The 57,671-nt window shown below is 30.4% G+C and carries 42 protein-coding genes and 2 pseudogenes (2 of these 44 running past the window's edge); 39 read left to right on the top strand and 5 right to left on the bottom strand.

Annotation, left to right across the window (positions count from 1 at the left end; genetic code table 11):
- The 5 genes and pseudogenes from ACQZHJ_RS14260 to fabV form a co-directional block, all read left to right on the top strand.
- Window positions 1–885, top strand: partial view of a pyruvate formate lyase family protein gene (locus tag ACQZHJ_RS14260; protein WP_430486219.1) — the final stretch only. Its footprint begins 1,377 nt before the window's first position; 885 of the gene's 2,262 nt are visible here — the last part of the coding sequence; the start codon falls outside the window, past its left edge; its stop codon occupies window positions 883–885.
- A gap of 11 nt (window positions 886–896) precedes the next feature.
- Window positions 897–1,790, top strand: coding sequence for a glycyl-radical enzyme activating protein (locus tag ACQZHJ_RS14255; protein ID WP_430486218.1), 894 nt, complete (start codon window positions 897–899; stop codon window positions 1,788–1,790).
- Window positions 1,791–2,043: 253 nt separating this feature from the next.
- Window positions 2,044–4,283, top strand: a pseudogene (locus ACQZHJ_RS14250) (glycoside hydrolase family 31 protein).
- Between the two features lie 438 nt (window positions 4,284–4,721).
- Window positions 4,722–6,212 carry an amino acid permease gene (locus ACQZHJ_RS14245; RefSeq protein ID WP_430486217.1) on the top strand — a complete coding sequence of 497 codons (1,491 nt, stop codon included), beginning with the start codon at window positions 4,722–4,724 and terminating at the stop codon, window positions 6,210–6,212.
- Window positions 6,213–6,413: 201 nt separating this feature from the next.
- The gene (gene fabV, locus ACQZHJ_RS14240) at window positions 6,414–7,583 is read left to right on the top strand and encodes an enoyl-ACP reductase FabV (protein WP_430486216.1); all 1,170 of its coding nucleotides are present in this window, start codon (window positions 6,414–6,416) and stop codon (window positions 7,581–7,583) included.
- 96 nt (window positions 7,584–7,679) lie between these two features.
- Here fabV and ytaF read toward each other — a convergent pair whose 3' ends face one another.
- Together ytaF and uvsE are read right to left on the bottom strand one after the other, a co-directional pair.
- The gene (gene ytaF / locus ACQZHJ_RS14235; RefSeq protein ID WP_430486215.1) at window positions 7,680–8,288 is read right to left on the bottom strand and encodes a sporulation membrane protein YtaF; all 609 of its coding nucleotides are present in this window, start codon (window positions 8,286–8,288) and stop codon (window positions 7,680–7,682) included.
- A gap of 83 nt (window positions 8,289–8,371) precedes the next feature.
- Entirely contained in the window at window positions 8,372–9,601 is a 1,230-nt protein-coding gene (gene uvsE, locus ACQZHJ_RS14230; protein ID WP_430486214.1) for a UV DNA damage repair endonuclease UvsE, read from the bottom strand.
- 256 nt (window positions 9,602–9,857) lie between these two features.
- Between uvsE and ilvN the strand changes: the two genes are divergently transcribed.
- The 15 genes and pseudogenes from ilvN (at window position 9,858) to recJ (ending at window position 31,055) form a co-directional block, all read left to right on the top strand.
- A complete protein-coding gene (ilvN, locus tag ACQZHJ_RS14225; protein ID WP_430486213.1) occupies window positions 9,858–10,379 on the top strand; it encodes an acetolactate synthase small subunit in 522 nt (173 codons plus the stop codon).
- Between the two features lie 14 nt (window positions 10,380–10,393).
- Window positions 10,394–11,659, top strand: a pseudogene (gene leuC / locus ACQZHJ_RS14220) (3-isopropylmalate dehydratase large subunit).
- Window positions 11,660–11,670: 11 nt separating this feature from the next.
- Window positions 11,671–12,156 carry a 3-isopropylmalate dehydratase small subunit gene (gene leuD, locus ACQZHJ_RS14215; RefSeq protein ID WP_430486212.1) on the top strand — a complete coding sequence of 162 codons (486 nt, stop codon included), beginning with the start codon at window positions 11,671–11,673 and terminating at the stop codon, window positions 12,154–12,156.
- Window positions 12,157–12,173: 17 nt separating this feature from the next.
- Window positions 12,174–13,250 carry a 3-isopropylmalate dehydrogenase gene (gene leuB, locus ACQZHJ_RS14210; protein WP_430486211.1) on the top strand — a complete coding sequence of 359 codons (1,077 nt, stop codon included), beginning with the start codon at window positions 12,174–12,176 and terminating at the stop codon, window positions 13,248–13,250.
- A gap of 7 nt (window positions 13,251–13,257) precedes the next feature.
- A complete protein-coding gene (gene ilvD, locus ACQZHJ_RS14205; protein WP_430486210.1) occupies window positions 13,258–14,916 on the top strand; it encodes a dihydroxy-acid dehydratase in 1,659 nt (552 codons plus the stop codon).
- Between the two features lie 61 nt (window positions 14,917–14,977).
- A complete protein-coding gene (gene ilvB, locus ACQZHJ_RS14200; protein WP_430486209.1) occupies window positions 14,978–16,642 on the top strand; it encodes a biosynthetic-type acetolactate synthase large subunit in 1,665 nt (554 codons plus the stop codon).
- Window positions 16,643–18,148, top strand: coding sequence for a 2-isopropylmalate synthase (locus tag ACQZHJ_RS14195; RefSeq protein ID WP_430486208.1), 1,506 nt, complete (start codon window positions 16,643–16,645; stop codon window positions 18,146–18,148).
- Window positions 18,149–18,220: 72 nt separating this feature from the next.
- On the top strand, window positions 18,221–19,219 hold the full coding sequence (gene ilvC / locus ACQZHJ_RS14190; protein ID WP_430486207.1) for a ketol-acid reductoisomerase: 999 nt from the start codon (window positions 18,221–18,223) through the stop codon (window positions 19,217–19,219).
- Between the two features lie 214 nt (window positions 19,220–19,433).
- Complete coding sequence (locus ACQZHJ_RS14185; RefSeq protein ID WP_430486206.1) at window positions 19,434–20,834, top strand: glycosyltransferase family 2 protein; 1,401 nt, start codon at window positions 19,434–19,436, stop codon at window positions 20,832–20,834.
- Between the two features lie 308 nt (window positions 20,835–21,142).
- Window positions 21,143–22,225 (top strand): tRNA 2-selenouridine(34) synthase MnmH, encoded by a 1,083-nt coding sequence (gene mnmH / locus ACQZHJ_RS14180; protein WP_430486205.1) that lies wholly within the window; start codon window positions 21,143–21,145, stop codon window positions 22,223–22,225.
- Complete coding sequence (locus tag ACQZHJ_RS14175; protein ID WP_430486204.1) at window positions 22,215–24,161, top strand: DNA gyrase/topoisomerase IV subunit B; 1,947 nt, start codon at window positions 22,215–22,217, stop codon at window positions 24,159–24,161. The genes mnmH and ACQZHJ_RS14175 overlap by 11 nt, the downstream gene beginning before the upstream one ends.
- A 13-nt stretch (window positions 24,162–24,174) precedes the next feature.
- Window positions 24,175–27,114 carry a DNA topoisomerase IV subunit A gene (locus tag ACQZHJ_RS14170; protein ID WP_430486203.1) on the top strand — a complete coding sequence of 980 codons (2,940 nt, stop codon included), beginning with the start codon at window positions 24,175–24,177 and terminating at the stop codon, window positions 27,112–27,114.
- A gap of 10 nt (window positions 27,115–27,124) precedes the next feature.
- Window positions 27,125–27,700, top strand: a complete 576-nt coding sequence (locus tag ACQZHJ_RS14165; RefSeq protein ID WP_430486202.1) for a DJ-1 family glyoxalase III — start codon at window positions 27,125–27,127, stop codon at window positions 27,698–27,700.
- A gap of 353 nt (window positions 27,701–28,053) precedes the next feature.
- A complete protein-coding gene (locus ACQZHJ_RS14160) occupies window positions 28,054–29,265 on the top strand; it encodes a M16 family metallopeptidase (RefSeq protein WP_430486201.1) in 1,212 nt (403 codons plus the stop codon).
- 11 nt (window positions 29,266–29,276) lie between these two features.
- On the top strand, window positions 29,277–31,055 hold the full coding sequence (gene recJ, locus ACQZHJ_RS14155) for a single-stranded-DNA-specific exonuclease RecJ (protein WP_430486200.1): 1,779 nt from the start codon (window positions 29,277–29,279) through the stop codon (window positions 31,053–31,055).
- A gap of 222 nt (window positions 31,056–31,277) precedes the next feature.
- Here the strand turns inward: recJ and ACQZHJ_RS14150 are convergent, their stop codons facing one another.
- Window positions 31,278–31,457 carry an alpha/beta-type small acid-soluble spore protein gene (locus ACQZHJ_RS14150; RefSeq protein ID WP_300349290.1) on the bottom strand — a complete coding sequence of 60 codons (180 nt, stop codon included), beginning with the start codon at window positions 31,455–31,457 and terminating at the stop codon, window positions 31,278–31,280.
- Window positions 31,458–31,593: 136 nt separating this feature from the next.
- On the opposite strand from ACQZHJ_RS14150, the gene ACQZHJ_RS14145 reads away from it, so the two are divergent.
- The 9 genes from ACQZHJ_RS14145 (at window position 31,594) to ACQZHJ_RS14105 (ending at window position 44,791) form a co-directional block, all read left to right on the top strand.
- A complete protein-coding gene (locus tag ACQZHJ_RS14145) occupies window positions 31,594–32,667 on the top strand; it encodes an undecaprenyldiphospho-muramoylpentapeptide beta-N-acetylglucosaminyltransferase (protein ID WP_430486199.1) in 1,074 nt (357 codons plus the stop codon).
- 204 nt (window positions 32,668–32,871) lie between these two features.
- Complete coding sequence (locus ACQZHJ_RS14140; RefSeq protein WP_430486198.1) at window positions 32,872–33,297, top strand: flavodoxin; 426 nt, start codon at window positions 32,872–32,874, stop codon at window positions 33,295–33,297.
- A 113-nt stretch (window positions 33,298–33,410) separates the two neighbouring features.
- On the top strand, window positions 33,411–36,920 hold the full coding sequence (gene nifJ / locus ACQZHJ_RS14135) for a pyruvate:ferredoxin (flavodoxin) oxidoreductase (protein ID WP_430486903.1): 3,510 nt from the start codon (window positions 33,411–33,413) through the stop codon (window positions 36,918–36,920).
- A 520-nt stretch (window positions 36,921–37,440) separates the two neighbouring features.
- Window positions 37,441–38,874: a glutamate:gamma-aminobutyrate antiporter gene (gene gadC, locus ACQZHJ_RS14130; protein WP_430486197.1), complete on the top strand. Its 1,434-nt coding sequence runs from the start codon at window positions 37,441–37,443 to the stop codon at window positions 38,872–38,874.
- A gap of 129 nt (window positions 38,875–39,003) precedes the next feature.
- Window positions 39,004–40,380: a glutamate decarboxylase gene (locus tag ACQZHJ_RS14125; RefSeq protein ID WP_430486196.1), complete on the top strand. Its 1,377-nt coding sequence runs from the start codon at window positions 39,004–39,006 to the stop codon at window positions 40,378–40,380.
- A 29-nt stretch (window positions 40,381–40,409) separates the two neighbouring features.
- Window positions 40,410–41,465, top strand: coding sequence for a DUF2776 family protein (locus tag ACQZHJ_RS14120; RefSeq protein ID WP_430486195.1), 1,056 nt, complete (start codon window positions 40,410–40,412; stop codon window positions 41,463–41,465).
- Window positions 41,466–42,071: 606 nt separating this feature from the next.
- Window positions 42,072–43,466, top strand: coding sequence for a glutamate decarboxylase (locus tag ACQZHJ_RS14115; protein ID WP_430486194.1), 1,395 nt, complete (start codon window positions 42,072–42,074; stop codon window positions 43,464–43,466).
- 202 nt (window positions 43,467–43,668) lie between these two features.
- Window positions 43,669–44,043, top strand: a complete 375-nt coding sequence (locus tag ACQZHJ_RS14110; RefSeq protein WP_430486193.1) for a DUF1292 domain-containing protein — start codon at window positions 43,669–43,671, stop codon at window positions 44,041–44,043.
- Between the two features lie 100 nt (window positions 44,044–44,143).
- Window positions 44,144–44,791 (top strand): HAD-IB family hydrolase, encoded by a 648-nt coding sequence (locus ACQZHJ_RS14105; RefSeq protein WP_430486192.1) that lies wholly within the window; start codon window positions 44,144–44,146, stop codon window positions 44,789–44,791.
- A gap of 45 nt (window positions 44,792–44,836) precedes the next feature.
- Here ACQZHJ_RS14105 and ACQZHJ_RS14100 read toward each other — a convergent pair whose 3' ends face one another.
- Window positions 44,837–46,486, bottom strand: a complete 1,650-nt coding sequence (locus ACQZHJ_RS14100) for a putative manganese-dependent inorganic diphosphatase (RefSeq protein ID WP_430486191.1) — start codon at window positions 46,484–46,486, stop codon at window positions 44,837–44,839.
- Between the two features lie 273 nt (window positions 46,487–46,759).
- On the opposite strand from ACQZHJ_RS14100, the gene ACQZHJ_RS14095 reads away from it, so the two are divergent.
- On the top strand, window positions 46,760–49,309 hold the full coding sequence (locus ACQZHJ_RS14095; RefSeq protein ID WP_430486190.1) for a calcium-translocating P-type ATPase, PMCA-type: 2,550 nt from the start codon (window positions 46,760–46,762) through the stop codon (window positions 49,307–49,309).
- Window positions 49,310–49,367: 58 nt separating this feature from the next.
- Here ACQZHJ_RS14095 and ACQZHJ_RS14090 read toward each other — a convergent pair whose 3' ends face one another.
- Complete coding sequence (locus tag ACQZHJ_RS14090; protein ID WP_430486188.1) at window positions 49,368–49,778, bottom strand: hypothetical protein; 411 nt, start codon at window positions 49,776–49,778, stop codon at window positions 49,368–49,370.
- Window positions 49,779–50,069: 291 nt separating this feature from the next.
- Between ACQZHJ_RS14090 and deoC the strand changes: the two genes are divergently transcribed.
- The 9 genes from deoC to ACQZHJ_RS14045 all read left to right on the top strand — a co-directional run.
- Window positions 50,070–50,744 (top strand): deoxyribose-phosphate aldolase, encoded by a 675-nt coding sequence (gene deoC / locus ACQZHJ_RS14085; protein ID WP_430486187.1) that lies wholly within the window; start codon window positions 50,070–50,072, stop codon window positions 50,742–50,744.
- Window positions 50,745–50,939: 195 nt separating this feature from the next.
- Window positions 50,940–53,228, top strand: coding sequence for an AAA family ATPase (locus ACQZHJ_RS14080; protein WP_430486186.1), 2,289 nt, complete (start codon window positions 50,940–50,942; stop codon window positions 53,226–53,228).
- Between the two features lie 129 nt (window positions 53,229–53,357).
- Window positions 53,358–53,693, top strand: a complete 336-nt coding sequence (gene spoIIAA, locus ACQZHJ_RS14075) for an anti-sigma F factor antagonist (protein WP_430486185.1) — start codon at window positions 53,358–53,360, stop codon at window positions 53,691–53,693.
- Between the two features lie 13 nt (window positions 53,694–53,706).
- On the top strand, window positions 53,707–54,129 hold the full coding sequence (spoIIAB, locus tag ACQZHJ_RS14070; protein WP_430486184.1) for an anti-sigma F factor: 423 nt from the start codon (window positions 53,707–53,709) through the stop codon (window positions 54,127–54,129).
- A gap of 17 nt (window positions 54,130–54,146) precedes the next feature.
- Window positions 54,147–54,902 (top strand): RNA polymerase sporulation sigma factor SigF, encoded by a 756-nt coding sequence (gene sigF / locus ACQZHJ_RS14065; RefSeq protein WP_430486183.1) that lies wholly within the window; start codon window positions 54,147–54,149, stop codon window positions 54,900–54,902.
- Window positions 54,903–55,035: 133 nt separating this feature from the next.
- Window positions 55,036–55,509, top strand: coding sequence for a stage V sporulation protein AC (spoVAC, locus tag ACQZHJ_RS14060; RefSeq protein WP_430486182.1), 474 nt, complete (start codon window positions 55,036–55,038; stop codon window positions 55,507–55,509).
- A 6-nt stretch (window positions 55,510–55,515) separates the two neighbouring features.
- A complete protein-coding gene (gene spoVAD, locus ACQZHJ_RS14055) occupies window positions 55,516–56,535 on the top strand; it encodes a stage V sporulation protein AD (protein ID WP_430486181.1) in 1,020 nt (339 codons plus the stop codon).
- Between the two features lie 14 nt (window positions 56,536–56,549).
- The gene (spoVAE, locus tag ACQZHJ_RS14050) at window positions 56,550–56,906 is read left to right on the top strand and encodes a stage V sporulation protein AE (protein WP_430486180.1); all 357 of its coding nucleotides are present in this window, start codon (window positions 56,550–56,552) and stop codon (window positions 56,904–56,906) included.
- Window positions 56,907–56,958: 52 nt separating this feature from the next.
- Window positions 56,959–57,671, top strand: the 5' portion of a protein-coding gene (locus ACQZHJ_RS14045) for a ComEC/Rec2 family competence protein (RefSeq protein ID WP_430486179.1). Its footprint extends 943 nt past the window's final position; the window shows 713 of its 1,656 coding nt (coding positions 1–713); the start codon lies at window positions 56,959–56,961; the stop codon falls past the right edge of the window.

Raw genomic sequence — 57,671 nt, 5'->3', positions numbered from 1 at the left:
AGATATAAGAAACAAGCAGACTTCTTTGTAGACCAGTGTGGTAAATTACAAGATTTAGTTTATAAGAAGTGTAATGAGGATAGTTCATTCTTATTATTAAGCATACTTCATGATGATTGTATAGAAAAAGGAAAAGCAATTTTTGATGGTGGATTATATCATCTTGGTGGAACATTAGAGACTTATGGAAATATAACAACTTCAGATAGTTTCACTGCTATTAAAGAATTAGTTTATGATAAAAAAGTATTTACTTTAACTAAATTAGTTGAGATGATGGCTTGTAACTTTGATGGCTATGAAAATGAAAGAAAGCTATTAATTGAGGCAGAAAAGTATGGAAATGATTATGACCAAGCTGATGAAATTGCAGTTAGAGTTCATGAGCATATTTGTAATAGTATAAGAAATCAAAGAAATAAGACAGATTTAGATTCTCTTTTAGTTGTTATGATAAATAATAATATGAACGTACTTTTAGGAAAATCAACTGGAGCAACTCCTGATGGAAGAAAAGCTGGAGAATTCTTATCAAATGGAAATGCAGCCTATTCAGGAATGGATAAAGAGGGAATAACTGCTCTTATAAATTCCTTAGTAAAATTAGATACTAAGATTCATGCAGGGGCAAATCATAACCTTAAGTTTTCAGGAGAATTCTTTAATGATAACAGAGAAACTTTTAAATGTTTATTAGAAACTTTCTTTGATATGGGGGGACAACAAACTAACCTTTCAGTATTAAGTCAAAAGGATTTAGAAGATGCTTTAGTAAATCCAGAAAAACATGAGAATTTAATTGTGCGTGTTGGCGGATTTACAGCAAGATTTATAGATCTTGATAGAGATACACAATTAGAAATAATGAAGCGTACAGCATACTAGGGGTGAGTTAGTTGAAAAACTTAGTTATAGATATTCAAAGATGTTCTATTCATGATGGACCAGGAATAAGAACTACAGTATTTCTAAAAGGATGTCCATTAAGATGTCAGTGGTGTCATAATCAAGAATCGCAAAGTTATGAAAAAGAATTATCATTTAATATTGAAAGATGTAGTAGTTGTGGAGAATGTATAAAAGAATGTCCAGAAGAAGCTCATTATATAAAAGAAGGAATTCATAAATTTAACTATGATAAATGTAAGGCTTGTGGCAAGTGTATAGAAACTTGCCACCAAAAAGCTTTATCAATTGTAGGTAAAGAATTAGATATAGATGAAATAATGAAGGTTATAAAAAAAGATATAAATTTTTATAAGAATTCGAAGGGCGGAGTAACTATATCTGGTGGAGAAGCCTTAACCAATATAGAACTTACAAAGAAGATATTAGTTAAATGCAAAGAAGTTGGAATCCACACTTGTATAGAAACAAGTGGCTTTGCTAAAAAAGATAATATAGATTTCATAGTGGAGTATGTAGATTTATTTTTATATGACTATAAATTAACAGGAGAGGAGCTTCATAAAAAATATATCGGAGTTTCTAATGAGATAATATTAGAAAACTTAGAGTATATAAGTAGTTTTGGTAAAGAGATAATACTTCGTTGTCCAATAATTCCAGATGTAAATGACTTTAAAGAGCATTTTGAGGCAATAAGGAGTTTAGGTGAAAAATTAGATGGTATTAAAAAAGTAGAATTATTACCTTATCATGATTTTGGAGTTATAAAAGGAAAGAATATAGGGAAAGAAGTTGTGAGATTTAGAGTTCCTTCAAAGGTTGAAAAAGAAGAGTGGAAGAACTTCTTCCAAGATGTTAGTTTTGATTTTAAAATAAATTAATTAGTGTTATTGGTACTAGCATTAATAATTTAAGTATAAAGTATAGATTGGTTAATGTGAATTTCAGATATAATAGAAACTCTTTGTGAAATTAAGCAGTTTCGAAGGGATATCTGAAATTCACTTTTTAACTAGACACTTAAATACTCATTTTTAGAATTTATCTTAGTTAACTATAACTTTTACACTTTAAGAAGATGGGGATATTATTTAAAATTAAGTTGAAAACGATATAGATAAAGGGGAGAGAAGTATGCCGCAGTTAAATTATAGAGAGAACCTAAATAAAAAATTTAAGGCTTACAATAGTGGATTAAGAGTTTTTAAAAACTATGAGGTTAATGATAATAATATAGATATATATTTTTCAAATTTAAAAATAACGCTTACTATAATTGAAAATAATATAGTTAAAGTGTTTATTGGCGATAAATATGAAGAAAGTATTCCTACTAATGGAGTAGTTGATATATTAGGAAAAGGAAGTTTTACTGTAGAAGAAGATTTAGATTATATTATTGTAAAGGGAAGTAAGGTTTCAACTTATGTAAATAAGAATACTAGTGAAATTACTTTCAGAGATATAGATGGAAATATACTTTGTGAAGATTTTCAACCAAGCTTCAAGGATGAAGAGGGACATATATACATATCAAAAGTTAATGATTGCTTAGCTTATTATGGTCTAGGAGAAAAAGGTGGAGACCTAAATAAGAAAGGATATTATACAGAAAACTTTAATACTGATGATCCAGAGACAGATGATGATTCCGTTGCTTATTATAAGACAATTCCTTTCTATGTTGGGTTAAAGAAAGAAGCTACTTATGGATTATTCTTTGATAATAGTTTTAGAAGTTATTTTGATATGGGAAAAGAACAAGGGGATAGAATATTCTTTGGAGCTATTGGAGGACAAATTCAATATTATTTCATACCAGGAGATAATATTAAAGAAGTTGTTAGAAATTACACTGCTTTAACTGGAAGAATGGAGATGCCACCTTTATGGAGCTTAGGCTATCAACAATGTAGATTTAGTTACTTTAGTCAAGAAGAGGTTAGAGAGTTAGTTAAAACTTTTGAAGAAAAAGAAATTCCATTAGATGTAGTTTATTTAGATATAGATTATATGGATGGATTCAGAGTAATGACATTTAAAACTCCTAATTTTGATGATGCAGCTGGTCTTATTGGTGATTTAAAAGAAAAAGGAATAAGAACAATAACAATTGTTGACCCAGGGGTTAAGGTTGATGAGGAATATGATGTTTATAATAGAGGAAAAGCAGGAAACCATTTTACCAATAAGTTAGATGGTGAAATGTTTATAGGTGCTGTATGGCCAGGAGATAGTGCTTTCCCAGATTTCTCAAATAAAGATTGTAGAGAATGGTGGAAGAGTGAGCTTAAGAAATTTATAAGTGAGCACGGTATGGATGGTATATGGAATGACATGAATGAGCCATGTGTATTTAATAATGACCATAAGACTATGCTAGAAACTTGTCTTCATAATAGTGACTATGGGATTATAGAGCACAAAGAATTCCATAATAGATATGGTTTTGAAATGAGTAGATGTTCAATGGAAGCTCAAAATGAATTGCATCCTAATGAAAGAGGATTTTCTATGACTAGAGCTACTTATGCTGGTGGGCAAAGATATTCTTCAGTTTGGACAGGAGATAATATGAGTATGTGGAGCCAAATGAGAATGTCTATATCAATGAATGCTAATTTAGGGGTTAGTGGATTCTCGTTTGTAGGAAATGATGTTTCAGGATTTGGATTAGATTCAACTGAAGAATTATTTATAAGATGGATGGAGATGGGCCATTTATCCCTATATTCAGAAATCATTCAAATATGTACACTAGAAGACAAGAGCCGTGGGCTTTTGGACCTAGAGCTGAGAAAATTGCTAAAAAGTCAATTGAACTAAGATACGAATTACTTCCATATATTTATGATTTATACTATGTATCTCATAAAGAGGGATTGCCTATTTTTAGACTAATGGTGATGGAATACGAAAAAGATATGAATGTATTAAATCTTAGAGAGCAATTTATGCTTGGAGAAAATATGATTGTTGCTCCAGTTTTATATGATGGAGAAAGAAGCAAGGTTGTTTATTTACCAGAAGGAACTTGGTTTAATTACTTTACTAAAGAGAAACTTCAAGGTGGAAATTGGCATAAGCTTTCTTGTGAGTTAGATGAAATTATAGTTCTAGTTAAAGAAGGAACTATAATACCTACTTATAATAAGAAGTTTAAGAATGTTGCTGAAAGACCAGATTCAATTCTTTTAAAAGTATTTGGAGAGAATGCAACTGGATTCCATTATAATGATGATGGACATACCATGGAATATTTGAATGGAAAGTATAACTTTATGTCTATAGAAGTTAAAGATGGAGAGCTAAATTTAGAATACCTAAATAAAGGATTTGAAGAAGAATCAGTTGAAATAGAGATAATTAAGTAAATTTTAGTCCCTATGAGCAATTTTATGAAATTGCTCATAGGGACTATTTTCGTTTATTAAACTGGATAGTATAAAAATATTGAGCTTAATCGTGATTAGTTAGTAAAAGTTTTTATTGAGTTTTTAGAAATATGAATAATAAAACAATAAAACTTTCAAAAAATACAGATGTTTTCTTCACAAAAACAAGAAAAAAGGAGAAAATGAAAGAATTAACAAGGTACATTATAAATTTAATCCTAAACTTTATGAATTTAGTTGAATAAAGAATATTAACAATATTGCGCTAAAATTAATAGAGTGTTAAAATTGAATGGTGATATTTAACGTTAAAATAATATGTTAAAGGTTTCTTTAATGATTATTTTAAAATGGACAAGCATTAATTAAGAAATTAAACGGGAATTATTGTGAAATAATAATGAGGAGGAGAAATGCATGAGCAGCAACAATGATGGAAAGAAGCTTATGTGGTATAACCTTGGGTTAATGGCATTCGTGTCAGTTTGGGGTTTTGGAAATATAGTAAATAACTTCGCAACTCAAGGATTAACTGTAGTAACTTCATGGATATTAATAATAGCTTTATATTTTGTACCATATGCTCTTATGGTAGGAGAATTAGGTTCAACATTTAAAGATAGTAAAGGTGGAGTAAGTTCATGGATAGGTAAAACAATGGGACCTACACTAGCTTACTTAGCTGGATGGACATACTGGGTAGTACATATTCCTTACCTAGCACAAAAACCTCAAGGGGTTATTGTTTCTTTAGGATGGGCTATTTTCCAAGATGGAAGTACTATTAAAAATCTTAATCCTTTAATAACACAATTAGCAGGATTAGCTATATTTTTATTCTTTGTATGGATATCTTCAAGAGGAGTTAATTCACTGGGTAAAATAGGAACTGTAGCAGGAACAGCAATGTTCGTTATGTCTTTACTTTATATATTACTTGTGTTAACAGCACCAGCTATTAGAGGAACACATATAGCTACACCAAATATGACTTCAATTAGTACATATATACCGAAATTTGATTTTACATACTTTACAACTATAGCTATGCTAGTTTTTGCAGTTGGAGGAGCTGAAAAAATATCTCCATACGTAAACAACATGAAGGATCCTGTGAAAGGATTCCCAAAAGGTATGATAGCATTAGCAATAATGGTTGCTGTAACTGCACTTCTTGGTTCAGTAGCAATGGGAATGATGTTTGATGCAAATAATATACCAAATGACTTAATGTTAAATGGTGCTTATTATTCATTCCAAGAATTAGGTAACTACTACGGTTTAGGAAATACATTCCTAATATTATATGCATTAGCAAACTTTGCAGCTCAAATATCAGCTTTAGCATTCTCAATAGATGCTCCATTAAAAGTTTTATTAGGAGATACAGATGCAAGATACGTACCAAAAGCATTAACTAAAACTAATAAACATGGTGCTCCAGTAAATGGATATATAATGACATCAGTATTAGTTGGTATATTAATAATAGTTCCAGCTTTAGGAATTGGTGATTTTAATGCATTATTTACTTGGTTATTAAAATTAAATGCTGTTGTTATGCCAATGAGATACTTATGGGTATTCTTAGCTTACATAATGTTAAGAAAGGCTGTAAAAGGAAAGTTCAAATCAGATTACAAATTTGTTAAAAATGATAAGTTTGCAATGATAATAGGAGCTTGGTGTTTCATATTCACAGCATTTGCTTGTATTTTAGGTATGTTCCCAACAGATGTTCCAGTATTCTCAGGACAATGGATATTCATAGTAGGAATGAACGTTGCTACTCCAGTAATATTAATAGGATTAGGATTAATATTACCTAAGATTGCTAAAAGAACAAATGGAAAAGCATATGATGATGCAGTAAGAGAAGCTGCTGCAACAAAAATAGATAATAAATAATTTTATATAAAATGTAAGGCACTTCTAAAGTTAGAAGTGCCTTTTTGATATATTTTGGTAAACATTTATTTTAGAATTGGTATATAAGATAATATTTTCTAGTTATATAGCGGTATAATAATGACAAAATTAATTTGATATGGTAATATGTAAAGTACAATATATTTTGATAATCAAACAATAGGTTAAGGAGAAATCAGAATGATAGTAGAACCAAAGTTTAGAGGTTTTATATGTACTACCTCTCATCCACAAGGATGTAAAAAGAATGTTGAAAATCAAGTAGAGTATGTAAAAGAAAAAGGTAAAATAAATGGAGCTAAAAAAGTCCTTGTTTTAGGAGCTTCAACTGGATATGGATTAGCAAGTGCTATAGTTGCATCAGAAGCATGTGATGCAGATGTATTAGGAGTTGCTTTTGAGAGAGAAGCTTCAGAAAAAAGAACTGCTTCAGCAGGTTGGTATAATATAGAGTCATTAAAAGAAGTTGCATCAAATGAAGGTAAAAATTTTATATCAGTAAATGGAGATGCCTTTTCAAATGAGGTTAAGGGCGAAGTTATAGAGTTAATAAAAGAAAATATGGGTAAAGTGGATTTAGTTATTTATTCATTAGCTGCTCCAAAAAGAAAAGACCCTGTTACAGGTGTAGTCTATAGTTCATGCTTAAAAACTGTAGGAGAACCTTTTAGTAGTAAAACTTTAGACTTCCATACAGGAGAAATTCATGATGTTACTATTTCACCAGCTACAGAGGAAGAAGTAGAAGGTACTAAAAAAGTAATGGGTGGAGAAGATTGGAAGCTATGGATAGAAGCTTTAAAAGAAGCTGATGTTTTAGAAGACGGAGTTAAAACAATAGCTTATTCATATATTGGACCAGAGGTAACTTATCCAATATACAGAGAAGGAACAATAGGAAGAGCAAAGAAGGATTTAGAGGAAACTGCATCTAAAATAACAGATATATTAAAACCAGTCAATGGTGAAGGATATGTTTCAGTAAATAAAGCTTTAGTAACTCAAGCAAGTTCAGCTATTCCAATAGTTTCACTTTATATTTCAATACTTTACAAGGTAATGAAAGAAAAAGGAACTCATGAAGGTTGTATAGAGCAAATATACAGAATGTTTGTGGATCTTTACGAAGGAAAACTTAACTTAGATGATGAGAACAGAATAAGAATCGATGACTTAGAAATGGAAGAAGACGTACAAAAGGCTATAGAAGAAATATGGCCACAAATAAACAGTGAAAATGTTTTTGAATTAAGTGATGCAGAAGACTTCAGAACAGAATTCTTCAAATTATTTGGTTTTGGCTTAGAAGGTGTAGACTATTCACAAGATGTAGACATAACAAGAGTATAAATTATAAGCTTATAATATAAAAATCTATAAGTGTATTTAAAGAATTGATTGTATTTATACAGGGTTCTTTAAATACTGCTTATAGATTTTTCTTTTTTATAACAATATAAAGAGAGATAATAAAATAATTATTACCCCGGAAATTAAGTTGCTATTATTTACAACTTTTTTATTTTTTATCTTTTTAGAAAAATAAATTCCTACTGAGATAAAAATAAGTGAAATAATAAAGGTTGATATGGTTGTAAAAGTAATATTTAGTCCAGAAATACTAGCTCCTATCCCAAGGCCAAAGTTATTTAATGAAAGAGCTACTGAAAGAGCAAGTGATTCTTTAAGGTCTATATTACCTGATTTATCTTTATCTGCTATTTCGGGGTTCTCTAATATACATATAGGAGAGTTTGCGTTAGTACAGTCACTTGAATTTATAGATTTCTTTTCTTTAAAGTAAGTTATTATGAAATATAATCCTATTCCCAAAAGTACTAACCCTCCAATTATATCAGTCAATTTTAAAGGGAGTACATCTAAAAATGCTTTACCTAACATCATAGAAACTAAAGTTCCAAGGGCAGATATTGTAGCTATTACAAGTGTACTTGAAAAATTTATTTTTATGTTTTTTAATCCATAGGCAAATGAAACAACAAGTATATCTAAACTGGCAGCTATTACAAAAAGAATTACGCTTAAAAAGCTCATTATTTTTGCCTCCAAAATTTTACTGTTACTCACAATATATTTAAAAAAACACTAAATTGTGACAGTTTAAGAGGCGATTCATATTAATTTCTAGAAAAATAATAAGCTAATTCTCTAGGTGGTATTTCTATTTTAGAATTAATCTTTTTTAAGTAAAGTTTAGCTTTTTTTAAATCCTTTTCTTTAATCAATTTTTTGAAATGAGAAATTTCTCTTTTAGTCATATAATCATCAATTATGTTAAAAGCAAGTTCTAAGGAATACTTAAATCCTATTAGGTCAAATTCTTTTGTAGTTGCTTCATCTAAATATTTATAAAAATCAACAATGTTACCATAAGTATTTTCATGGAAGTCTTTATCATATTGTAATAAAAGAAGTTTATAATTTTCTATTTCAGAAGAGAATTCTTCTTTAGAAAGACCTATATTAATTTCTTTTAAAGTTTTTAAAATTTTGATAGCAGAAATATCTTTATCCTTAACCTCTAGCATTATATCAGGATTAAAATTTTCAACCTGATTATAATAGTCTAAAAAGGATGTTACAGCTATTGATTGTGAGTGAGATCCTTTCTTTTTATTTAAATCTTGCTGACTATAATGAACTTTTATATTCCCATCTAAATTATTATTCCAAGTTTTTTTCACTTTAGAATAAATTTTATTTAAGGTATATGAATTATCACCAAAGCATATATTGTGTAAATTATCAAAAATAGCAGGAATATGTATTTTGGAAGATACTTCTAATACATCATCTAATGAAAAACTTTTCTCATCATTTTCTATTATTAGGCGTTTTTGCGCTGATTCGGAGAGGCTACTGAATCCTTTAATAAAGTTCTCTTTTGCCATGGGCTTATCACCATAGACTCCTCCTATATGAAGTATGATTTTATTTTTATAGTCAACTTCTAAAGAGTCTAAAAATGAGCAATGATATTCAACATCTAATAATGATTTTTTTAATGTCTCTTCATTAGGAGAGTTTATAACTGTGTATTGTCCAGGGTGCATGGAAACACGCATATTATTTTTTCTTATAAAATCTCCAATTAATTTTAGTTTGGTGTGGAATTCCTTCTGCCAATTGAAATCATTAATTTCATGTGAACCTAAAGGGATAATATCGGAGCCAATTCTAAATAAATAAATATCATTATCTTTGTTACAGTGAAGTATTTTATGTAAATCATTTAAATTTTTTTCAATTATAGGATAAATATTTTTGTGGGAAAAGTCCTTTAACAGTACTCGTCTATTTGTTCTAGCATTTGTTATTAATGGAGTACAAGCGTATCCTATTTTCATTAAATCACTCCTTTAAAATAATTATGTATTTAGTTTCTACATTAAGTTAAAAAAATAAAATAAAAAATTTGTATTTATGCAATTGAAATAATGAAAATGAAATAAGAACAATTTTTGGAATGAATCATATTAATAAACGTATAATTAAAAATAACTTAAAATGCATAAATAATAAGAATGCTGCATTATATTAATAAAATAATAATTAATTGCAGTAAAACTTGATAAACAAATATTCGTAAAAGGGGGAGTAGTTTTGGAAAGACATATTTTATCTGTATTGGTTAGGAATTCTTCAGGTGTTCTAAGTAGAGTATCAGGTCTTTTTTCAAGAAGAGGATTTAATATTGAAAGCTTAACAGTAGGTGAGAGTTATAAAGATAATACCTCAAGAATGACAATTGCTTTAAAGGGAAATGACGATGTTTTAACACAGTTTATAAGACAGTTAAACAAGCTAGAGGATGTAATAAAGATAATAAAGCTTGAAGAAAAGAATTCTGTTTATAGAGAATTGCTCCTAGTTAAGGTTGAGGCTGATGATAAGAAGAGAGCTGAGATTAATGAAATAGTAAATATTTTTAGATGTAAAATCGTTGATATATGTAAAGAATCTCTCACAATAGAGTTAACAGGAGATGAAAGCAAAATAAACGCTTTGATAAATTTGCTTGATGACTTTGGAATTAAAGAAATTGCAAGAACAGGCTCTATTGCTTTAGAAAGAGGGAATAATAGTATAGATAGTTATGGAGATTATTTTGAATTTGAACATTAATTGGGGTGAGTTTTATGGGGATGACAATGACTCAAAAAATATTATGTAATCATTGTGGATTAGATGAAATTAAAACAGGACAGTTAATAGAGGTTAATTTAGATTTAGTTCTAGGAAATGATATAACTGCACCAGTTGCCATAAATGAATTTAATAAATTAGGGGATAGGAAGAAAGTATTTGATAAAAAAAAGATAGCTTTAGTTATGGATCATTTTACTCCTAACAAGGATATAAAATCTGCTGAGCAATGTAGATTTGTGAGACAGTTTGCTAAGAAGCATTAGATAGTTAATTTTTTTGATGTAGGAGATATGGGGATAGAGCATGTAATAATACCAGAAAAGGGACTTGTTACTGCTGGAGATGTGGTTATAGGAGCAGATTCTCATACTTGTACTTACGGTGCATTAGGAGCTTTTTCAACTGGTATAGGATCAACTGATATGGCAGCTGGTATAGCTACAGGAAAAGCTTGGTTTAAAGTACCTTCAGCAATTAAGTTCAGTCTTGTTAATAAACCTAATAAGTGGGTCAGTGGCAAGGATATAATCCTACATATTATAGGGAAAATAGGTGTTGATGGTGCTCTATATAAATCTATGGAATTTTGTGGAGATGGTCTTAAGCATATATCCATTGATTCAAGATTTACCATAGCAAATATGGCTATAGAGGCAGGAGCTAAGAATGGTATATTTGAGGTTGATAATATTACACTTCATTATTTAAATTCTCATTCAACTAAAGAACAACGTATTTATAAAGCTGATGAAGATGCCGTATATGATGAAGTTTATGAGATAGATTTAAGTGAGATAAAGCCTACAGTTGCTTGTCCTCATCTTCCTGAAAATACAAGGACTATTGATGAGATTAAAAATATAAAAATAGATCAAGCTGTTATAGGTTCATGTACTAATGGAAGGATTGAAGACTTAAGAGTTGCAGCTGAAATTTTAAATGGAAGAAGAGTAAATAAGGATGTAAGAACAATAATAATTCCAGGAAGTCAAAGAGTATATTTAGATGCTTTAGAAGAAGGATTAATAAAAGTATTTATAGAAGCTGGGGCAATAGTTTCTACACCTACTTGTGGGCCATGTTTAGGAGGTCATATGGGAATACTAGCGAAGAAAGAGGTAGCTATTTCTACAACAAATAGAAATTTCTTAGGTAGAATGGGTCATATAGAGTCAGAGATTTATTTATCAAGTCCAGCAATAGCAGCTGCATCGGCTATAAAAGGAGAAATATGTTCTCCAGAAGAGATTGTTTAGGAGGAATTATTATGGAAGCTAAAGGAAGAGTTTTTAAATATGGAGATAATGTTGATACAGATGTAATAATTCCAGCTAGATATTTGAATACCAGTGATGAGAAAGAATTAGCCAAGCATTGTATGGAGGACTTGGATAATGAATTTTCATTAAAGGTTAATACAGGAGATATTATTGTTGGAGAGAAAAATTTTGGATGTGGTTCTTCAAGAGAACATGCACCATTAGCAATAAAGGCAAGCGGAGTTAGTTGTGTAATAAGTAAAAGTTTTGCAAGAATTTTTTATAGGAATGCTATAAATATAGGACTTCCTATACTTGAATGTAGTGAAGCTGTTGATGGAATAGAAAGTGGAGATGAACTTTCTATAGATTTTTCAAAAGGAATAATAAATAACTTAACTAAGGGAACAGAATTTAAAAGTGAACCTTTTCCAGAGTTTATAAAAGAAATAATAGAAATGGGTGGATTAATAAAGAGAATAAGTAATATTTAGTTTGGTGGGGTGATTTTATGAAGTTCAATATTGGTGTTTTAAAAGGTGATGGAATAGGGCCAGAAATAGTTGAGGTTGCTACTGAGGTTTTAAATAAAATAGGTGAAAAATATAATCATGAATTTGATTTGGAATATTTTTTGATTGGAGGAAGTGCTATAGATGCTGTAGGAGTTCCTCTTCCGCAAGAAACATTAGATGGCTGTAGAAATAAAGATAGCATTTTATTGGGAGCTGTTGGTGGAAGTAAGTGGGATAACATGCCTAAGGGAAAAAGACCAGAGAATGCTCTTTTAGATATAAGAGAAAAACTTAATTTATATTGTAATTTTAGACCAGCTAAAGTTTATAAAGAACTTATAGAGGCTTCTCCAATAAAGAATTCAATTATAAAAAGTGGAGTGGACATGATTATAGTAAGAGAACTTACTGGGGGAATATATTTTGGAGAAAAGAGATCGGATTATATTGGAGGAGTAGTAACTTCAAGTGATTTAGAGATATATTCTGATGAAGAGATAAGAAGAATTTCAATAAAAGCTTTTGAACTAGCGAGAAAAAGAAGAGGTAAGTTGACAAGTATTGATAAAGCAAATGTTTTGGAAAGTTCGAAGCTTTGGAGAAAGATAGTAAATCAAGTTAGTAAAGATTATGAAGATGTAGAGTTAGAACATTTATATGTAGATAATGCCTCAATGCAACTTATTAAGAATCCAGCAAGTTTTGATGTTATACTTTGCAACAATATTTTTGGAGATATTTTATCAGATGAAGCAGCAATGATTACAGGTTCAATAGGAATGCTTCCATCAGCTTCTTTAGGTGACGGAAATTTTGGGATGTATGAGCCTATCCATGGAAGTGCTCCAGATATAGCTGGAAAAGGGGTGGCTAATCCCATAGCTACTATATTATCTGTAGGAATGATGCTTAAAAATAGTTTTAACTTATATGAAGAAAGTGAAGCAATAGAAGAGGCTGTAAATAAAGCTTTAGAAGATGGATATAGGACATTAGATATTTTAGAAGAGGGGATGACCTTAGTTGGAACAAAAGAGATGGGAGATATTATTATAGGAAACTTAGGTAGGTGAGAATTTTATGAAAAGTGATGTTATTAAAAAAGGAAGTAGTAGGGCGCCACATAGATCTTTACTTAGAGCACTAGGGATGACTGAGGAGGAGTTTAATAAACCACTTATAGGTGTTGTTACTTCACAAAATGATATCGTACCTGGTCATATTAATTTAGATAAGATAGTTGAAAATGTTAAAAAGGGAATATTGATGGCTGGTGGAGTTCCAGTAGTTTTTCCTGTAATAGGAGTATGTGATGGAATAGCTATGGGACATGAAGGAATGAAATACTCTTTAGCTACAAGAGAAATTATAGCTGATTCCATAGAATGTATGACAAAGGCTCATGGTTTTGATGGATTAGTGTTAATTCCAAACTGTGACAAGATTGTTCCAGGGGTTTTAATGGGAGCTTTAAGAATGAACTTACCTTCAATAGTTGTGTCTGGTGAACCAATGCTTTCAGGTAAGTTTAAAGGAAGAAAGTGTAGTTTGTCTACCGTTTTTGAAGGCGTAGGAGCATATGAAGCAGGAAAGATGAGTGAGAAAGATTTACTTTCTTTAGAAAAGAATGCTTGTCCGACTTGTGGGTCATGTTCAGGAATGTTTACTGCAAACTCTATGAATTGTTTGTGTGAAGCTTTAGGGATAGCTTTGCCTGGTAATGGGACAATACCAGCTGTTTATTCTGAAAGAATGGTTTTAGCTAAGAAAGCTGGAATGGCTTTAATGAATTTAGTCAATAAAAATATAAAAGCTAGAGATATAGTGAATAAGAGCAGTATAGAGAATGCTTTAAGAGTGGATATGGCTTTAGGATGTTCTAGTAATAGTTTGCTTCACTTAACAGCTGTAGCAAATGAGGCAGGAGTAGAACTTGATTTAGATTATGTAAATAAGATAAGTGAGGAAACACCTAATCTTTGTAGGCTTTCACCGGCTGGGGAACATTATATGGAAGATTTATATTCAGCAGGTGGAGTTCAAGTCTTAATAAAAGAATTATCTAAAAAGAATTTAATAGATTTAGAGGCTTTAACGTGCACTGGTAAAAGTGTACTTGAAAATATAAAAAGTGTTTCTAATTTAGATGAAGAAGTGATTAGAAATATAGAAAATCCATATAGTGAAAGTGGAGGATTGGTAGTTTTAAAAGGAAACTTAGCCAAGGATGGAGCTGTTGTTAAGAAATCAGCTGTTTTACCTTCTATGATGGTTTGTAGATGTAGAAGTAGAGTTTTTGATTCTGAGGAAGAGGCTATTAAGGAAATTTTAGAAGGGAAAATTGAAAAAGGCGATGTTGTTTTAATTAGATATGAGGGCCCAAAAGGTGAACCAGGGATGAGAGAAATGCTAAGTCCAACATCAGCTATAGCAGGAATGGGATTAGATGGTGATGTTGCCTTAATAACAGATGGTAGATTTTCAGGAGCTACAAGAGGAGCTTCTATTGGACATGTTTCTCCAGAAGCAGCAGAAGGGGGGATTATAGCTTTAGTTGAAGATGGAGATGTAATAAGTATAGATATTCCAAATAGAAAGCTAGAACTAGAAGTCTCTGATGAGATATTAGAAGCGAGAAGAAAGAAGTTAAATAAGTTTGAAAGTAAGGTTAAGTCTGGGTATTTAAGTAGATATTCAAAGCTGGTTTCATCAGCTAGCAAAGGGGCAGTTTTAAGTTAAGGTGTATTTAAAAGTAAATTGGAAATTATAGGATTTGTGATTTTATGGGAGGTGAAAGAAAGTGCTATTAAAGGGAGCAGAAATTTTAATAAAAACTTTAATGGATCATGGAGTGGACACTATATTTGGATATCCAGGAGGCTCTGTTTTAGATATATATGATTGTTTATATAAATATGAGGGAGAAATTAAACATGTACTAACTGCTCATGAACAGGGAGCTTCACATGCAGCGGATGGATATGCAAGGTCTACTGGAAAGGTAGGTGTTTGTCTTGCAACATCGGGACCAGGTGCTACAAACCTTGTTACTGGAATAGCTACAGCTTATATGGATTCTATACCTATGATAGCTATTACAGGTAATGTTCCAAAGAAGTCTTTAGGTAAGGATTCTTTTCAAGAGGTTGATATATTTGGAATAACACTTCCTATAACAAAACATAGTTATATAGTTGATGATGTTAGTAAGCTACAGGATATAATATTGGAAGCTTTTAAGATAGCTCAAAAGGGAAGAAAAGGACCTGTTTTAATAGATATTCCCAAGGAAATAATGAGTCAAAAATATGAATATAAAAAAGTTGTTCCTGTAGAGATTGAAAGGAATACAAAATATTTAACTGAAGAAGGACTTAAAAATATTTCTGAATTAATAAACAGGAGTGAAAAGCCTTTAATTTATGCTGGTGGAGGAGTTATATCATCAGAGGCTTTTAAAGAATTAAAGAGCTTTGCTGAAAAGATAAATTCTCCAGTCTCAACATCCTTAATGGGGAAGTGTGCATATTCTAATGAAAGTTATTTATATACAGGAATGATAGGAATGCATGGTACTAAAACATCAAATATATTAGCAACTAAAAGTGATTTGATTATATGTATAGGAGCAAGATTTAGTGATAGGGTTATTACTAATAGAGATCACATTAAAAATGCAAAGATAATTCATATAGATGTGGATCCAGCTGAGATAAACAAGAATATAAAAGTTGATGATTATATAGTTGGAGATATAAAAGAGACTTTAAATAGATTGATTCCACTAATTGATGAGAAGAAAAATGAAGAGTGGATTAATGAAATGAATATTCTAAAAAATGAAGAAAAAGATAGTAGGACTCCAGATAGTATTAAGAAATTATTTGAAGTATTAAATAATCTATGTGATGAAGAGTATATTATTGTAACTGATGTTGGTCAACATCAAATGTGGACAGCATCTAACTACAAGTTTGTAAAAGAAAGAAGTTTCATAAGCTCAGGGGGGCTTGGAACTATGGGGTTTGGAGTTGGAGCTGCTATAGGAAGTCAAATCGGGAATAGTGATAAAAAAGTTATTTTAATAACTGGTGATGGTAGTTTTGGTATGAATTGTAATGAGTTAGCTACTATATCTACTAATAACTTACCGATAAAGATTTTTGTAATAAACAATAATGTTTTAGGTATGGTTAGGCAGTGGCAAGATTTATTTTATGATAAAAGATACTCTCAGACGACATTAGATAGAAAAACTGATTTTGTAAAACTTGCTAATGCTTTTGGAATAAAAGGATTAAGGATAAATGAGGCTGATTTAGAAAGTAAACTTAAAGAGGTTTTGTATTCTGATGAGGCTTGTGTAATAGATTATGTTATAAATAACAATTTGAAAGTTTTTCCAATGGTTGCTCCAGGAGAGTCTATAGGAAATTTAATATTAGAAGAGTTTAAGGAGGGTTAAATGAGGAAAATAAGGATATTTGATACCACCTTAAGAGATGGTGAGCAGTCACCAGGAGTAAATTTAAATCTTAAGGAAAAGATGATTATTGCTAAAAGGTTAGAGAGATTAGGAGTAGATGTTATTGAAGCAGGATTTCCTATGGCATCAGAAGGGGATTTTAAATCAGTAAGTGAGATTGCCAAAAATATTAAAAATTCTGAAATAGCTGCATTAAGTAGAGCAGTTAAAAAAGATATTGATTTGGCTTGGAATGCTGTTAAGTATAGTGAAAGTCCAAGAATTCATACATTTATAGCAACATCTCCTATTCATATGAAATATAAACTTAATATGAGTGAAGAGCAAGTTATAGAAAATGCTATAGAGGCAGTTAGATATAGTAAAAATCTTTGTTCTAATATTGAGTTTTCAGCAGAAGATGCGTATAGAAGCGAAGTGGAGTTTCTATGTAGATTATTTGAAAAAGTAATAGAAGCTGGTGCAACAGTAATAAATATACCCGATACTGTTGGATATGCTTTGCCTATGGAATATGGAGATTTTATCAAGAAAATAGTAAATGGAACAAAAGGAATAGAAAAAGTTGATGTTTCAGTTCATTGTCATAATGATTTAGGACTAGCTGTAGCAAATTCCTTAGCGGGTATATTATCAGGAGCTACTCAAGTTGAATGTGCAATAAATGGTCTTGGAGAAAGAGCGGGAAATACGGCTTTAGAAGAAATAGTTATGGCTATTGAAACTAAAAAAGAATCATTAGATATATGTACAGGAATAAATCTTAAAAATATTTGGGGAACTTCAAAATTAGTTTCTTCAGTAAGTGGAATGTATGTGCAAAATAATAAAGCAATAGTTGGGGAAAATGCTTTTTTACATGAATCAGGTATACATCAAGATGGATTTTTGAAAGAAAGAAGTACTTACGAAATAATAACTCCAGAAACTATTGGACGAGTAGAAGATGAAAATCTAGTTTTAGGAAAACATTCAGGAAGACATGCTTTTAAAGATTATTTAAAAAAATGTGGTTTAGAGCTAGAAGGGAAAGCTTTGGATGAAGCTTTTGAAAGATTTAAAAGTGTTGCAGATAAAAAGAAAAATGTTAGCCAAAAAGAGATTGAAGCAATAGTAAATCATGAGATGAGTGAAGTTTTAGAAGAAAAATATAAATTAATATCTTATCAAATTTATAGTGGCAATAAAATGATATGTACAAGTACTGTTGAAATACAATGCAATGGTGTGATTTTAAAGGAAAGTGCAGTAGGTGAAGGGACTATATCATCAGTGTTTAAAGCCATCGAGAGATGTATAGGGAAAGAAGTTAATCTAAAGGATTATTCAATAAAATCCATAACTGATGGTGAGGATTCCTTAGGTGAAATAATAATTAAAATTGAGAAGGATGGAAAGATATTTACAGGTCGTTCACTTTCGGAAGACGTAATGGAAGCTAGTGTAAAAGCTTATATAAGCGCTATAAATAAGCTTTATCAATAAATAAAATAGCTTGGCTTATATAATTTTAAAATTATAAATTAAGAATTTTGTAATAATTGAGGAGGGTGTTATATGGCAAAATTATATTATGAAAATAATACAGATTTAGATTTAATAAAGGGGAAAAAAGTTGCAATCATTGGTTATGGAAGTCAAGGGTGTGCACATGCATTAAATCTAAAAGACAGTGGTATTGATGTAACTGTAGGGTTATACAATGGTAGTAAGTCTTGGGAAAAGGCTGAAAAAGAAGGGGTAAAAGTTTCGACTGTTAGTGAAGCTGTAAAAAGCTGCGACGTTATAATGATTTTAGTGCCAGATGAAAAACAAGCGAAACTTTATAGTGAAGAGATAAAAGAAAACTTATCAAAAGGAAAAGCTTTAGCATTTGCTCATGGGTTTAATATTAACTTTGGACAGATTGAACCACCAGAGTGGGTTGATGTATTCATGGTAGCACCTAAAGGGCCAGGTCATATGGTAAGAAGGACCTATACTGAAGGTTCAGGAGTACCTTGTTTAATAGCTGTACATCAAGATTATACAGGGAAAGCAAAAGATATTGCATTAGCTTATACAAATGGAATTGGTGGAGCGAGAGCTGGAGTTTTAGAAACAACATTTAAGGATGAAACTGAAACAGATCTTTTCGGAGAACAAGCGGTACTATGTGGAGGAGTTACAGCTTTGATTAAGGCAGGATTTGAGGTCTTAACAGAAGCGGGATATGCTCCAGAAAATGCTTATTTTGAATGTTTGCATGAAATGAAACTTATAGTGGATTTAATGTATCAAGGTGGAATTAGTACCATGAGGTATTCAATAAGTGATACTGCAGAGTATGGCGATTATATGGTTGGTAAAAGAATAATTACAGAAGAGACTAAGAAAGAAATGAAAAATGTTCTTAGAGAAATTCAAGATGGAACCTTTGCAAAGAGATGGTTGTTAGAAAATTCAGAAGGTAGACCTAAATTTAATGCTATCAGAGAAAGAGAAAAAGACCATGAAATTGAAAAGGTTGGAAGAGAACTAAGAAGCATGATGAGTTGGATAGATAATAATATTTAAATTTTAAAGCAATTGATTCATAGGATAAGCACTTTCTATGAATCAATTGCTGTGGGAATTTTGTAGAAATATCCACTCTAAATTGTTAGTTTTTATTTCAACAATAAGAAATTTTGATAGTTTGTTTAAAATAATAAGAAAAAATATATTTTACAAAATGTATAAACAACTGTTATAATGTCAGAGGTTAATTTAAATTATAGGAGTGGAATTTATGGAAAAGTATATATTTTGGGTAACAGCTATTTTTCAAATAGGCGTATTTGCTCTGATGCTATACTATTTATTCATAGCGCTATTTGGATTTTACAAGAAAAAAGACAAAAAAGTTTTTGAGCCGCAAAAGAGATTTGCAATGCTTGTATCTGCGCATAACGAAGAAGTGGTTATAGAAAATCTAGTTGAAAGTTTAAAGCACTTAGATTATCCAAAAGAATTATATGATATATTTGTTATTGCAGATAACTGCACAGATAATACTGCGAAGGTTGCTAGAGCAGCAGGAGCAAATGTATTTGAAAGATTTAATAAAGAGAAGAGAGGTAAGGGTTTCGCTTTAGAATGGATGTTTGATAAAATATTCAAAATGGAAACTCATTATGATGGAATAGCTATATTTGATGCTGATAACTTAGTAGATAAGAATTTCTTAAAAGAAATGAACAACAAGATGTGTGAAGGATATAAGGTTGTTCAAGGATACATAGATTCTAAGAATCCTCAAGATTCATGGATAACAGAATCTTATGCTATAGCATTTACATCAGCAAATAGAATGCTTCAATTAGCAAAAAGTAATATAGGACTATCAGCTCAGATCGGTGGAACAGGATTTGTTGTAGATACTGATACCCTTAAAAAGTTAGGATGGGGAGCTACTTGCTTAACTGAAGACTTAGAGTTTAGCTGTAAACTTATATTAAATGATGAAAAAGTAGGATGGGCACATGATGCCATAATATATGATGAAAAACCTTTAACTTTAAAAGCTTCATGGAATCAGAGAAAGAGATGGATGCAAGGATTTGCAGATGTTGCTAGTAGATATGGAATGAAACTTTTAAAGAAAGCAATAAAAGATAGAAGCATTATTGCTTTTGACTGTACACTATATGTAATGCAACCATTTGTTACTTTATTAATGGGATTAGCTGCGATACTTACATTCGTACAAATAAGAGCCGTTGATGGTTTTGGAATATTTGTGATAAGTTACTTATTCAATGCAACTGCATGGCAGTTATTCTGTGTATTCCAATTCTTATTAACACCATTTGCTTTATTCTTCGATAAAAAGATGAGTGGAAAATTATTTGTAGTTTTAGGTTTATATGCATGTAATGTATTTATACAACCATACCTAATAACTCAATTAGGTATATTAGATAACATGGTATTATTAACACTATTCAATGTAGCTTATATTGGAATATTCCTAGTAGGAACATTATTATTCTTAGGAAAGAGAAACTTCCAAATATTCTACAGATACTTAATTTATCCTATATACACATTAACTTGGATTCCAATAACTATCCAAGGTATAATAGATAAAGATAAGAAAGAATGGTCACATACTAAACACGTTAGACAAATTGGAATATATGAAGTTTAATATTATAAGACATCCGTTAGGATGTCTTATATTTTTGTTGAAAATAATATATTTATAAGCTTAAATTTTAAGCAGATTGGAAAGTATTTAATTTGTATGGTTAGTAATAAACTTGTGTTTTAATATGAAGTGGGATTTTAAAAAAAGGTCAAAATTAAGTATTTTGTAAAATGAATTTTTTTATTTTAATAACTTTTGATATAATTAATAATCGTGAAGCACTATTAAGTGTAATAGATGGGAACAAACGTTTGACAATGTTTTTTTTAGGAATTATACTATTTTAGTAAATTGAAAGGATGATATAGATGTTTGGATTAATAGCTTATGAGGAGATATATGGGCATGAGGATAAGTATATTTTTATAGATGTAAGAAGCCCGAAGGAAGCAAGAGATGAGCCGATGATAGGTTCTATTAATATACCTGTACTTTTAGATGAAGAAAGAGATGTAGTAGGTACTTTATATGTAAGAGAGAGTACAGAAGCTGCTAAGGAACAAGGAATAGAATTTATATCAAAGAGATTGCCAGAGATATTTAAACAGATTCAAGATATTTACAATAATAGAAACGGTAAAGAACTTGTTATTTTCTGTGCTAGAGGTGGAATGAGAAGTGGAAGCCTTCAATCATTACTTAATAGTCTTAAAATAAGTTGTTATAAATTACAGGGTGGATATAAATTTTATAGAAAATTTATCACAAAAAAGCTTGAAGATTTTTCAAAAGAAACTGATTTTATAGTTCTTTATGGAAATACTGGAGTAGGAAAGACAGAGATGTTATATAAATTAGAAGAAAGAGGATATGATATCTTAGATTTAGAAGGTTGTGCAAATCATAGAGGTTCTATTTTAGGCGGAGTAGGACTTGGAGACTGTAACACCCAAAAAAGATTTGATGCTTTAGTTTATGATAAGCTTAGACATAGAAAAACTAACCTTGTGTTTATAGAAGGTGAAAGTAAGAGAATAGGAAAAATATTAATCCCAGATCCTTTATTTAAAAAAATGTATGAGGGTGAAAAAATAAGAATAATTGCAGATCCAGAAGTGAGAGCAGAGAGATTAGTTAAGGATTATACTAGCTATGAGAATGTAAATGAGCAATTAGATGAAGCCCTAAGTGTTCTTCAAAGACATATAAGTGAAGAAAGAGTGGCACACTATAAGAACTTAGTAGCTAAGGGTGATTATACAACTGTTGCTTTAGAACTTATGGAGAAATATTATGATCCCATGTATGGTAATAGTGCAAAGAAACGTACTTTTAGAGATGAAATTAAAATAAATGATGTAGATAATGAATTATATAAATTAGAGGAAATATATAAAGAGATTTCAGAGGAATTATCGAGGGAATCAGAGGAGGATGTACATGAGCAATAGAAATAATAGTTATGACGTTACTTCTTTAACTTCTTTAGAAAAGTTAGAGCCAGTTAGAGTTAGACCAGGAATGTACATAGGTTCTACTGGAAGTAAGGGACTTCATCACTGCATCTGGGAGATACTAGATAACTCTATAGATGAAATATCAAATGGATATGGAAATAAGGCTAAAGTTATATTAAATAAAGATAAGAGTGTAACTGTTATAGATAATGGTAGAGGTATTCCTACAGGAGTACACCCAATTAAGAAGAAAACTGGTGTTGAGATGGTATTTACTGAACTTCATACAGGAGGAAAGTTTAATAACCAAAACTATAAGACTTCTGGTGGACTTCATGGTGTTGGAGCAGCTGTAGTTAATGCATTATCAAGATGGTTAGAAGTTGAAGTTAAACAAAATGGTAAGATATATAGACAGAGATTTGAATATGCTTACGATAAAGAGCTTAAGAAGGATATGCCAGGGACGGCTGTAACTCCTTTAGAAGTAGTAGGTGAGACTAAAGAGACTGGAACAAAGGTTACTTTTTTACCGGATAGAGAGGTTTTTTCAACTTCAGATTTTAAATTTGACATAATAGATGAAAGATTACAAGAACTAGCATTCCAAAATAAAGGAATAAGACTAGAGCTTATTGATAATAGAAAAGATGAAGTTGTTTCTAAGGAATATTATTCTGAAAGAGGGCTTTTAGATTTTATAGACTACTTAAATGAAAGTAAGACACCACTTCACCCAAATCCTGTTTTGTTTGAAGGAGAAAGAGAAGTAAATAATATTCAAATGTATGGAGAAATATGTCTTCAATTTACAGATTCAACTACAGAGAATATTGTAAGTTATGTAAATAATATACCTACAACTGAGGCTGGTACACATGAAACTGGATTCAAAACAGGTATGACACGTGCTTTTAAAGAGTGGGCTAGAAAGCTTAATCTTATTAAGGAAAAGGATAAAGAGTTCGAAGGTGATGACCTTAGGGAAGGTATGACTGCCATTGTCAGAATTAAAATAACAAACCCAGTATTTGAAGGTCAGACTAAAACTAAGCTTGGAAATAATGAAGCATACACAATGATGAATGATTTAGCTTATACTAAATTTGGTCATTGGATAGAAGATAATAAAGAAATTGCAACTATGGTAATAAATAATGCCTTAGATGCAGCTGCTAGAAGAGAAAAAATTAAGAAAATAAATGATGCAGAGAGAAAGAAAATAGGAAGAGGAACAGCGCCATTAGCAGGAAAGGTAGCTGTTTGTACTTATAAAAATAAAGAAGTTAATGAATTTATAGTAGTTGAGGGAGATTCTGCTGGCGGTTCAGCTAAACAGGCTAGGGATAGAAGATTCCAAACTATAATGCCTTCAAAAGGTAAGATTATGAACACTGAAAAGCAAAAGCTTGAGAATGTTATAGCTTCTGAAGAATTAAAAATATTTAATACAGCTATAGGAACTGGGATATTAGAAAATTACAATGAAGATGATTTAAAATATGACAAGATAATAATAATGAGTGATGCTGACGTTGATGGATACCATATTAGAACTCTTTGGATGACTTATATTTATAGATATATGAGACAGCTTATAGCAAATGGACATCTTTATTTAGCCCAACCTCCTCTTTATAAAGTTGCTAAATCAGGAAAGGGTAAAGATAAGATAATTTATGCCTACACTGATGATGAACTAGAGGAAGTTAAAAAGAAGGTTGGTAAGGGTGCTACAATCCAAAGATTCAAAGGACTTGGAGAGATGAATCCAGATCAATTATGGGAGACAACTTTAAATCCAGAAACAAGAACTTTAGTACAAGTTACTATAGAAGATGCTGCTAAAGCTGAGAAGATGGTTTCTTTATTAATGGGTGATGTTGTTCAACCTAGAAAGAACTACATGTACAAGTACGCTGAGTTCTAAAGGAGGAGATTAAATGGCTAAAAAGAATATTGAAATACCTAAGGATAATAATATTGTCAGACTACCGCTTGAAGAGGTTATGCCTGACAACTATCTTCCTTATGCAGTAGAAGTTGCAAAGGATAGAGCACTTCCAGATGTAAGAGATGGATTAAAGCCTGTACATAGAAGAATTCTATATGGAGCTTATATGTTAAAAGCTTTTCCAGATAAACCTTATTACAAATCAGCTAGAATAGTTGGGGATATATTAGGTAAGTATCACCCACATGGAGATAGCTCAGTTTATGATGCTATGGTAATACTAGCTCAAGATTTTAGTACAAGAGCTCCTTTAATAGATGGACACGGTAACTGGGGAAGTATAGATGGAGACGGAGCAGCTGCAATGAGATATACTGAGGCAAGACTTTCAAGTATATCTATGGAGATGCTTAGAGATATAGAGAAGAATGTAGTAGATATGGTTCCAAACTACTCTGATTCAGAAATGGAGCCAAAGGTTTTACCGGCTAAATATCCAAACCTTTTAGTAAATGGAACATTTGGTATAGCAGTAGGACTTTCAACTAATATACCTCCTCATAACTTAAGAGAAGTTATAGATGGTACATTAGCTTATATAGATAATAATGAAATAACTACTAAGGAATTAATGAACTATATTAAGGCACCAGACCTTCCAACAGGAGGAGTTTTAATAGGTCAAAAAACGCTTTTATCTGCTTATGAAACAGGAGAAGGTAAGGTTACTTTAAGAGCTAAGGCTGACATTGAAGAATTAGAAAATGGAAGACTTGGAATAGTTATAACAGAATTCCCTTATAGAAAAAATAAAGCTAGAATACTTCAAACAATTTCTGATATGACTGGAGATAAGAGACATGCTAAAGCTTTAGATGGAATTGTTGATATAAGAGATGAATCAGACAGAACTGGTATAAGAGCTGTTATAGAGTTTAAGAAGGCTGTAGATCGTAATATGGCTGATAAGGTTCTTAAGTATCTTTATAAGAAAACAGACCTTCAAGGTAATATAAGCTTTAATATGGTTGCTTTAGCTGATGGTAAACCAGAAACTATGGGGTTAAAAACTATAATAACTCATTATGTAAATCACCAAAAAGAGGTTATTACTAGAAGAACTCAAAGGGAATTAGAAGTGGCAGAAAAGAGATTCCACATAGTTGAAGGTTTCATAAAAGCTATAGATGTAATGGATGAATTAATTGCTACAATCAGAGCTTCAAAATCTAAAAAAGATGCTCATGAAAATATAGTTGAGAAGTTTGGATTCACAGATTTACAAGCAGATGCAATCCTAGAGTTAATGCTTTATAGATTAACTGGATTAGAAATAAAAGTATTCCAAAAAGAACATAAAGAGTTAACTAAAAAGATTAAAGCTCTTAAGAAAATTCTAAATGATGAATCAGTTCTTTTAGGAGTAATAAAAGATGAACTTAAAGATGTTGCAGAAACTTATGGTGATGATAGAAGAACTGCTTTAGTTGAAGATGAAAGTGAAGCTAAGATAGACTTAGAAGAACTTATAGTGGCTGAAGATGTTATGGTTACTCTTTCAAATGAAGGTTTTATAAAGAAAATACCTTTAAAAACATATAATCGTTCAAATGTTGATGAAAATGAAATTGATTATAGAGAGGGAGATTATTTAAAATTCCTTATAAAATCAAACACAAAGGATACATTAGCTATATTCACAGACAAAGGTACAGTCTATCAAATTAAATGTAACTCTGTAGTGGATAAGAAGTGGAAAGATAAAGGGGAAAGAATCGAAGATTTAATAAGAGGATTAAATCTTAGTGATGAAAAAATAGTAGCTTTTGAGTCAATAGAAAATTATCTTCCAAATAAGAGCTTTAAGTTCATAACGGCTAATGGACTTATTAAAAAGACTACTTTAGATAAGTTTGTTACTGCATATTCAAAGCTTATGGCATTAAAACTTAAAGGTGATGATACTTTAGTAAGTGTATCATTAATAGATTCATATGAAGAAGAGAGATTTGTTGAAATAGAAACTACAAATGGATTAAGATTTGTTGTGCCTGAACCAGAATTAGAGTTCTCAGAAAGAAATATAATGGGATCTCAATTAGTTCCATTAAAAGAAGGAAATCATATTAAGGATATTAGATTTGTTGATAACTGTGAGTATAAAGAATTTGTCATAGGAATCAATAAAAAAGGTAATATAAAGATATTTAATAATATGAGTAGTAGTTCTTATGAGAAGGTTAAAGTTAATTCATTTAGACATGTTGTTGCATTCTCAAATATGGGAAAAGCATATAAATTCCCAACTTATTTACTTCAAAATACTGAAGAAAGTCATCTTTCAGAGTTAGTAGATGGGTTTGAAAAAAATGAGAGCATAATAAAAGTTATTTGCTTAAATGAGAATGGGAGAATAGGAGATGACCTATTTGTTTATTTCTTCTCAAAAGAAGGATTGGTTAAGAAAACTTCCATGAAAGAGTTCTTAGGGGAATATAACAATCAAATAGTTTATAAATTCAAGAGTTCAGTGGATGAATTAGTAAGTGTAGATATTGGATTAGAAGATTCAAATATTATTTTAGTTACTAAAAATGGTATGGGAATTAAATTCTCAGCTATCAATGTAAATCCAATGGGAAGAGTAGCTTCTGGAGTAACTGCAATAAGCTTAAAAGATGATGATAAAGTTATTTTTGGTAAGACATTATCTTTAGATGAGCGTATTGATAGTAAAATTTTAGAAGAGTATAATGACTATAAAAAAGAATTATCTAATAACTATGAAAAGCTTGTATTAGAATCTAAGGAAAAAGAAAAAGTAGAGATTGCTATAGAAGGCATTAAACTACAAAATAGAGCGGGAAGAGGAAATAGTTTAATGATAATTGTCTTAGGTGATTATATAAAGGATGTAGTTATTAAATAGGAGGTTAGTCATGAAAAAGGTATTAGTATTTTTAGCAGATGGATTTGAAACAATAGAAGCTTTGTCTGTTGTAGATGTGTGCCATAGAGCAAAAGTTATTTGTCATGCATGTAGCATAGCTGACAACAAAGAAGTAAAAAGTGCCCATGGTACTACAGTTCTTTGTGACAAAGTAATAAGCGAAAATGACTTAGATTCATATGATGCTATAGTTTTACCAGGTGGAATGCCAGGAGCAACAAACCTTAGAGATAATGAAGTTGTTCAGGGCTTAATTAAAAAGTACAATGAAGATGGTAAAATAGTAGCTGCTATATGTGCAGCTCCAATAGCTTTAGCAAAAGCTGGAGTAATAGAAGGAAAGAATGTTACAAGTTACCCAGGTTTTGAGGATCAACTTGGAAATGTTAACTATGTAGAAGATGAATGTGTAGTTGTTGATGGGAACATCATAACAAGTAGAGGTCCAGCTACTGCATTAGCATTTGGATTAGAGATATTAAAAGAACTTGGATATGAAAAGGAAGCAAATCAAATAAGAGAAGGAATGCTTATAAACTTCTTCATAGAAAAAGAAAGTAAGTAGTTTAGTGTATTAAAGACCTAATAACTAAAAATCTATAAATATATTTCGAGAATTACTATATTTTACTAACAATTTATAGTAATTACTCCAAAGGGGTTGCCAAAACTTGAAAACTCGCCAAAGGCTCAAACAGTTCAAGTTTCTTAACGCAACCCCTTTTGCGTAATTACTTAAATTCTAAAGTTCATATAGATATTCTCTGCATATATTTTATAGATTTTTAGTTTATAGGTTTTTTAATACATTTTTTTGCTTTTTAAGTTTAATGAGTAAGGAAATGTTAAGCTTAGTTTATATATGTTAAAATGTATTTAGTTTTAATAAAAACACATTTTAAAATTGGAGTTGAGAAGATGAAGAAGATAACTTTAGATAATGGAGTTATATTATTATATAAATTTAGAGATATAGAGCATACTTCTTTTTGTATAAGTTTAGAGAGTGGAGCTAATTGTGAAAAGGAAGATGAAATTGGAATGGCTCATGCTTTGGAGCATATTCTTTTTAAAGGAACTAAATATCTAAGAGAAGATGAAATAAATGAAAAACTTGATGAACTATTTGGGTTTAGTAATGCTATGACTAATTATCCATATGTTATTTATTATGGAACATCAGCGAAGGAAGACTTTGAAGAAGGATTTTCTTTATATGCTGATATAGTTCTAAATCCAGCATTTTTGGATGAAGGTATTCAGGAAGAGTTAAGTGTTATAAAACAAGAAAGTGATGAGTGGAAAGAAGATTTAGAGCAGCATGTTGAAGATATTGCTTTAAGGAATGGACTTTCAAAAGAGAGAATAGGAAATCTTATAATAGGAGAAAAGGAACATATAGATGAGATAACTTTAGATAAGTTGAAAGAATTTTATCATAGAAATTATGTAAGTGATAATATGGTTGTTTCTGTAGTTTCATCTCTTTCTATAGATGAAGTTAAAGCTATAGTTGAAAAGAAATTTAATGAAGCTAGAATAGAAGGTTTTGAATTGAATCAAAATCAAAGAGAGATTAGAACTGGTGTTTTTGAAGAAATTATTGAAGGTAATAATGGAATAAAAATATGTTATTTATTTGATATAAATGATTTAACACTTGAAGAAGTTTCTGCATTAAGAATTTTTAATTTATGGTTTGGAGAAGGAGTAAGCTCTCTTCTTTATGATGAAGTTAGAACTAAAAACGGATTAGCATATGAGGTTTATAGTGAAGTTAAATATGAAAAGGGAATAAGATTATTTAAAATTTATGTTGGAACTTCAAAGGAAGCTAAGGATAAGGCGTTAAATATAGTTAATTATTGTGTAAAGAAAGCTAATGAGCTTGATAAGTATTTAAAAGAAGAAGATTTAAAGAAATTAGTTAAGAGATATAAACTTAAGAATTCGTTAGATTTAGAAAAGAGCATAGTTATGGCTAATAGAATGGCTATCTATGAAACTATGTTTGATAAAGGTGATTATATTTTTAAGGAATTAAGATTAATAGATAATTTAGCTTTAAGTGATATAAAGAATTTAGTGGAGAAAATTTTAAAGAATCCAGTTATACAAATACTTAATTAAGGGGTGATGGTGTGAGGGAGCAATGGCTACTTAAGCAAAGAAATAGAGAAGTTATAGAAAAATTAAAAAATGATTTAAATATAGATTTATTAACATCTATTCTTCTTGTGAATAGAGATATAAGAGACACGGAAAAAGCAAAAGAATTTTTATTTGGTGGAATAGAAGATTTAAATGAACCATATTTGATGAAGGATATGGAAAAGGGAGTCAATAGAGTAAAGGAAGCTATAGAAAATGGGAGTAAAATTACAATTTATGGCGATTATGATTGCGATGGAGTATCTAGTACGTCAATACTTTATAAAGGATTAGAAAGATGTGGAGCTAATTTTAATTATCATATTCCAGATAGAGAAGATGAAGGGTATGGAATGAACTCAAATAGGGTTAGAATATTAAAAGAAGAGGGAACGGAATTAATTCTAACTTGTGATAACGGAATAGCAGCCTTTGAAGAAATCGCTTTAGCTAATGAATTAGGAATGGATGTTATTCTTACAGATCATCATGATATTCCTTTAGTTAAAAATGAAAATGGAGAGTTAGTGAAGGAAGCTCCTAAAGCTTTTGCAGTAATAAATCCAAAGCAAGATGAGTGTGAGTATCCATTTAAATCTTTATGTGGAGCAGGAATAGCATTTAAATTTATGTGTGCTTTATATAGAGAATTAGGAATCTCACAAAGTGAAACTTTAGAGCTATTAGAAATATGTGCTATAGCTACTGTATGTGATGTAGTAGATTTGTTAGGTGAAAATAGAGTCATAGTAAAAAAAGGGCTTGAATTACTTAATAATACATCAAATAAAGGATTAATAGCCTTAAAAAAATATACAGGATTAAGTGATAAGGAGATAAGTCAATATCATTTAGGGTTTGTTATAGGACCTTGTATAAACGCTACAGGAAGACTTGAAACAGCAGATTTATCAGTAGACTTATTATTAACAAAAAATGATGATATTGCAGATGCTTTAGCAAAGGAATTGTTTGAATTAAATCAGAGAAGACAGGATTTAACTAAGGATAGTGTGGATATGGTTATAAAACAAATAGAGGATAACAATATGGAAAAAGATAAAGTTATCTTGGTTTATAATCCATATATACATGAGAGTATAGCAGGTATAGTTGCAGGAAGAATAAAGGAAAAATATAATGTTCCTACGATTATAATGACAAAGGGTAAAGACATGCCTAAAGGTTCTGCAAGATCAATAGAAGAATATAATATATTTGAAGAACTGTCTAAATGTAAAGAACTTATAAGCAAATTTGGTGGGCATCCAATGGCAGCTGGGTTATCAGTTGAAGAAAAGAATATTCCTTTACTTAGAAAGATGTTATTAGAGAAATGTGAATTAACTGATAAGGACATAATACCTAAGGTAAGAATAGATGCTAAGGTTCCTTTAGAATCTCTAAACTACGGGATAATAGATAATTTAGAGAAGCTAGAGCCTTTTGGAAAAGGAAATGCTAGCCCATTATTTGGAGAAAAGGATGTTAAAGTAAGTAGAGTTTGGATAATGGGAAAAGATAAAAATGTTATAAAATTCAGATGTAAACTAAGAAACAGTTATAAAACATTAGATGCCATAGCTTTTGGAAATAAAGTAGATGATTTTAAAGAAGATTTTAAAGATAAATATGGAGAAGAAGAACTTCTAAGAGTTTTAGAGGGTGGAAGTTGCAACTTTGGAATAGATTTGATTTATTATCCTAACATAAATGAGTTTAATGGGAATAAATCAATTCAAGCTAATGTTAAATACTTTAGAATTTAAAATAATATAGGTATTAAAAGAAAAAAGTTTGATTTTTTGTAAGATGTAGCATGGAACTAGTTGTGATAAGAGTGGTAATTCAACAAGTTTAAAAATAAAGGAGCAATATTAAAAATTAATATTGCTCCCATGAATTGTATCTAGCTAGGCATAATTAGCTAAATATATTATATATTTAATTTTTTTATTTTAATTGTTTAATGGTATGAATTTAATTTTTTATTAAATTCCCTTTTCGTATTGTTCTACCATTCTTTTAACCATTTCTCCTCCAACGCTTCCACATTGTTTAGAACTTAGGTTTCCGTTGTAGTCTGAGAATGGAACTCCCATTTCATTTGCTACCTCATTTTTGAATTTTGCTAATCCGTTTTTTGCTTCTGGTACTAAATTTTTAGCCATTTTTAATTCCTCCTTAGTTATTAATTGAGTTTGCATTTATATATTGTGCAGAATAGAGTAAAATATGAGAGGGAATTAAAGGACATATTAGAAGATAATATTTATAAAACCATAGATTAATAAGGGAGTTGATTTTTTGAAAAAGTATAAAATAATGATGACAGGTGGAGGATCAGCAGGTCACGTTACTCCAAACTTGGCTTTAGTGCCTAAACTTAAGGAGTTAGGTTTTGAAATAAAGTATATAGGGAGTAAAAATGGTATAGAGAAAGAAATAATAACTAAAGAGAATATACCTTATTATTCAATATCTTCAGGAAAATTAAGAAGATACTTTGACATAAAAAACTTTACAGATCCATTTAAAGTATTAAAAGGAGTAGTGGATGCTTCAAGAATACTTTCAAAGGAAAAGCCTGATGTTATATTTTCAAAAGGTGGATTTGTTACAGTACCAGTTGTAATAGCAGCCTCAATGAAAAAAATACCTGTAGTATCACATGAATCAGATTTAACACCAGGTCTAGCTAATAAAATAGCATCACCATTTTGTGATAAATTATGTGTTACATTCCCAGAAAGTTTAAAGTATATAAAAGATAACAAAGGTGAACTTACAGGAACACCGATTAGAGAAGATCTTTTAAAAGGTAATAAAGAAAAAGCTAAAAAATTCTGCAATTTTAAAAGTGATAAAAAAGTACTTATGATAATTGGTGGAAGCTTAGGATCAAAGATTATAAATGATAATATAAGAAAAGTTCTTCCTGAAATATTAAAAGAATATAATGTTATTCATTTATGTGGAAAAGGTAATTTAGATCAATCCTTAACAACTTTAGATGGATATAGACAATATGAGTATATATCAGATGAACTTCCAGATTTAATGGACTTAGCAGATTTAGTTATATCTAGAGCTGGAGCAAATACAATATTTGAATTATTAGCTCTTAGAAAATTAAACATACTAATCCCTTTATCAGCTAATGCTTCAAGGGGAGATCAAGTTTTAAATGCTAATTCTTTTGAGAAAAGTGGATATTCTAAAGTCATAAAAGAAGAAGAGCTTACGTCAGAAGTTTTATTAAATGCAATAAAAGAGGTAACAAAAAATAAAGAAAATTACTTAAATGCTATGAAAATGAGCAAAATAGGCAATGGAGTAGGAAATATTGTAGATATAATAAAGAAATCGGCAAATATGTAAAATTTTATAGCTAATTCTTAGAATAATATAGATGTTTTATAAGAAATGAGAATAAATTATTAAAATATGTTTCAAAATATCAAAATATGCAACTTGAAAAATTTTTCCCAAAGAGTATAATTATTAATGTCGAGTAAAATTAGTTTTGTATTAACAATATTGGGCTTTAATAAACTATATTATCATGTATAAGAGGTGTTTTTTATGAGTAAAGTATCAGTGATATACTGGAGTAATGGTGGAAATGTTGAAGTACTAGCAAACACTATAGCTGATGAGTTAGAAAGCTTGGGAGCAGAAGTTTTAATTAAGCATGTTTCAAATGCTAAGTTAGAAGATGTTACCGAAGCAGACGCAGTAGCTTTAGGAAGCCCTTCAATGGATAATAATAGAATAGAACAATACGATATGGAACCATTTGTTAACCAACTTAAATTGACTCCAAACGAAGGTAAAAAAATGATTCTATTTGGATCATATGGCTGGGATAATGGTGAGTTTATGGTTGAGTGGGTTAAGAGAATGAAAGACTATGGTTTCGATATTCAAGGAAGTTTAGCTGTAAATGAATCACCTAATGATGATGAAATAAATTCAGCTAAAGACTTAGCAAGAAAACTAGTAAAATAAGACTCAATATGCTAATAAGTAATTTTAATTAATTACTTTAAATATATTATAATTTTTAAGATTTTAATTTATATATCTACAAAATTAATGAAAGAGAGGTCATCTCAATGGCAATGAGAAAAACTAAAACAATGGATGGTAACACAGCTGCCGCTTATATATCATACGCGTTCACTGATGTTGCAGCAATATTCCCAATTACACCATCATCACCAATGGCAGAGTGGGTTGATGAAAATAGTGCAAGAGGATTAAAGAACATATTTGGTCAACCTGTAAAAGTAATGGAAATGCAATCAGAAGCAGGTGCTGCAGGAGCAGTTCACGGTTCATTACAAGCTGGAGCTTTAACTACTACTTACACAGCTTCACAAGGTTTATTATTAATGATACCAAACATGTATAAAATAGCTGGTGAATTACTACCATCAGTATTCCATGTATCAGCTAGAGCATTAGCTACTTCAGCATTAAACATCTTCGGAGATCACCAAGACGTTATGGCTGCAAGACAAACTGGATTCGCTATGTTAGCAGAAGGATCAGTTCAAGAGGTTATGGATTTATCAGCAGTTGCACACTTAGCTGCTCTTAAAGCAAAAATACCTTTCGTAAACTTCTTCGATGGATTCAGAACATCACATGAAATACAAAAAGTTGAACTTTTACAATACGATGAATTAAAAGAATTAGTAGATATGGAAGCAGTAGAAGAGTTCAGAAGAAGAGCTCTTAACCCTAACAAGCCTGTAACAAGAGGTACAGCTCAAAACCCAGACATCTACTTCCAAGAAAGAGAAGCAGTAAACAAATTCTATGATGCAGTTCCAGAAATAGTTGAGAGCTACATGAAAGAAATCACTAAGTTAACTGGTAGAGAGTACAACTGTTTCGATTACTATGGAGCAGAAGATGCTGAGAGAGTTATCGTAGCTATGGGATCAGTTACCGACTTAGTAGAAGAAACTGTAGACTACTTAAACGCTAAAGGAGAAAAAGTTGGTTTAATCAAAGTTAGATTATTCAGACCTTTCTCAAATGAAAGATTAATAAAAGCAATGCCAAAGACTGTTAAGAAAGTGGCTGTTTTAGATAGAACAAAAGAACCAGGTGCTGCAGGAGAACCTCTATACTTAGAAGTTAAGAATGCATTCTACGGATTAGAAAATGCTCCTGTAATAGTTGGTGGTAGATTCGGATTAGGATCAAAAGATACTGTACCAGCTGATATAGTTGCTGTTTACGAAAACTTAAAGAAAGAGGATTCAAAAAATGGATTCACTTTATCAATAGTTGATGACGTAACTAACACTTCATTAGAACCAGTTGGAGATATAGATACTACTCCAGAAGGAACTAAAGCTTGTAAGTTCTGGGGATTAGGATCAGACGGAACAGTTGGAGCTAACAAGAGTGCTATCAAAATCATCGGAGACCATACTGACATGTATGCTCAAGGATACTTTGCATATGACTCTAAAAAATCAGGTGGGGTTACAATTTCTCACTTAAGATTCGGTAAACAACCAATAAAATCACCTTACTTAATAAACAAAGCTGATTTCGTTGCTTGTCATAACCAATCATATGTTAACAAATACTTCGTTTTAGATGGATTAAAGAAAAACGGAACATTCTTATTAAATACAATCTGGACTCCAGAAGAAGTTGCTGAACATTTACCAGCAAGCTATAAGAGATTCTTAGCTGAAAACAACATTAAGTTCTACACTTTAAATGCTGTTAAGATAGCTCAAGAAGTTGGATTAGGTGGAAGAATCAACATGATCATGCAATCAGCATTCTTCAAACTAGCTAACATAATACCAGTAGAAGACGCAGTTAAATACTTAAAAGACGCTGTTGTAACTTCATACGGTAAAAAAGGTGAAAAAGTTGTTAACATGAACCACGCTGCTATAGACAAAGGAATCGACGCTATCGTTGAAATCAATGTTCCAGCTGAGTGGGCTAACGCTCAAGATGAAGTAGTTGAAACTAAAGAAGTTCCAGCATTCATCAAAAACATTGTTGAGCCAATGAACAGATTAGAAGGAGATAAACTTCCTGTATCAGCATTTAATGGAATGGAAGATGGTACTTTCGAGCCAGGTACTGCTGCATACGAAAAGAGAGGAATTGGTATAAACATACCAGAATGGATAGCTGATAACTGTATCCAATGTAACCAATGTGCTTACGTTTGTCCTCATGCTACAATAAGACCATTCTTATTAACTGAGGAAGAAGCTAAAAATGCTCCAGCTTCAACTAAGTTAGTTGCTGCTAAAGCATTAAAAACTGAAGAGCCAATGCAATTCACTATGGCTGTAAGCCCACTTGATTGTACTGGATGTGGAAACTGTGCTCAAGTTTGTCCTGCTAAGGAAAAAGCTTTAGTTATGAAACCACAACACACTCAATCAGAGCAAGAAGCTGCTTGGGATTACTGCATAGAAGAAGTATCACCTAAGAAAAACCCAATGAACAAAAATACAGTTAAAGGTAGCCAATTTGAGCAACCATTATTCGAGTTCTCAGGAGCTTGTGCTGGATGTGGAGAAACTCCATACGCTAAGCTTATAACTCAATTATTCGGAGACAGAATGATGATAGCTAATGCTACTGGATGTTCATCAATCTGGGGTGGATCAGCTCCTTCAACTCCATACACAACTAACCACAAAGGACATGGACCAGCTTGGGCTAACTCATTATTCGAAGATAATGCTGAATTTGGTTTAGGTATGTTCTTAGGAGTTAAAGCTATAAGAGAAAGATTAGTAGATCTTGCTGGAAAAGCTATAGAAGCTGGTGTTAAACCAGAAGCTAAAGAAGCTTTAGAAGCTTGGATAGCTGAAGTAGATAACGGAGAAGGAACTAGAGATAGAGCTGATGCTGTTATAGCTGCTTTAGAAGGTGAAACTAATGAGTTCGCTAAAGAAATATTAAAAGATCAAGACTACTTAGTTAAGAGATCACAATGGATCTTCGGTGGAGACGGATGGGCTTACGACATCGGTTACGGTGGAGTTGACCACGTTTTAGCTAGTGGAGAAGATGTAAACATACTTGTTATGGATACAGAAATCTACTCAAATACTGGTGGTCAGGCTTCTAAGTCAACTCCAACTGCTGCTATCGCTAAGTTTGCTGCTGCAGGTAAGAGAACTAAGAAGAAAGATTTAGGTATGATGGCTATGAGCTACGGTTATGTATATGTTGCTCAAATAGCTATGGGTGCTGATAAGAACCAAACTCTTAAAGCTATAGCTGAAGCTGAAGCTTACAAAGGACCTTCATTAATCATAGCTTATGCTCCATGTATCAGCCACGGATTAAAAGTTGGTATGGGTAACTCTCAATTAGAAGAGAAAAAAGCTGTTGATTGTGGATACTGGGCTACTTACAGATATAACCCAATGTTAAAAGGAACTGACAAGAACCCATTTGTATTAGATTCTAAGGAGCCAACTGCTGACTTCAGAGAATTCTTAATGGGAGAAGTTAGATACGCTGCATTAGCAAAAGCATTCCCAGAAGCTGCTGAAGCTTTATTCGAGAAGACTGAAAGAGATGCTAAAGAAAGATTAGAAGGATACAAAAAGCTTGCTGGAAAGTAAGATTAAGTAGATTCTAATTAAAGTAGATATAAATTAGATTGAAGTATAATATTTAAGAGCTAGAATTTAATTCTAGCTCTTATTTTTTTATGAAATGAAGTTATTTATTTAAAATATTGATTAAAAAGAAAGATAAAATTCATTAATAAGAATAAAATATAAATTTAAAATGATAAATAGTTATGAAAATGAAATATTATTGATAATTTAATAAAAAAAATTAGAAAAACATGATTTAAACGTAAAAACAAAGAAAAACAGAGAAATTTTAAGTATGTAAGAGTAAAAAATAAATATTAACAAATTATTAACAGTAGAAAGGATGAAATAGATGTTAATAAGTTTTGAATAAATTATGAACGAAGAGTATTATATACTATATAAGTAATGATTATTATTCAAGAGAAAAATTTAATGAACCATAAATATTTGTCTTGAATAATAGTTGTTAGTTTTTCTTATATGGGAAAAACTAAAGGTTGAATTAAAAAATAATAAAATTATTAAGGAGGCGATTTTTATGGCAAGTAATTCAGGAGTAGACACTAAAAAGCTTACTTTATTTGGGTTCTTTGCAATGACAGCATCAATGGTTATGACTGTATATGAATATCCTACATTTGCATCATCAGGATTTCATTTAGTATTTTTCTTAATCATTGGTGGTTTATTATGGTTTTTACCAGTTGCTTTATGCGCGGCTGAGATGGCAACTGTAGACGGTTGGGAAGAAGGAGGTATCTTTGCTTGGGTAGGTAATACTTTAGGTGAAAGATGGGGATTCGCGGCAATCTTCTTCCAATGGTTCCAAATAACAGTTGGATTTGTTACTATGATCTATTTTATATTAGGAGCTTTATCATATGTGCTAAATTGGCCAGCATTAAATGAAAATCCAGTAATTAAATTTATTGGTGTTTTAATTATATTTTGGTTCTTAACTTTCTCACAATTTGGAGGAACAAGAAATACAGCTAAAATAGCTAAAGCAGGATTTATATTTGGTGTTTTAATACCAGCAGTTATATTATTTGTATTAGCAATCATGTATGTGGTAAAAGGAAATCCGATACATGTTGATTTAAGTGCAAAGGCACTTATTCCAGATTTTTCAAAGGTTAATACTTTAGTTATTTTTGTATCATTTATATTAGCTTACATGGGAGTTGAAGCTTCAGCTTCACATGTAAACAAATTAGAAAATCCAAAAAGAGATTATCCATTAGCAATGTTTATATTAGTTGTATTAGCAATAGTTCTTAATACAGTTGGTGGTTTAACTGTAGCAGCTGTTATTCCAGCCGACCAATTAAATTTAAGTGCAGGGGTTGTTCAAACATTCCATCAACTAATAGTAGCAAATTTAGGATCTGGATATGATTGGATAACAAGAATAATAGCTTTATTATTAGCTTTAGGTGTTATGGCTGAAGTTAGTGCATGGGTTGTAGGACCTTCAGAAGGTATGTATGTTGCAGCTACAAAAGGTATATTACCTAAAAAATTAGCTGAAACAAATAAACATGATGTACCAGTTCCATTAGTATTAGTACAGGGTGTAGTAGTTACAATATGGGCTGCAGTACTAACATTTGGCGGTGGTGGAAACAACGTTTCATTTTTAACTGCTATATCATTAACAGTTGTTATATACTTAGTTGGATATTTATTATTCTTCTTAGGATACTTTACATTATTATTTAAACATAAAGATTTAAAACGTGCTTATAATGTGCCTGGTGGTCAAGTATTTAAATTTATAGTAGCATTTTTCGGTATTTTAACTTCAATTGGTGCTTTAGTAATATCATTCTTCCCACCTTCACAATTAACTGGTAAAAGTGTTTCAGAGTATTTAACAATACTATCAATAAGTTTTATAGTAACTGTATTAATTCCATTTATTATTTATGCATTACGTCACAAATGGAATGAAAACAAGGGGACTAAATAATTAAAAAAATTAAATAGATTTATTTGAAGTAGCCTTTTAAAAGGCTACTTCAATAATTTGTAAACTAAAATCTACTTAGAAAGCGGTACTAGACAGAATAATGTATGTTGACGCTTAGGAGGACCGAAAATGAGTTGTAATTATATTAATGAAAAGAATACAGAGTTAGATGAGAAATTTACTACACCTATTTATGGAACAATTTCTAGTAATAAATCTATCCCTAAATATAAGTTGAATGAAAAATCAATATCACCTGATATTGCATATAGACTAATTAAAGATGACTTAATTGATGAAGGTAATGCACGTCAAAACTTAGCTACTTTTTGTCAGACTTATATGGATGATGAAGCTATAACATTAATGTCAGAAACTTTAGAGAAGAATGCTATAGATAAATCAGAATATCCAGAAACAGCTGAATTAGAAAATAGATGTGTGAATATGATAGCAAACCTTTGGAATATTCCTCAAGATGTTCAATACATGGGAACATCAACAGTTGGATCATCAGAGGCATGCATGCTAGGTGGTATGGCAATGAAGTTTCATTGGAGAAATAGGGCAAGAGCTTTAGGTATGGATGTAACTTCAAGAAAACCAAACCTGGTAATTTCTTCAGGATATCAAGTTTGTTGGGAGAAATTTTGTGTTTATTGGGATATAGAAATGAGAGAAGTTCCAATGGATGAAAATCATATGAGTATAAATGTGGACAAGGTTATGGAGTGTGTTGATGAAAATACAATTGGTGTTGTTGGTATATTAGGATTAACTTACACTGGTAATTTTGATGATATTAAAGCTTTAGATGCTAAATTAGAAGAATATAATAAAGAGCATGATTTAAAAGTTTATATACATGTTGATGCAGCTTCAGGTGGTATGTATGTCCCATTTATTAATCCGGATTTAGAATGGGATTTCAGATTAAAAAATGTTGTTTCAATTAATACTTCAGGACATAAGTATGGTTTGGTTTATCCTGGTATAGGATGGATAGTTTGGAGAGATAAAGAATTCTTACCTAAAGAATTAGTATTTGAAGTAAGTTATTTAGGTGGTAAAATGCCAACAATGGCAATTAACTTTTCAAGATCAGCAAGTCAAATAATAGGTCAATATTATAATTTCTTAAGATATGGATTTAAAGGATATAAACAAATACATCAAAGAACAAAAGATGTTGCAATGTATCTAGCAAGTGAGATAGAAAAAACTGGTTTGTTTGAGATAATTAATAATGGAGAGAACATGCCAATAGTTTGTTATAAATTAAAGGATGATATCGAGGTAGAATGGACTCTATATGATTTAGAGGATAGACTACTAATGAAAGGTTGGCAAGTGCCTGCATATCCATTACCAGCAAACTTACAAGATGTTTTTATTCAGAGAATTGTATGTCGTTCTGATTTTAGCCGTAATTTAGCAGATTTATATTTAAGAGATTTAAAAAGTGCAATTGAAGATTTAAAATGTGCTAGAATTTTAAGAAAATAAAATGGTGTAAATTGAAAAGAGGTTATATTATGAATTATTACATAAGTATATTATTTAGAACTATACCTTTATTTATGGGTATAATATGTTTTACTTACGGGTTTTACATTAATACATTAGGAGATAGATTAGGATCTGGTTATATAGTAGCTAGTCATGTAATAATATTCTTTACTGCGATTTGTATAGCTTTATTTACTACAGCAGCTACTATAATAAGACAGTTGATAAATAAATATAATTCAGTATACAAAGTTGTTTTACCGGCTATAGGATATATATGTGCATTTGTAGCTATAATAGGAGGTTTATATTTTGCATTTAAATATAGAAGTGTATCTCCATATTTTGTATCGGGAAATATAGCTTTTGGGGTTGGATTAATATCAATTTGTGTTTCTACAGTGGCCTTGTCATCAACAAAATTTTTGCTTATACCCAATAATAGTAGTAAGTTAAAAGAGGGAGAAAAACCATTAGGAGCTTTTAGTAATAGCTTTGCAAAATTTCTTTTAGCTATACCAATAGTGTGTACTGCCATTGGATTGATATACTCTTTTTATCTATTAAGTGATACTAGTAGTGCTCCAAATTTAGTTGCTGGATTTGTTGTTTTCGGTATATCTTTAGTTTGTGGTAGTTTAATATCACTAGTAGCAAGCGTGGAAAGACAAATACAGAATACATTTACTAATAAAGAGCGTTGGAAATGGTCAATTTTAGTACTAGTTCTAGGTAGTATAGATTTTATATTAGGTATAATTGTACTTCTAGTAAGTAAAAATCAAGCGCTTATAGCTCCAGGATATGTATTAATAGGATTAGGGTTAGTTTGTTATAGCATATCAAGCAAGGTTTTATTATTAGCATCTGTTTGGAGAAGAGAAAGTAAATTAGCGAAAAGAATTCCATTAATACCAGTGATAACAGCTTTAATATGTTTGTTTTTAGCTGCATATTTATCAGAAGCTGAATTGGTTAATGTATCATACTTTGTTCCAGCGCATGTAATGGTTGGATTAGGAGCAATATGTTTCACTTTATTTTCAATTGTATCAATTTTAGAGAGTGGTACATCTAAATAAGAAGAATAGTGTTTGGAGAATCTATATAACAAGGTTTTTGCTTAAAATCTTGCTATATAGATTTTTTTATTTAATATTTTTATGTAATTAGATAATAATATATATGATTTACAATTATATATATTATTAAATTAAACAGTTATATAGAAAAAATGAAGTGTGTTAAAAGTTAATAAATTATTAACTAAGTTTGAACTGTTAAATAATATAAAGATAAGCAAAATAATTAATTTACTCATCTTTATATTGAAAAAAGTTAAAATAAAAACATTGAAAATTGATAAAAGACTAATAAAATGCTTATTTATTATTAAATTACTAATAAAAATAGAAATAAAATATATTAAAAAGAGAAAATGAGAGAAATAGAGAAATTAAAAGAAATGAGGAGATTATAAGCAAATTTACAAACTATACACAAAATATTAACAAATTGTAACGAAATAGAGAGTTTAATTTAATTCTGAAAAAGGTGTATTATAAAGACAAGTTGATGAGATAAACAACTTGGAAAATAAATAATAAACAGGTAAGCTAAAAATTAATCTTAATTCCTTTTGTCTAAGAAATTAAGAGTGATTTTTAAGCTCTTAGGAGGTTTTTAAAATGCTTTTCGGAAAAAATGATTTAGGTAATGAATTTGTAACACCTATATTTGGGACTGTAGAAAGTAATGAGTCAATTCCTAAATATAAAATAGCTAAAGATTCTATTGCACCACAAGTTGCATATAGATTAATCAAAGATGATTTATTAGATGAAGGTAATGCTCGTCAAAACTTATGTACTTTCTGTCAAACTTATATGGATGATGAAGCTGTAAAATTAATGTCAGAAACTTTAGAAAAAAATGCTATTGATAAATCAGAATATCCTCAAACAACTGATTTAGAAAACAGATGTGTAAATATTTTATCAGATTTATGGCATGCTCCAAAAGATGAAAGCTTCATGGGAACATCAACAGTTGGATCATCAGAAGCTTGTATGCTTGGTGGTATGGCTATGAAATTCAGATGGAGAAATAGAGCAAAAGCTTTAGGTATGGATGTAACTTCAAAGAAACCAAACTTAGTAATTTCTTCAGGATATCAAGTTTGTTGGGAAAAATTCTGTGTTTACTGGGATATAGAAATGAGATTAGTACCTCTAGATGAAGAGCACATGAGCATAAACGTAGATAAAGTTTTAGACTATGTTGATGAATATACAATTGGTGTAGTTGGAATATTAGGTATTACATACACAGGAAAATATGATGATATTAAAGCTTTAGATGCAAAATTAGAAGAATATAATAAAACAGCAAAATTATCAGTTCCAATTCACGTTGATGGAGCTTCAGGTGGTATGTTTGCACCATTCATAGAACCAGATTTAGAATGGGATTTCAGATTAAAAAACGTTGTATCAATAAGTACTTCAGGTCATAAATATGGATTAGTTTATCCTGGTATAGGTTGGGTTTTATGGAGAGATAAAGAATATTTACCACAAGAATTAGTATTTGATGTAAGCTACTTAGGAGGAAAAATACCAACAATGGCAATTAACTTCTCAAGATCAGCTAGCCAAATAATTGGTCAATATTACAACTTCTTAAGATATGGATTTGAAGGATATAGACAAATACATCAAAGAACAAAAGATGTTGCTATGTATTTATCAGATTCACTTGAAAAAACAGGATTATTCGAAATCTATAACAATGGAGAAAACTTACCAATAGTTTGTTATAAATTAAAAGATGATGCTAATGTACAATGGACATTATATGATTTAGCAGACAGATTATTAATGAAAGGATGGCAAGTACCTGCTTATCCATTACCAGAAAACTTACAAGATACAATAATTCAAAGAGTTGTTTGTCGTTCAGATTTTAGCCACAACTTAGCTGAATTATACATGAGAGACTTAACAGCTGCTATAGAAGATTTAAATAATGCAAGAGTTTTAAATAAAGAATCTAAAACTGGAGTACAAGGATTTACTCACTAGTATTTTATAAAAAAACTCTCTTTAGAGCTTTAGGCTTTAAGGAGAGTTTTTTAATAATATAGGAATATTTTTTGTATGTATTGATTAGAATTTTGTATTATGTTAAAAATATAATTAGAATTATAAAAGAAAGTACTTTAATTATTTTGTATTTAAGGTTACAATTAATATAAAGTAAATTTTCCACAAGGGAGGAAAGATTATGTCAGATAAAGAATTAAACAAATGCTGCGGAGGCAACTGTGGTTGTGGAAGCGAAAAAGAAGAAAAGCATGAAGGATGCGGATGTGGTGGACATGGTCACGATCACGGACATGATCATCATGATGGATGCGGATGCGGAGAAGAGCATGTGGAGCATTTCGTTGTAGATTTAGAAGATGAAAATGGAAACACAATAACTTGTGATGTTATTGACGCTTTTGAATATAAAGAAGAAGAGTACGTTTTAGTACAACATCCAGATGAGTCAGTTTACTTATTCAAATCTCAAGGTGAAGAAGGAGAATTAGTTCTTCCTGCTGAAGAAGAGTTTGATGAAGTTGTTAAATACTACGAAGAAAATGTAGCTGAATAATTATAGTAAAAGATGATGTTTTACATCATCTTTTATTTAGTTATTCTCAAAATAATAATAAATATTTACGTTAAGATAGCTTGAAATGTGGTGAGGTAATATGAAAAAAGAAAAATTGGCTATATTTGATGTTGATTTTACTTTAACAAGTAAAGAAACATTATTACAACTTTTTAGATTTTTAATAAAAGAAGATAAAAAGAACTTAAAGTTTATTCCAAGAGCTGCTTTCTCTGGTCTTATGTATGGACTTAAGTTTTATGATGAAAAGAAAGTTAAACAGTCTTTTCTTAAGTTCATAGATGGGGTAGAGGAAAAAGATTTACAGGATCTTGTAAAAAAATATTATGATGAAGTTTTAAGCAAGATACTTTATAAAGATTCTATAGATATGATTAGGAAATTAAAAGCTGAAGGTTGTAAAATTTATCTAATATCAGCATCACCAGAGTTTTACTTAAATGAGCTTTATAATATAAAAGAAGTAGATGTTATAATAGGTACTAGATTTTCATTTAACCAAGGAAAGTTCGAGAGAAAAATGTTAGGTGAGAACTGTAAGGGAGAAGAAAAAGTTAAAAGGCTTAAAGAATACTTAAAAGAGCATAATGTTGAAGTAGATTATAAAAATTCATATATGTTCTCTGATTCATTATCAGATAAACCTTTACTGGATTTGGTGGGAAACGCCTATTTGATAAACTATAAGAAAAAAAATGATACTTATAAAATTTTAAATTGGAAATAATAAAAGCAATCTCTGGATTTAGAGATTGCTTTTTATATTATTAAATTATTTTGACACCCTTGTAGTGATAGTTTGAGTTAGTGGAGGTACAACTTGTTTCTTTCTTGAAAGAACTCCAGGTAAGAATGTAGTTGAATCTTCTAATTTAACTTTGAATGCTTCCTCAGCTATTTCAGGAGCTCTTCCTGCAACTAAGATTTGTGAACCTTCGTTTATGATATCAGTTAATAATAGCATAATCATTTCTAAGCCCATTGATTCAGCTTTTTGGTTCATGTATGCAAGCATATCATCTTTTAAAGGCATAAATCCTTCGATATCCATTGTGTTAACTTGAGCAACACCTACTTTAACACCTTCTATAGTGAAAGGTTTGAAGTCAGCGTTGAATATCTCTTCAATTGATTTACCTTTTAATGAAGTACCAGCTTTGAACATTTCTTTAGCGAATACTTCTGGAACTATTCCAGCTATATCAGCAAGTTTTCTACAAATCTTAATATCTTGTGGTGTACAAGTTGGTGATTTGAATAATAATGTATCTGATATTATAGCTCCACATAATAATCCAGCAGCTTCTCTTGAAGGTCTTATTCCGTTTTCGAAGAATCTCTTAGCAACTATTGTTGAAGTACTTCCAACTGGCTCGTTTCTGAAGTATATTGGGTTTCCTGTTTGAATATCAGCAACTCTGTGATGGTCGATGATTTCTAATACTTCAGCTTCCTCTAATCCATGTACTGATTGACCTCTTTCATTATGGTCAACTTGTATAACCTTCTTCTTGTGGTTTGAGATTAAGTGGAATCTAGCTATTGATCCAACTACTTTGTTATTACTATCTAATACAGGGTAGTTACTGTATCTAGTTTCACTCATTGTTACTTTTACATCTTCAACTAAATCATCAGTTGATACTGAAACTATGTTATCTTTAGTCATAACATAATCAACAGGTAAACTTTGAACTATTAATCTTGAAGCTGTAAATGAATCATGAGGAGTAGTTATAACTGTTATTTTCTTTTCTTTAGCAAGATTTAAAATTTCTTCAGTTGGTGTATGTCCACCAGTAACTATTAATAATGAAACATTTAAGTCTATTAATTCAGCTTGAATTTCAGCTCTATCTCCAGCTATAGCTATGTCACCTTCGCTTATGAAATCTTTTAATGATTCAGCTTGCATAGCAGCCACTACAACTTTTCCAGGGAATACTTTTATACTTTCATTTATGTTTTGAGCTTCAGCAGATAAAGTATCTAATATGTTATCTAGTGAAGTTTCACTTTTAGCAAGTATATTGCTATCCCATACATCCATGTAAGTTGCAGTTATGTTTGATGTTGATAACATTCCTAATAAGTGGTTATTTCCATCAGCAACTGGGATTGATTTTAAATTTTTGTCTCTCATTATGTTCCAAGCCATCTTAAGAGATGCTTCTGGAGATAATGGAGCGATTTTATCCATTTCTAAATCTTCAACTTTTAACTTAACAGTCTCTAAGTATTGAGGTGCTTCAACACCAAAGTAATCAAGTATGTATTGAGTTTCTGGATTAACATTTCCCAATCTAACTGGTATAGCAGGAATGTCTTGAGTTTTATTTTTAAACTCAGCATATGATAATGCAGCACATATTGAGTCTGAATCAGGATTTTTATGTCCTGTTACGTATATAACATCCTTCATGCAGGTTGCCTCCTTTGTTATTTGAATTTTATTAGTAATTATCTTATTTGCGAATGTATTTTATTCACGAATATATTTTAATTCTTAACTTATTAAAAGTAAAGTTTAATAAGTCTCATTTTATCACAGATTAGAATAATTTTCTATGATATAAGACAAGTAAATCTCCTCATTTAAGTAAGGTGTTACATAAGAATTATTTTAGTTCTAAAAAGAATACATTTGAACATATATTACAATAGATTGCTAGGAAAAAAGGGGGAACAAAAAGTTATGAAGGAGAAAGAACTTTTTAGAGGACTAACGACTCAAGAAGCTGAAAAGCGAATAGAAAAGTTTGGACTAAATGAAATAACAGAGAAGAAAAAGGTGTCTGCAATAAAAATATTATTAGAGCAATTTAATGATTTTATAATATGGGTTTTAATTGGAGCTACTATTATATCAGGACTTATGGGAGATGTAGCAGATGCCGTTACTATTTTTGTTATTGTTATAATTAATGGATTTCTAGGGTTTATACAGGAGTTTAAGACTGAAAAATCATTAGATGCATTAAAATCCTTGGCAGCACCTACATGCAAGGTTTTAAGAGATGGAAATATAAAAGTTATTAATGCTAGTGAACTAACTGTAGGTGACGTAGTAATATTAGAGGCTGGAGATAGGGTGCCAGCCGATGGTGAATTTTTTGAGTGTACTAATCTTATGATTGATGAATCTTTATTAACTGGTGAATCAGTTGGAGTGAATAAAACAAGTAATTCAAAAGAAGCATCATTAACATATATGGGGACTAAAGTTTTAAAAGGTAAAGGTAGATTTAGAGTAACTGCCATAGGAATGAGTACTAAAATGGGTTCCATAGCAGATATGTTACAAGACATAGAAGAAGAAAAGTCACCTTTAAAAGAAAGATTAGATGGATTAGGAAAGATATTACTAGTTTTATGTTTAGGTATATGTGCACTAGTTACTATACTTGGTATCATAAGAGGTAATGATTTAACTGAAATGTTCTTGTTAGGAGTAAGTTTAGCTGTAGCAGCTATACCAGAAGGACTAGCTGCTATTGTAACAGTTTCCTTAGCTTTAGGAGTTTCTAGAATGTTAAAGAGAAATGCTTTGGTTAAAAAGTTACCAGCAGTTGAGACTTTAGGATGTACTTCTGTAATATGTAGTGATAAAACAGGAACTTTAACTCAAAATAAAATGACTGTTAAGGAAATTTTTACTGAAGGCAAGCATTGTAGAGTAGGTGAAGATAGAATTCCCAATTCACCTATGCTCATGAAGGCTTTTGTTTACTGTAATGATTGTAACTATGATTTTTCTAAAAAGAAAATTGAGGAAGTCTTAAATGGAGATCCAACAGAAACAGCTTTAATAAAGGCGTATTTTGATGATATTAATGTATTGAAAAGTAAGATTGAGTCTATAAATAGAGTTTTTGATATACCTTTTGATTCAAGTAGGAAAATGATGTCTGTAATAACAAAGGAATCGGGACGAGAAGTTTGTTATGTAAAAGGTGCACCGGAAAAACTTATAAATAAATGTAGATACATTCATGAAGAGGGCAGAGTGAAAATATTAACTCCTCAGAAAAAACAGCAGATTTTAAATGTAGTCGAAAATATGAGTAATAGAGCATTAAGATGTATAGGGGGAGCCTATAAAATAGATAATTTAAGCAGAGATGAGTCCTTGGAAAGTGATTTAATATTCCTTGGAATAGCTGGTATAATTGATCCACCAAGACCAGAAGTTAAAGATTCAGTTATAAAGTGTAGATTAGCAGGAATAACTCCTGTGATGATAACTGGTGACCATAAAAATACAGCTTTTGCTATAGGTAAAGATTTAAATATAGCTAATTCTCAAGAGCAAGTCATAACTGGAGAGGAATTAGATAGATTAGATGATAGTCAACTAAAAAAGGCTGTAAATAAGCTTAGAATATTTGCAAGAGTTACACCAAACCACAAGCTAAGAATAGTTAAGGCATTTAAACAAAATGGAAATATAGTAGCTATGACAGGTGACGGAGTTAATGATGCACCTGCTATTAAAGAAGCTGATATAGGAGTAGCAATGGGTATATCAGGCACAGATGTTACCAAGGAAGCTTCATCTATGATATTAATGGACGATAACTTTGAAACTATTGTATCAGCAGTAGAAGAGGGAAGAATTATATATGACAATATAAGGAAATTTATAAGGTACTTATTATCTTGTAATCTAGGAGAAGTACTAACAATGTTCCTAGCAACAATATTTTATCTTCCAAACCCTATGTTACCTATACAAATTCTTTTTGTAAATTTAGCAACAGATGGACTTCCAGCTATAGCTTTAGGTGTAGATCCTGCAGATAAGGATATAATGAATCAACAACCTAGAAGTAAGAAAGAAGGAATATTTGCTAGAGGATTAACAGAAAAAATTTTAGTAAGAGGATGTCTAATAGGTATATGTACTTTGCTTTCGTTTATAGTTGGGGGATTGTATGGAATGGATTTAGATACGTGTAGAACTATAGCTTTATCAACTTTAGTTATGTCTCAGTTACTTCACGTTTTTGAGTGTAGATCAGAAAGACATTCTATATTTGAGATAAAATTACTTACTAATATGTATTTAGTTGGAGCAGTATGTGTATCAATAATTATGCTTTTAAGTATAATTTACATTCCTTTCTTTAGTAGTATATTCCATACAACTGTTCTAGGGCTAAATCACTGGTTAATAGTAATGTTTTTCTCAACAATAATATTCTTTATAAATAGTTTATATTTATTTATAAAAGTAAAAAAATAGATGTTAAAATTAATAAAATAGATTTAAATGAAAAAAAGCTGTATAAATATACAGCTTTTTATCTTTGTTTAAATTGTTGTTGTTGTCTAGCTTTCTTTAATTGTGAATGGTCTACAGGAACTAAGTCTTGCTTAGTAGTTAAGTTAAGTACATTATTAAGTGAAATATATTCTTTTTCGTTATCTTTATTTGACTTAAGTCCTTGAACTATAACGCTATTACCTTTTTTCACATTTATGAAAGTAGGCTTTTTAAACCAACGATTCTTTTTATATACGCATTTTATTATTTGTTTACTTCTTTCAGGTTTAACTATTAAAGTAACAACTAACTTGTGGAATATCCAAAGAATAGTTTTTTCTTCTATTTTTTCAGAAATTACGCTTCCTTGAAATTGAGCCATTCTATCGCCGTATTTTTCAAGATAAGAATCAGTGTAATATTTAGATAATTTTTCTTTGAAACCCATAATTATAACTCCTTTTAAGTTGACGAATTTACATTTATTATTACTATAAATACATATTATATGATAAACAGTATTATAACATAATATTAGCTATATTAAAATACTTTGATAGAATGGCTAAATTAAAGCATTTAAGAAATTTTTATAAATTGTATTTACTCATAGTTAAAGATGAAAAATAGGGTATAAATAAGAGAAAATTATGCAATGTAAATATTTAAATTATGGACTTATGTGAATATATATTCTATAATAAAAATATATGAAAATGTTATCTTAGGAGGAAATACAATGGATAAACAACAATTAGCAAGAATGATAGACCATACTTTATTAAAACCAGAAGCAACTAAAGCTGGCATAGAAAAGCTTTGCAAAGAAGCTTTAGAGTATAACTTTGCATCAGTTTGTGTAAACCCTACTAATGTTGAATTAGCAGCTGAACTTTTAAAAGGAAGTGAAGTTAAGGTTTGTACAGTAATAGGATTCCCTTTAGGAGCAAATACTTCAGAAGTAAAAGCATTTGAAACTAAAGATGCTATAGCTAAAGGTGCTACAGAAGTAGACATGGTTATAAACATAGGAAGATTAAAAGATAAAGATTATGAATATGTTAAGAACGATATTAAAGCTGTTGTTGATGCAGCTGATAAGAAAGCGCTTACAAAAGTTATCATAGAAACTTGTCTTTTAACTGATGAAGAGAAAGTTAAAGTTTGTGAATTAGCTAAAGAAGCTGGTACAGACTTTGTTAAAACATCAACTGGATTCTCAACAGGTGGTGCTACTCCAGAAGACATTAAATTAATGAGAGAAACTGTTGGACCAGAATTAGGAGTTAAGGCTTCAGGTGGAGTTAGATCAATTGAAGATGCAGAAGCTGTAATCAAGAATGGTGCTACTAGAATAGGAGCTTCAGCTTCAATAGCAATATGTGAAGGTAAAGTTTCAGATTCAAACTACTAAGAATTAGTTTTATATTAAGATATTAAAGGAACCCATAGAATAATTCTATGGGTTTTTTTGTCGAAGAAAAATATTTAAGAAAAAAGTGAAAATGATGGCTAAATTTCAACTTTGAGAATATTAATATAATAAAGTACTTATAAAGAGGAGGTTACTCTATTAAAGCTAATTGTTTAGTTTGATGAGTGAATTTTTATGAGAAGAGAGTTAACTCCACAAGAAGTAATTTATAATGAAGATTTTACAAGTAGAATAACTGGGAAAGAAAACTATAGAAGTGAGTATTCAGAAGTTTTTAAAAGAATTGATGAAGCATTAAGTATAAATAAAGAAGGATTTAATGTTTATTTAATTGATGAATTTTCTAAACAAAAGCTTAATGATTTAACTTCGCATATTGAAGAGAAAATGAAAGGTAGGGAAAAACCAAAGGATATTTGCTATGTTACTTTAGAGGATGCTAGAAGTCCTAAGGTTGTGTTTTTAGCTAATGGCGTAGGGGAAAAATTAGAAGAAACATTAGAGCATGTCAAAGCTTTCTATTATGATGAGATTTATGCTTTTTATAATTCTTCTGTAAATAAAGAAAAAGAAGATATTATAACTGATATACAAAAAAAGAGAAGTGATTATATAGGCGATTTAATAAAGAATGCAAAGCAAGAAGGTTTTGATTTAAAGGCTACTTCTTCTGGATTTGCATTTATTCCACTAGTTGATGGTGAAGCAATGACAGAAGAGGAATTTGATGACTTAGAAGAAGATAGTAAAGGTGATATTTCTGTAAAGGCTGGAAAGTTAAAAGAGGGAGCAGAAGGTGTTTTAGAGCAGTTAAAGAATATAGAAATAGATTCTATTGAAAGGCTTAAAGTTATATTAAGATCATATTTAGAAGATGCAACTTCTAATTTAAAAGAAAAAATTAAAGTTGATTTTAAAGAAGAGGAGGATGCTTACAATTATTTAATTGATGTTTGTGAAAGTTTGGAGAATGCTCTTATTGAGAATTATACAATAAACTTTGATGATGATGAAGAAAAAATAAATGAAATAATTGCAAGATATATTTGTAATATTATAAAAAATAGCAAGGGGCAAGAGGTTCCGAAAGTTATATTTGAAGAGGATCCAAGTATAAATAATCTTTTAGGAACTATAGAGTATGAAAATCATAATGGAGTTTATTCAACAGATGTTAAGTTGATAAAGTCTGGGTCATTACTAGAAGCTAATGAAGGATGTTTGATTGTTAGACTGAGCTCTCTTATGAATAATGCTAATAGCTATTACTACTTAAGAAGGGCGCTTTTAAATAGTAAAATAAATTATGATTTTAATAGAGGTTATTTAGAGTTGCTTTCTTTAAATGGATTAAATCCAGATCCAGTTCCTATTAATGTAAATGTTATTTTAATAGGAGATTTTGAGAGCTATGATATATTATATAATCATGATGAAGATTTTAAGAAGCTTTTTAGAATAAGAGCAGAATTTTCTAATGTAATAGAAATAGAGGAGAATAAGAGATCTTTATTGGAGGTTATAAATAAGATTATAGGAGAAAATAAACTTTTAAAAATTTCAGCATCTGGAGTAAATGCTTTAGGTAAGCATTTAGCTAGAAAAGCTGGTACTAGAAAGAAGATATTTTGGGATGTAGATGAAATAGAAAAAGTTTTATTACTATCAAATGAAGATAGCAGAATTAAAGGCAAAACTATAATAGATAGAGAAGATATTGAAGTTGCCATAAATCAAGATAATGAATTTGAAAAAGAATACTTAGAAATGTATAAAGAAAGAAAAATTCTTCTGGAAATTGAAGGTAGGATAGTAGGTAGTGTTAATGGTTTGTCCGTTATAGATTTAGGTTATATGAGTTTTGGAAAGCCTATGAGAATAACATGTACTTGTTTTAGAGGTAATGGTAAGATAATGGATGCTCAAAGAGAAAGTAATCTAAGTGGAAGCATACACAATAAATCTCTAAGCATATTGAGAGGTTTTTTAAATGGGTTTATAAATTCTTATGAAGTATTACCTGTAGATTTTCAATTAAGTTTTGAACAGTTGTATGGGAAAATTGAAGGTGATAGTGCATCTGTAGCTGAAATGGTAGCTATAATATCATCTTTAAGTAAAATTCCAGTTCATCAAAATATAGCTGTTACTGGTTCTGTTAATCAGTTCGGAGAAGTACAACCTATAGGTGGAGTGAATGAAAAAATTGAAGGGTTCTTTAATGTTTGTAAAGCTTTAGGAACTCATGTTGGTAAAGCCGTTTTAATACCAGAAAGCAATAAGGATGAATTAATTCTTAATAGTGAGATAGAAGAGGCTGTTGAAAAGGGAGAATTTAAGATATATCTAATGAAAGATATAAATGAAGCACTTATGACATTACTTCTTGATGATGAAATGATATTAGAAGATATTGCTACAAGAATTAGTGACGAAATAAGAAAATTTAAAGGGAAAAAATAAGATTTAAAGAGGACTAGTAGGTTTAATTCTGTTAGTCCTAATTTTTTTAGTAATGTTTGACAGAAATAAATAAAATATGTTAAAATATGGAAAAAGACTTAGGAGGTGAAGCTCTATAAGAGTGAATTTATGTGGTTAGATTTTGAAAGACGAGGAAATGCTTTAGTAGTAAGTTTAATCGGTGAGTTAGATCACCATAGTGCTGAGGAAGTTAGAGTTAAAATTGATGATAGAATTAGTCGTGAAAACATAAAAAAATTAATATTAGATTTTTCTGGAGTAACTTTTATGGATAGTTCTGGAATTGGTGTTATAATAGGAAGATATAAGAAAATAAATATGCGTTCTGGAGAGGTTAACATAATATCTGTAAATAGAAGCATAAAAAGAGTTTTCGAGTTATCTGGAATATTTAAGATTATAAAATATTACGAGAATTTGGATGAAGCTCTAAAAGTGGGTTAATGGAGGGTTGAATATGGATAATAAAATGAGATTAGAGTTTTTGGCTAAGTCTGAAAACGAAGGATTTGCTAGAGTAAGTGTATCAGCTTTTATTGCTCAATTAGATCCAACTATAGATGAATTAACTGACATAAAAACTGCTGTTTCTGAGGCAGTGACTAATTCTATAATTCATGGATATGAGAGTGATGAGAGCAAAGTTGTATCTATTGAAGCATATATTGATGGAAATGAAATATGTATAATTGTAGAAGATAGTGGATTAGGAATTGAAAATTTAGAAGAAGCAAGAGAACCTTTGTACACATCAAAACCAGAACTAGAGAGATCAGGTATGGGATTTACTGTTATGGAAACTTTTATGGATTCTTTAGAAGTTTATAGTGAAAAGGGCAAGGGTACAAAAATAATAATGAAGAAAAAAATGAATACATAGGCAGGTGAATAAGGTCTATGGATATAAGTAGTATTGAGAAGGATAATTTTAATTATGACAAAAATACTACCCTCATAGTTATGGCTAAAGAGGGTAATAAAGAGGCGATGAATAAGCTTATAGAGGTAAATACACCTTTGGTATCCTCTATTTGTAAAAGGTTCACTAATAGAGGATATGATTATGAGGATATATTCCAAATAGGTTCTATGGGGTTAGTTAAGGCAATAAACAATTTTGATTGTAGCTTTAATGTTAAATTTTCTACCTATGCAGTTCCTATGATTATAGGTGAAATAAAAAGGTTTTTAAGAGATGATGGTATTATAAAGGTTAGTAGAAGTACAAAAATTTTAGCTAAAAAGCTTCATTATAACAAAGAGGAGCTAATAAAAAAGTTAAATAGGGAGCCGACTATTGAAGAGTTAGCAGAGTATTCTAGTGTTAATAAGGAAGATGTTGTTGTTGCTTTAGAGTCTGCAAGTAGTATGCAATACTTATATGATACTATACATCATGATGAAGGTACTCCGGTACTCCTCATAGATAAGTTAAGCGAAAAGGGCGAAGATGATGATATGCTCAATAAAATAGCTTTAAAACAGGCTATAAGTTCCTTAGATACTAAAGGGCGACAAATAATTATGTTAAGATATTTTAAGGACAAGACTCAGATTCAAGTTGCTAAGATGCTTGGAATAAGCCAAGTACAAGTTTCAAGAATAGAGAAAAAAGTACTAAAACTTATGAGGGAAAAATTAGAAGAGGATTGATTATAAATGAAATATATTTAGGGCATTATTTTTTGTGAAATTTTTCATAGAAAATAATGCTTATTTTTTTGTATATATTAGGAATAAGGAACAATACTATAATTATAAAATCAAAAGAAAAGGATGGGTTAATATGGCTACTTACGAAAGTGACGAAAAGATAAAAAGTAAATTTGAAGAACTTGAGGAAGAAATAAGACCGAAACCTAAGGTTTTTAAAAATTGTGTTATGGCATTTATAGTTGGTGGGCTAATATGCGTCATAGGGCAATTTATAAGAAACACACTGCTTGCTAATGGGTTTCCAGAGGAACAAGTAGCTAGTATAACACCAATGACAATGGTGTTTTTAGGAGCACTTTTAACTGGACTTGGAATTTATGATAAGATAGCTTCTAAAGCTGGAGCAGGTACGATAGTTCCAATTACAGGCTTTTCTAATGCTATGGTTTCACCTGCTATAGAGTTTAAAAAAGAAGGATTTGTAATGGGTGTTGGAGCAAATATGTTTAAAATTGCAGGGCCTGTACTTGTTTATGGAACAGGAACTTCTGTCATTGTCGGAGTAATATATTATTTACTACTTAGATATGGGTTAGTGGGGTGATTTGTAGTGAGTGATGAATTAAAGAGAGTCGGTGGGCAGACTGTTGAATTAAAAAGCAAACCAAGAATAATAGCTACCTATAGTATTGTTGGTCCAAGAGAAGGTGATGGTCCACTGAAGGAGTATTTTGATAAGATTTTAGACGATGACTGTAATGGATGTGAAAGTTTTGAAAAGGCTGAGAGTAGCCTTATGATAACTGCAATTGAAGGAGTTATAAAGAAAAGTAAAGTTAAAGAGGAAGATGTAGATTACTTATTTGGTGGTGATTTATTAAATCAGCTAACATCAACAAATTTCGTAGCAAGAGAGTTTAAGATTCCATTCTTTGGAGTTTATGGAGCTTGTTCAACTATGGCAGAATCTTTAAGTTTGGCTTCAATGATAATGGATGGTAATTTTGCAGAGTATTCAATAGCGTCTACATCATCACATTTTAGTTCTGCTGAAAGACAGTTTAGATTTCCTTTAGAATATGGTTGTCAGAGAAAGGAACATTCTCAATGGACTGTAACGGGCTCTGGAGCTATGCTTTTAGGAAGAAAAGGAGATTTTCCCTATGTAACTCATGTAACAACAGGGATTGTTAAGGATTATGGAATAAAAGATGTAGATAATATGGGTGCCGCTATGGCGCCTGCTGCTGTTGACACAATATATAAACATTTTGTTGATACAAATAGAAAACCAGAAGATTATGATATTATAGCTACTGGTGATTTAGGTAAAGTAGGTAGAAAGCTAACAGAAAAATTACTAAAAGAGTATGGTTATGATGTTAGCAAGGTGTACATAGACTGTGGAGAAAAAATTTTTGATAATGAAAGGCAAAGAACATATTCTGGTGGAAGTGGATGTGGATGCTCAGCAGTTGTAAGTTGTGGATTTCTTTATAAAAAGCTTATGAAAAAAGAGGTTAAAAGGGTCTTGTTGGTTTCAACAGGAGCTTTATTGAGTTCAACTTCTTCATTACAAGGAGAAAGTATACCAGGTATAGCTCATGCTGTGGCTATTGAGTATATGTAAGGGAGGTTAGAAAAATGCAAAGTTATATAAATGCATTTGTAGTTGGAGGAATAATATGTGTTATTGGACAGCTATTGATAGATAAGACCAAGTTAACACCTGCAAAGATATTAGTCGCATTTGTTTCTCTTGGAACTATATTAGGTGCCTTGGGAATATATGAGAAATTAGTTCAGTTTGGTGGAGCAGGAGCAACAGTACCTTTGCCTGGATTTGGATATGCACTAGCTAAGGCTACAATAAAGGAAGTTAATGAACAAGGACTTTTAGGTGCTTTCACTGGAGGATTAAAGGGAGCTTCAGGAGGAATAACTGCAGCTATATTCTTTGGATACTTAATGGCTTTAATATTTAATCCTAAAACTAAATAAAGTGATTATGAAGATGTAAAAAGGTCAATAATTTTCTTGAAGGAGAGATTGGATGAAGAAGTTTGAGAAGATTATTATAAATAGACCTTTAGGACTAATTTTGGTTTTTACTGTATTAGGTATTTTAACATATTATTTTGGAAACTTTAATTTAATAGGTACAACTATAACAGTTGTACCTTTAATTTTAATAGCTTATTTTATATTAGATTTAGATAACTTTAATGTAGGCATAATATTTTTCCTTATAGGGATTTTAAGTACAACAATGTATTATGAGCCAAAAATTTCAACTACAGTTTTTTATGAGTTAAGGGTAGTTGAAGTACGTGAGGACTTTGCTTTAGGTAGATTAAATGGAAGACTTGTTCAAATAAGAAACCAAAGTAGAGAAGAATTTGAATATGGTGAAAAGATAAGTGGGATTGGTAAATTTAAAAGTGATATTAATTTAGAAAAAGGATATGTTGGACATGTATTTATAAAAGAGTTAATTCATAGAGAACAAGATTTTATATATAAGATAAAGAACATACCAAAAAAGTACTACGAAAGATTAAATAAATATTTTTCATCTTCAGAAAGTGCACTTTTAAATGCAGTTTTATGGGGAGATAAAGAAAATTTAACATATGGTCAAAGAGAATTTTTAGCAGATTTAGGAGTTATACATCTTATTTGTATTTCTGGATTTCATATAGCTTTATTGTTTTCAATAATATACAAAAAGCTCTCCTTTAAACTTGCGTTAATAGTTTGTTTTGT

The organism is Clostridium sp. B9 (assembly GCF_050509515.1).
In the GTDB taxonomy this organism is placed as follows: domain Bacteria; phylum Bacillota; class Clostridia; order Clostridiales; family Clostridiaceae; genus Sarcina.
The sequence above is the reverse complement of the archived record's forward strand: the minus strand, read 5'-3'. Positions and strand labels throughout refer to the sequence as shown.

Coding starts and splice junctions, on each gene's coding strand:
- ACQZHJ_RS14245 (WP_430486217.1), top strand. CDS start 4,722: ATGAGCAGCAACAATGATGGAAAGAAGCTTATGTGGTATAACCTTGGG.
- fabV (WP_430486216.1), top strand. CDS start 6,414: ATGATAGTAGAACCAAAGTTTAGAGGTTTTATATGTACTACCTCTCAT.
- ytaF (WP_430486215.1), bottom strand. CDS start 8,288: ATGAGCTTTTTAAGCGTAATTCTTTTTGTAATAGCTGCCAGTTTAGAT.
- uvsE (WP_430486214.1), bottom strand. CDS start 9,601: ATGAAAATAGGATACGCTTGTACTCCATTAATAACAAATGCTAGAACA.
- leuD (WP_430486212.1), top strand. CDS start 11,671: ATGGAAGCTAAAGGAAGAGTTTTTAAATATGGAGATAATGTTGATACA.
- leuB (WP_430486211.1), top strand. CDS start 12,174: ATGAAGTTCAATATTGGTGTTTTAAAAGGTGATGGAATAGGGCCAGAA.
- ilvD (WP_430486210.1), top strand. CDS start 13,258: ATGAAAAGTGATGTTATTAAAAAAGGAAGTAGTAGGGCGCCACATAGA.
- ACQZHJ_RS14195 (WP_430486208.1), top strand. CDS start 16,643: ATGAGGAAAATAAGGATATTTGATACCACCTTAAGAGATGGTGAGCAG.
- ilvC (WP_430486207.1), top strand. CDS start 18,221: ATGGCAAAATTATATTATGAAAATAATACAGATTTAGATTTAATAAAG.
- ACQZHJ_RS14185 (WP_430486206.1), top strand. CDS start 19,434: ATGGAAAAGTATATATTTTGGGTAACAGCTATTTTTCAAATAGGCGTA.
- mnmH (WP_430486205.1), top strand. CDS start 21,143: ATGTTTGGATTAATAGCTTATGAGGAGATATATGGGCATGAGGATAAG.
- ACQZHJ_RS14175 (WP_430486204.1), top strand. CDS start 22,215: ATGAGCAATAGAAATAATAGTTATGACGTTACTTCTTTAACTTCTTTA.
- ACQZHJ_RS14170 (WP_430486203.1), top strand. CDS start 24,175: ATGGCTAAAAAGAATATTGAAATACCTAAGGATAATAATATTGTCAGA.
- ACQZHJ_RS14165 (WP_430486202.1), top strand. CDS start 27,125: ATGAAAAAGGTATTAGTATTTTTAGCAGATGGATTTGAAACAATAGAA.
- ACQZHJ_RS14160 (WP_430486201.1), top strand. CDS start 28,054: ATGAAGAAGATAACTTTAGATAATGGAGTTATATTATTATATAAATTT.
- ACQZHJ_RS14150 (WP_300349290.1), bottom strand. CDS start 31,457: ATGGCTAAAAATTTAGTACCAGAAGCAAAAAACGGATTAGCAAAATTC.
- ACQZHJ_RS14140 (WP_430486198.1), top strand. CDS start 32,872: ATGAGTAAAGTATCAGTGATATACTGGAGTAATGGTGGAAATGTTGAA.
- nifJ (WP_430486903.1), top strand. CDS start 33,411: ATGAGAAAAACTAAAACAATGGATGGTAACACAGCTGCCGCTTATATA.
- gadC (WP_430486197.1), top strand. CDS start 37,441: ATGGCAAGTAATTCAGGAGTAGACACTAAAAAGCTTACTTTATTTGGG.
- ACQZHJ_RS14125 (WP_430486196.1), top strand. CDS start 39,004: ATGAGTTGTAATTATATTAATGAAAAGAATACAGAGTTAGATGAGAAA.
- ACQZHJ_RS14120 (WP_430486195.1), top strand. CDS start 40,410: ATGAATTATTACATAAGTATATTATTTAGAACTATACCTTTATTTATG.
- ACQZHJ_RS14115 (WP_430486194.1), top strand. CDS start 42,072: ATGCTTTTCGGAAAAAATGATTTAGGTAATGAATTTGTAACACCTATA.
- ACQZHJ_RS14110 (WP_430486193.1), top strand. CDS start 43,669: ATGTCAGATAAAGAATTAAACAAATGCTGCGGAGGCAACTGTGGTTGT.
- ACQZHJ_RS14105 (WP_430486192.1), top strand. CDS start 44,144: ATGAAAAAAGAAAAATTGGCTATATTTGATGTTGATTTTACTTTAACA.
- ACQZHJ_RS14100 (WP_430486191.1), bottom strand. CDS start 46,486: ATGAAGGATGTTATATACGTAACAGGACATAAAAATCCTGATTCAGAC.
- ACQZHJ_RS14095 (WP_430486190.1), top strand. CDS start 46,760: ATGAAGGAGAAAGAACTTTTTAGAGGACTAACGACTCAAGAAGCTGAA.
- ACQZHJ_RS14090 (WP_430486188.1), bottom strand. CDS start 49,778: ATGGGTTTCAAAGAAAAATTATCTAAATATTACACTGATTCTTATCTT.
- deoC (WP_430486187.1), top strand. CDS start 50,070: ATGGATAAACAACAATTAGCAAGAATGATAGACCATACTTTATTAAAA.
- ACQZHJ_RS14080 (WP_430486186.1), top strand. CDS start 50,940: ATGAGAAGAGAGTTAACTCCACAAGAAGTAATTTATAATGAAGATTTT.
- spoIIAA (WP_430486185.1), top strand. CDS start 53,358: ATGTGGTTAGATTTTGAAAGACGAGGAAATGCTTTAGTAGTAAGTTTA.
- spoIIAB (WP_430486184.1), top strand. CDS start 53,707: ATGGATAATAAAATGAGATTAGAGTTTTTGGCTAAGTCTGAAAACGAA.
- sigF (WP_430486183.1), top strand. CDS start 54,147: ATGGATATAAGTAGTATTGAGAAGGATAATTTTAATTATGACAAAAAT.
- spoVAC (WP_430486182.1), top strand. CDS start 55,036: ATGGCTACTTACGAAAGTGACGAAAAGATAAAAAGTAAATTTGAAGAA.
- spoVAE (WP_430486180.1), top strand. CDS start 56,550: ATGCAAAGTTATATAAATGCATTTGTAGTTGGAGGAATAATATGTGTT.